The 57671-nt window shown below is 52.6% G+C and carries 54 protein-coding genes (2 of these 54 running past the window's edge); 33 read left to right on the plus strand and 21 right to left on the minus strand.

What is annotated here, in order from left to right:
* The 15 genes from recG to gspN all read left to right on the plus strand — a co-directional run.
* Positions 1-1016 carry the end of an ATP-dependent DNA helicase RecG gene (recG, locus tag E4L36_RS11065; protein ID WP_136680661.1) on the plus strand. Its footprint begins 1054 nt before the window's first position, so only the last 1016 of its 2070 coding nucleotides appear in the window; its start codon lies off the left edge, out of view; it ends in the stop codon at positions 1014-1016.
* Positions 1017-1034: 18 nt separating this feature from the next.
* Complete coding sequence (locus E4L36_RS11070) at positions 1035-1544, plus strand: DUF501 domain-containing protein (RefSeq protein WP_136680662.1); 510 nt, start codon at positions 1035-1037, stop codon at positions 1542-1544.
* Entirely contained in the window at positions 1541-2308 is a 768-nt protein-coding gene (locus E4L36_RS11075; protein WP_136680663.1) for a metallophosphoesterase family protein, read from the plus strand. Before E4L36_RS11070 ends, E4L36_RS11075 begins: the two co-directional genes overlap by 4 nt.
* Positions 2309-2484: 176 nt before the next feature.
* Entirely contained in the window at positions 2485-3357 is an 873-nt protein-coding gene (locus E4L36_RS11080) for a type II secretion system protein N (RefSeq protein WP_136680664.1), read from the plus strand.
* Entirely contained in the window at positions 3357-5342 is a 1986-nt protein-coding gene (gene gspD / locus E4L36_RS11085) for a type II secretion system secretin GspD (RefSeq protein WP_136680665.1), read from the plus strand. Before E4L36_RS11080 ends, gspD begins: the two co-directional genes overlap by 1 nt.
* A 4-nt stretch (positions 5343-5346) precedes the next feature.
* Positions 5347-6837, plus strand: a complete 1491-nt coding sequence (gene gspE, locus E4L36_RS11090; protein WP_136680666.1) for a type II secretion system ATPase GspE — start codon at positions 5347-5349, stop codon at positions 6835-6837.
* On the plus strand, positions 6824-8032 hold the full coding sequence (gene gspF, locus E4L36_RS11095) for a type II secretion system inner membrane protein GspF (protein WP_136680667.1): 1209 nt from the start codon (positions 6824-6826) through the stop codon (positions 8030-8032). Before gspE ends, gspF begins: the two co-directional genes overlap by 14 nt.
* Before the next feature lie 15 nt (positions 8033-8047).
* Positions 8048-8476, plus strand: coding sequence for a type II secretion system major pseudopilin GspG (gene gspG / locus E4L36_RS11100; RefSeq protein ID WP_127693531.1), 429 nt, complete (start codon positions 8048-8050; stop codon positions 8474-8476).
* Positions 8442-8918 (plus strand): type II secretion system minor pseudopilin GspH, encoded by a 477-nt coding sequence (gspH, locus tag E4L36_RS11105; protein WP_169051528.1) that lies wholly within the window; start codon positions 8442-8444, stop codon positions 8916-8918. Before gspG ends, gspH begins: the two co-directional genes overlap by 35 nt.
* Positions 8902-9264, plus strand: a complete 363-nt coding sequence (gspI, locus tag E4L36_RS11110) for a type II secretion system minor pseudopilin GspI (RefSeq protein WP_164847036.1) — start codon at positions 8902-8904, stop codon at positions 9262-9264. The genes gspH and gspI overlap by 17 nt, the downstream gene beginning before the upstream one ends.
* A complete protein-coding gene (gspJ, locus tag E4L36_RS11115) occupies positions 9257-9835 on the plus strand; it encodes a type II secretion system minor pseudopilin GspJ (RefSeq protein ID WP_136680670.1) in 579 nt (192 codons plus the stop codon). Before gspI ends, gspJ begins: the two co-directional genes overlap by 8 nt.
* Positions 9832-10830 carry a type II secretion system minor pseudopilin GspK gene (gspK, locus tag E4L36_RS11120; protein WP_136680671.1) on the plus strand — a complete coding sequence of 333 codons (999 nt, stop codon included), beginning with the start codon at positions 9832-9834 and terminating at the stop codon, positions 10828-10830. The genes gspJ and gspK overlap by 4 nt, the downstream gene beginning before the upstream one ends.
* Entirely contained in the window at positions 10827-12008 is a 1182-nt protein-coding gene (gspL, locus tag E4L36_RS11125; protein ID WP_136680672.1) for a type II secretion system protein GspL, read from the plus strand. Before gspK ends, gspL begins: the two co-directional genes overlap by 4 nt.
* A complete protein-coding gene (locus E4L36_RS11130; protein WP_136680673.1) occupies positions 11995-12468 on the plus strand; it encodes a type II secretion system protein M in 474 nt (157 codons plus the stop codon). Before gspL ends, E4L36_RS11130 begins: the two co-directional genes overlap by 14 nt.
* A complete protein-coding gene (gene gspN, locus E4L36_RS11135) occupies positions 12465-13175 on the plus strand; it encodes a type II secretion system protein N (RefSeq protein WP_136680674.1) in 711 nt (236 codons plus the stop codon). The genes E4L36_RS11130 and gspN overlap by 4 nt, the downstream gene beginning before the upstream one ends.
* A gap of 47 nt (positions 13176-13222) precedes the next feature.
* On the opposite strand, the gene E4L36_RS11140 is transcribed toward gspN, so the two are convergent.
* Positions 13223-13471: a YfhL family 4Fe-4S dicluster ferredoxin gene (locus E4L36_RS11140; protein WP_127693539.1), complete on the minus strand. Its 249-nt coding sequence runs from the start codon at positions 13469-13471 to the stop codon at positions 13223-13225.
* A gap of 55 nt (positions 13472-13526) precedes the next feature.
* Entirely contained in the window at positions 13527-14000 is a 474-nt protein-coding gene (coaD, locus tag E4L36_RS11145) for a pantetheine-phosphate adenylyltransferase (protein WP_136680675.1), read from the minus strand.
* Positions 14001-14168: 168 nt separating this feature from the next.
* Here coaD and E4L36_RS11150 point away from each other — a divergent pair, with 168 nt between their 5' ends.
* Both E4L36_RS11150 and E4L36_RS11155 read left to right on the plus strand, forming a co-directional pair.
* Positions 14169-15431, plus strand: a complete 1263-nt coding sequence (locus E4L36_RS11150) for a M48 family metallopeptidase (protein ID WP_136680676.1) — start codon at positions 14169-14171, stop codon at positions 15429-15431.
* A 61-nt stretch (positions 15432-15492) separates the two neighbouring features.
* On the plus strand, positions 15493-16107 hold the full coding sequence (locus E4L36_RS11155; RefSeq protein ID WP_136680677.1) for a TetR family transcriptional regulator: 615 nt from the start codon (positions 15493-15495) through the stop codon (positions 16105-16107).
* Here E4L36_RS11155 and rsmD read toward each other — a convergent pair.
* Positions 16104-16721: a 16S rRNA (guanine(966)-N(2))-methyltransferase RsmD gene (gene rsmD, locus E4L36_RS11160; RefSeq protein WP_136680678.1), complete on the minus strand. Its 618-nt coding sequence runs from the start codon at positions 16719-16721 to the stop codon at positions 16104-16106. The genes E4L36_RS11155 and rsmD overlap by 4 nt on opposite strands.
* Positions 16722-16731: 10 nt before the next feature.
* Entirely contained in the window at positions 16732-17889 is a 1158-nt protein-coding gene (locus tag E4L36_RS11165; protein WP_136680679.1) for a hypothetical protein, read from the minus strand.
* A 74-nt stretch (positions 17890-17963) separates the two neighbouring features.
* On the opposite strand from E4L36_RS11165, the gene ftsE reads away from it, so the two are divergent.
* From ftsE to trmB, 7 genes are all read left to right on the plus strand, one after another.
* The gene (gene ftsE / locus E4L36_RS11170) at positions 17964-18623 is read left to right on the plus strand and encodes a cell division ATP-binding protein FtsE (protein ID WP_136680680.1); all 660 of its coding nucleotides are present in this window, start codon (positions 17964-17966) and stop codon (positions 18621-18623) included.
* Positions 18616-19632 carry a permease-like cell division protein FtsX gene (gene ftsX, locus E4L36_RS11175; RefSeq protein ID WP_136680681.1) on the plus strand — a complete coding sequence of 339 codons (1017 nt, stop codon included), beginning with the start codon at positions 18616-18618 and terminating at the stop codon, positions 19630-19632. The genes ftsE and ftsX overlap by 8 nt, the downstream gene beginning before the upstream one ends.
* A 178-nt stretch (positions 19633-19810) precedes the next feature.
* Positions 19811-20683, plus strand: coding sequence for an RNA polymerase sigma factor RpoH (gene rpoH, locus E4L36_RS11180; RefSeq protein ID WP_127693547.1), 873 nt, complete (start codon positions 19811-19813; stop codon positions 20681-20683).
* Between the two features lie 107 nt (positions 20684-20790).
* Entirely contained in the window at positions 20791-21183 is a 393-nt protein-coding gene (locus E4L36_RS11185; protein WP_136680682.1) for a DUF423 domain-containing protein, read from the plus strand.
* A complete protein-coding gene (gene thiS / locus E4L36_RS11190) occupies positions 21173-21373 on the plus strand; it encodes a sulfur carrier protein ThiS (protein ID WP_127693549.1) in 201 nt (66 codons plus the stop codon). The genes E4L36_RS11185 and thiS overlap by 11 nt, the downstream gene beginning before the upstream one ends.
* Positions 21374-21421: 48 nt before the next feature.
* Positions 21422-22207: a thiazole synthase gene (locus E4L36_RS11195; protein ID WP_136680683.1), complete on the plus strand. Its 786-nt coding sequence runs from the start codon at positions 21422-21424 to the stop codon at positions 22205-22207.
* 21 nt (positions 22208-22228) lie between these two features.
* Positions 22229-22933 (plus strand): tRNA (guanosine(46)-N7)-methyltransferase TrmB, encoded by a 705-nt coding sequence (gene trmB / locus E4L36_RS11200; protein ID WP_136680684.1) that lies wholly within the window; start codon positions 22229-22231, stop codon positions 22931-22933.
* A gap of 394 nt (positions 22934-23327) precedes the next feature.
* Here the strand turns inward: trmB and E4L36_RS11205 are convergent, their stop codons facing one another.
* Together E4L36_RS11205 and E4L36_RS11210 are read right to left on the minus strand one after the other, a co-directional pair.
* Positions 23328-24848, minus strand: a complete 1521-nt coding sequence (locus E4L36_RS11205) for a hypothetical protein (protein WP_136680685.1) — start codon at positions 24846-24848, stop codon at positions 23328-23330.
* Between the two features lie 195 nt (positions 24849-25043).
* On the minus strand, positions 25044-25508 hold the full coding sequence (locus tag E4L36_RS11210; RefSeq protein WP_136680686.1) for a Spy/CpxP family protein refolding chaperone: 465 nt from the start codon (positions 25506-25508) through the stop codon (positions 25044-25046).
* 148 nt (positions 25509-25656) lie between these two features.
* On the opposite strand from E4L36_RS11210, the gene E4L36_RS11215 reads away from it, so the two are divergent.
* Together E4L36_RS11215 and E4L36_RS11220 are read left to right on the plus strand one after the other, a co-directional pair.
* Positions 25657-26355: a response regulator transcription factor gene (locus E4L36_RS11215; protein WP_136680687.1), complete on the plus strand. Its 699-nt coding sequence runs from the start codon at positions 25657-25659 to the stop codon at positions 26353-26355.
* A 2-nt stretch (positions 26356-26357) separates the two neighbouring features.
* Positions 26358-27722 carry an ATP-binding protein gene (locus tag E4L36_RS11220; protein ID WP_136680688.1) on the plus strand — a complete coding sequence of 455 codons (1365 nt, stop codon included), beginning with the start codon at positions 26358-26360 and terminating at the stop codon, positions 27720-27722.
* Here E4L36_RS11220 and E4L36_RS11225 read toward each other — a convergent pair.
* The 7 genes from E4L36_RS11225 to E4L36_RS11255 all read right to left on the minus strand — a co-directional run bounded on the left by E4L36_RS11225 (position 27697) and on the right by E4L36_RS11255 (position 35243).
* On the minus strand, positions 27697-29805 hold the full coding sequence (locus E4L36_RS11225) for an EAL domain-containing protein (protein WP_136680689.1): 2109 nt from the start codon (positions 29803-29805) through the stop codon (positions 27697-27699). The genes E4L36_RS11220 and E4L36_RS11225 overlap by 26 nt on opposite strands.
* Positions 29806-29960: 155 nt before the next feature.
* On the minus strand, positions 29961-30299 hold the full coding sequence (glnK, locus tag E4L36_RS11230) for a P-II family nitrogen regulator (protein WP_127693557.1): 339 nt from the start codon (positions 30297-30299) through the stop codon (positions 29961-29963).
* Positions 30300-30491: 192 nt separating this feature from the next.
* A complete protein-coding gene (locus E4L36_RS11235; RefSeq protein WP_136680690.1) occupies positions 30492-31763 on the minus strand; it encodes an ammonium transporter in 1272 nt (423 codons plus the stop codon).
* A 36-nt stretch (positions 31764-31799) separates the two neighbouring features.
* On the minus strand, positions 31800-32138 hold the full coding sequence (locus E4L36_RS11240; protein ID WP_127693559.1) for a P-II family nitrogen regulator: 339 nt from the start codon (positions 32136-32138) through the stop codon (positions 31800-31802).
* A gap of 615 nt (positions 32139-32753) precedes the next feature.
* Positions 32754-33470, minus strand: a complete 717-nt coding sequence (locus E4L36_RS11245) for a YebC/PmpR family DNA-binding transcriptional regulator (protein WP_136680691.1) — start codon at positions 33468-33470, stop codon at positions 32754-32756.
* A gap of 130 nt (positions 33471-33600) precedes the next feature.
* Positions 33601-34383: an enoyl-CoA hydratase-related protein gene (locus E4L36_RS11250; RefSeq protein WP_136680692.1), complete on the minus strand. Its 783-nt coding sequence runs from the start codon at positions 34381-34383 to the stop codon at positions 33601-33603.
* Between the two features lie 11 nt (positions 34384-34394).
* Positions 34395-35243, minus strand: coding sequence for a 3-hydroxybutyryl-CoA dehydrogenase (locus tag E4L36_RS11255; protein WP_136680693.1), 849 nt, complete (start codon positions 35241-35243; stop codon positions 34395-34397).
* A gap of 407 nt (positions 35244-35650) precedes the next feature.
* Here E4L36_RS11255 and E4L36_RS11260 point away from each other — a divergent pair, with 407 nt between their 5' ends.
* The 3 genes from E4L36_RS11260 to E4L36_RS11270 all read left to right on the plus strand — a co-directional run bounded on the left by E4L36_RS11260 (position 35651) and on the right by E4L36_RS11270 (position 39166).
* The gene (locus E4L36_RS11260; RefSeq protein ID WP_127693563.1) at positions 35651-35908 is read left to right on the plus strand and encodes an accessory factor UbiK family protein; all 258 of its coding nucleotides are present in this window, start codon (positions 35651-35653) and stop codon (positions 35906-35908) included.
* A gap of 60 nt (positions 35909-35968) precedes the next feature.
* Positions 35969-37528: an EAL domain-containing protein gene (locus E4L36_RS11265; protein ID WP_136680694.1), complete on the plus strand. Its 1560-nt coding sequence runs from the start codon at positions 35969-35971 to the stop codon at positions 37526-37528.
* Between the two features lie 108 nt (positions 37529-37636).
* A complete protein-coding gene (locus E4L36_RS11270) occupies positions 37637-39166 on the plus strand; it encodes a YifB family Mg chelatase-like AAA ATPase (RefSeq protein WP_136680695.1) in 1530 nt (509 codons plus the stop codon).
* Here E4L36_RS11270 and E4L36_RS11275 read toward each other — a convergent pair.
* Positions 39126-40823 (minus strand): bifunctional diguanylate cyclase/phosphodiesterase, encoded by a 1698-nt coding sequence (locus E4L36_RS11275; protein WP_136680696.1) that lies wholly within the window; start codon positions 40821-40823, stop codon positions 39126-39128. The genes E4L36_RS11270 and E4L36_RS11275 overlap by 41 nt on opposite strands.
* 198 nt (positions 40824-41021) lie before the next feature.
* Here E4L36_RS11275 and rep point away from each other — a divergent pair, with 198 nt between their 5' ends.
* The gene (rep, locus tag E4L36_RS11280; protein WP_136680697.1) at positions 41022-43034 is read left to right on the plus strand and encodes a DNA helicase Rep; all 2013 of its coding nucleotides are present in this window, start codon (positions 41022-41024) and stop codon (positions 43032-43034) included.
* Between the two features lie 96 nt (positions 43035-43130).
* Here rep and E4L36_RS11285 read toward each other — a convergent pair whose 3' ends face one another.
* The 7 genes from E4L36_RS11285 to E4L36_RS11315 all read right to left on the minus strand — a co-directional run bounded on the left by E4L36_RS11285 (position 43131) and on the right by E4L36_RS11315 (position 55215).
* Positions 43131-47894: an NAD-glutamate dehydrogenase gene (locus tag E4L36_RS11285; protein WP_136680698.1), complete on the minus strand. Its 4764-nt coding sequence runs from the start codon at positions 47892-47894 to the stop codon at positions 43131-43133.
* 314 nt (positions 47895-48208) lie between these two features.
* A complete protein-coding gene (locus tag E4L36_RS11290) occupies positions 48209-50557 on the minus strand; it encodes an ATP-binding protein (RefSeq protein ID WP_127693569.1) in 2349 nt (782 codons plus the stop codon).
* Between the two features lie 113 nt (positions 50558-50670).
* Complete coding sequence (gene aroE, locus E4L36_RS11295) at positions 50671-51483, minus strand: shikimate dehydrogenase (RefSeq protein ID WP_136680699.1); 813 nt, start codon at positions 51481-51483, stop codon at positions 50671-50673.
* Positions 51483-52400, minus strand: coding sequence for an oxygen-dependent coproporphyrinogen oxidase (hemF, locus tag E4L36_RS11300; protein WP_136680700.1), 918 nt, complete (start codon positions 52398-52400; stop codon positions 51483-51485). Before hemF ends, aroE begins: the two co-directional genes overlap by 1 nt.
* Positions 52401-52444: 44 nt before the next feature.
* Complete coding sequence (locus E4L36_RS11305) at positions 52445-53005, minus strand: Sua5/YciO/YrdC/YwlC family protein (protein WP_136680701.1); 561 nt, start codon at positions 53003-53005, stop codon at positions 52445-52447.
* A 57-nt stretch (positions 53006-53062) separates the two neighbouring features.
* Complete coding sequence (gene dprA / locus E4L36_RS11310; protein ID WP_136680702.1) at positions 53063-54169, minus strand: DNA-processing protein DprA; 1107 nt, start codon at positions 54167-54169, stop codon at positions 53063-53065.
* 8 nt (positions 54170-54177) lie between these two features.
* Positions 54178-55215: a LysM peptidoglycan-binding domain-containing protein gene (locus tag E4L36_RS11315; RefSeq protein WP_136680703.1), complete on the minus strand. Its 1038-nt coding sequence runs from the start codon at positions 55213-55215 to the stop codon at positions 54178-54180.
* A 162-nt stretch (positions 55216-55377) separates the two neighbouring features.
* On the opposite strand from E4L36_RS11315, the gene def reads away from it, so the two are divergent.
* From def to rsmB, 3 genes are all read left to right on the plus strand, one after another.
* Positions 55378-55890 (plus strand): peptide deformylase, encoded by a 513-nt coding sequence (gene def, locus E4L36_RS11320; protein WP_127693575.1) that lies wholly within the window; start codon positions 55378-55380, stop codon positions 55888-55890.
* A gap of 68 nt (positions 55891-55958) precedes the next feature.
* Entirely contained in the window at positions 55959-56915 is a 957-nt protein-coding gene (gene fmt, locus E4L36_RS11325; RefSeq protein WP_136680704.1) for a methionyl-tRNA formyltransferase, read from the plus strand.
* Positions 56912-57671, plus strand: partial view of a 16S rRNA (cytosine(967)-C(5))-methyltransferase RsmB gene (rsmB, locus tag E4L36_RS11330; protein ID WP_136680705.1) — the 5' portion only. It continues 545 nt past the right edge of the window; 760 of the gene's 1305 nt are visible here — the first part of the coding sequence; the start codon lies at positions 56912-56914; its stop codon lies off the right edge, out of view. Before fmt ends, rsmB begins: the two co-directional genes overlap by 4 nt.

A 57671-nucleotide genomic window follows, 5' to 3' on the forward strand; every position in this document is an offset into this window, starting at 1 on the left:
AGCTCAAGGGCAAACGCCGTGAGCAACAGCTCACGAGCATCGCAGATGGTAGCGCACAGGTGGTGGTTGGTACCCATGCACTCTTTCAGGATGAGGTGCGTTTTTACAACCTAGGGCTTGCCATTATCGATGAGCAACACCGCTTCGGCGTTCATCAGCGCTTGAGTCTGCGCGAAAAAGGCCGTGATGGCATTCAAACGCCGCACCAGCTGATCATGACCGCCACGCCGATCCCACGCACACTGACCATGAGCGCCTATGCGGATCTGGATTGCTCCATCATCGATGAGCTGCCACCGGGACGCACCCCGGTTAATACAGTGGTGATTGATGACTCGCGCCGCGACCAAGTGATCAGCCGCGTGCGCGCCGCTTGCCAAGAGGGTAAGCAGGTGTACTGGGTCTGCACCTTAATTGAAGAGTCCGAGGCGCTGCAATGCCAAGCAGCAGAAGTCACCGCCGAACAGCTGAAAGAGCAGCTTGCGGAGTTACGCATTGGTTTGGTTCATGGCCGTATGAAAGCTGCGGAAAAAGCCGAGGTGATGCAGCGCTTCAAACAAGCTGAGCTTGATCTCTTGGTTGCAACCACCGTTATCGAAGTGGGTGTGGATGTACCCAACGCCAGCGTGATGATCATCGAAAATCCAGAGCGGCTCGGTTTATCGCAGCTCCACCAGTTGCGCGGCCGCGTCGGGCGAGGGTCGGTCGCGAGCCACTGCGTTCTGATGTACCATGCGCCCCTTTCCAAACAGGGTAAAGAGCGTTTAGCAGTGATGCGCCAAACCACCGATGGTTTCCGGATCGCCGAGAAAGATCTAGAGCTGCGCGGCCCCGGTGAGGTGCTCGGCACACGCCAAACCGGCGATATGCAGTTTCGTATCGCCGACCTTCAGCGCGACTCTGATCTTTTAGATGCCGTGCGAGATGCCGCCACCCAACTAACCCAAGAGCCAACTCTCACCAGCGCGATTACTCGTCGCTGGTTAGCACAGGGTGAAGAGTACGGCCACGTTTAACCAGCCAAGGTAAGAAATATGAGTTTAACAGCAGAACAGATAGCGCTGGTCGGCCAGCAGATTGGCCGAGAGCCCAAAGGGTTAGTGGCGGTCACCGTCGCAACACCAAAAGGGGTCCCCTTGGTTGTTCAGATGCGCTCGTTAGTGGATGACATCCCGTTTCCAACGCTCTATTGGCTCACATCAAAAGCGCTCTGCAAAGCGATTGGTAGCATCGAGACACAGGGGTGGGTTAAGGAGATCGAGGCCCGCCTGCAAACGGATGAGGCCCTGCGTGAAGCCTATCTGCAAAATCAGCGCGACTACGTAGCCCGCCGCTGGGAGCTGATGCAACCCGAAGATAAAGCACGTATCGAAGCGCTCGGCTTTACCGAGATGTTCGAGCGCTATGGCATCGGCGGCATCTCCCAATGGGACAAGGTGCGCTGCCTACACATGCAATATGCGCATCACCTTGCAGAGGGTAACGTTATCGGCGCGTTACTTGATGAGGAGTTCGGCCTGCAGCAACAGGAGTACTCCCAGTGAGCCGCTACGCGGTGCTCTCGGATATTCACAGCAATATCTGGGCGCTCAACGCCGTCCTTGAGGATGCACTGAACAGCGGCATTACCCAATTTATCAATTTAGGCGATATCCTTTACGGGCCGTTAGCTCCACACGCCACGTATCAGCGCTTGGCCGATCTGGAAAAGCACTATGCTGTCACCACCATCAGCGGCAATCAGGATCGGGATATTGTTGCTGCAACGGAGGCAGCATTGGCAGCCAACCCTACGCTGCGCTTTATCCACACAGAGCTTGGCGCCGATGCCTTAGCATGGTTAAGCAGCCTCCCCTTCGACGCGCATTTACCAAACGGTTTACAGCTGTGCCACGGGACACCTCAGAGCGATTTAATCTACCTGCTTGAGACAATCCAAAATATGCGCACTACGCTGCGCTCAACATCTGAGATCGAGGGGTTAGTGGGTAAATTACCACCTGCTACTCGGCTGCTGTTGTGTGGGCATACGCACCTGCCGCGCCAAGTCGAGCTTAATACAACCCTCACTATCGTAAACCCCGGTAGTGTCGGCCTACCGGCTTATGCCGATGACGAACCCGCCCCTCATCGCATGGAGACCAGATCAAACTGCGCGCAATATGCGATCATCAGTTTTGCTAACCAGCAGTGGCACTGCGAGCAGCGCGCGATTGCCTATGATTTTGAACCTGCCGCGCAGGCAGCGCTAGCACGTAACCGAGCGGACTGGGCTCATGCACTGCGTACCGGATACGCGCCAGTTTGACGCGCACTTACGCCAATCGAGCGGCCGTGGTACATTGGTGAACAAGGCTCTTTTCAATTCGCGAAAACCCCTTGTATTATGGATGCTTTGCTTGTGTCATGTTTTTGTAACAGACACTGGCAAAAATAGCGTGCTTGCTCTGTTCAAGCGGACGTCACTTTAAATTGGATTTATCAATGGGTTTTCTTCAACTCAGCAAGCTCGTCACCGGCGTGCTTGTGGTACTTACAGCATGGTTATTGGCACCGCTGATTTGGCAGATCGCCGCACTCTTCAAAGACGCCCCAACGCCGCAATTCTCTCCTGCCAGTGTTACCTCAAGCGCAGCTATTAGCGCACCCAATACTGATACCGCATCGCTGGTTGCTGAGATTCAAGCACACCATCTGTTTGGCCAAGCAGCGCGCCCCGCGCAGAATAAACCCGCGGCAGTCATTACAGCGACACAAGAGGTGAAACAGACACGCCTCAATATCAAATTGCTCGGTCTGGTATCGGGCCAGAACGGCGTTGCCGTTATTAACTTTGAAGGTAAACAGGGCGCCTATCGGATCGATGAAGTTATCTCCGATAAGCGCAGCCGCCGCGTCACGCTGGCCGCTATCGCCCAAGATCACGTGATTATTTATAACAACGACGTGGCAGAAAAGTTGCTGCTACCGAAGAAAGCCGCACGCTCAGCAGCGATCGCAAGTGTCAGCTCAACACCCAGAGAGGTTAGTTTGAGTGACCCCGCGTTTACTGAACTACTGGGGCAAAACCCCAAGCGCACCCTCACCTCAAACCCATTAGCATTGACTCGGTTTATGTCACTTGCGCCCCAGCGCAATGGCAATCGCTTAGCGGGCTATCGTATTCAAGCAGGGCGTGATACCCGCTTGCTGGAACGTGCAGGCCTCAACAGCGGCGATCTCATTACCCACATCAACAATATTCCGGCTGCGAATCTCGATATCCCGCAGCTATACCAGATAATTAGCAACACAGCGGCCGTCTCGCTGACGCTACAGCGCAACGGCAAGCCTGTGACAATGGACATCCGGTTGTAATGATTAACCTTAAATCCCTCTCCCTTGCTGTACTTCTCTCGCTCTCTTCAGCGGCTATCGCTGAGGACTACACACTCGATATGCGCGGTGTGGATATTCGCGAATTCATCAACACCATCTCGAAGATGACGGGCAAAACAATCGTCGTCGACGATAAGGTGCGCGGCAAGGTTGATATTCAAAGCCCGAGCATGCTCACCGCCGATGAGCTATACGAGGTGTTCCTTGTACAACTGGGCATTCGAGGCTACGCCGTTGTCGATACCGGCAATAACATTCTGAAGGTTATTCCGGCACAGGGCGCTAAGCTAGAGGGCACGGATGTACAGATCGGCACACCGGCGCGTGCAAGTGAAGAGGTTGTCACTCGCGTTGTCGCAGTGCAGAACGTCAACGCCAATCAGCTAGCCGCAACGTTGCGCCCATTGATCGATAACCGCTTAGGCATTATTGCAGCTTATGAAACATCGAACGTCATTCTGGTTACCGATCGCGCCGCTAATGTGCGCCGCATCGCGAAGATCATCGCCGAAGTCGACCAAGCCGACTCCCAATCACTAGAGATGATGCCGCTTACTAACGCCTCAGCCAGCGAGCTTGAGCGTATTCTTAGTAGCGTGCTGAAGGACTCGCGCAAAGAGCAAACCGGGCCTTCGCCACTTATTACCTCCGATCAGCGCACCAATACGCTCATCGTGCGCGCAGACGCCACCACACGCAGCCGTATTCGCCGCATCGTTAAAGACCTCGATGGCGAGGTACAAACCACCTCAAATACCCGTGTGGTCTATCTCAAGTACGCCAAAGCAAAAGATTTGGTACCCGTTCTGAAGGGCGTTAGCGATACCATTATCAAAGAGGAAAAAGGCCAACAGGGCACGACAAAAGGCGCCGCAGCTCAGGGAAGCAACCTCAACATCGATGCACATGAGCAAACCAACACCGTGGTCATTTCGGGTAGCCCTCACATTATCAAAACGCTGGAGGGTATTATCGAGAAGCTCGATATTCGCCGCGCCCAAGTGATGGTTGAAGCAGTCATCGCAGAAGTCTCCGACAACAAAGCTAAAGAGCTCGGTGTTCAGTGGCTCCTCTTTGACGGCAGCGGCGATGGCACGGTGCCGGCAGGTGCGATCGACTTCGGTTCAGAAACACGCCCAGGTATCGTCGATATTGCCGCGGCGGCAGCATCCGACAACATCACTCCCGGCGTGATTGGTAACGGCATCTCGCTGGGCTTTGGGCGTTTCAACGAAGATGGCTTCAGTTTTGCGGCCTTTATCACCGCACTCGACGATGATCAGGACTCCAACGTGCTCTCAACGCCGAGTCTGGTCACCATGGATAATGAAGAAGCCTACATCCAAGTCGGCCAAGAAGTACCGATTATCACAGGGTCAACCGCGAGCGATAGCAACAGCAACCCGTTCCAAACAATTGAGCGTAAAGATATCGGCGTTAAGCTCAAAGTGACCCCACAGATCAACGAAGGCGATGCGGTTCGCCTAACCATTGAGCAAGAGGTCTCCTCGTTAACGGGCATTGAAGCCTCTGATATCGTGACCAACAAGCGCGTGATATCAACCACGGTCTTGATCGATGATGGCTCCACGCTGGCGCTTGGTGGTTTGATTCAAGAGGATGAGCAGGCCAGCACCTCGAAAGTGCCTTTGTTGGGCGATATCCCTTACGTTGGCCGCGCTTTCAGAACCGATAGCAACACAACGAAAAAGCGTAATTTGATGGTATTTATCCGCCCGACCATCATCCGCGATTCTACAGTTGCCACCTCTGTTAGCCGCCAAAAATATAACTATATTCACGCGCGCCAAGTACTACTTGGCAACAGCAAAACCGGTATGAAAAGTCAGCCTTCAACGCTGCCAGCCTGGCCAAAGACGCGCAATAACCCACTGCGTGTTGAAGAGGCCACATCGCAATCCGATGAAGACCTAATCTTCAAAATGCTGGACGGGGACGACTAAGGCGATGATTGCCCAGCCACTCTTCCCTTTTGCGTTTGCCCGTAAGCACAAGATCCTTGCAACTGGCCAAGAGGGTCAGCCTGCACAGGTGCGCTTTACCGCAGCCACCAGCTTGGATGGCATTCTGGAGGCTGATCGTCTTTGTTTAGGCCAAGCGCAGTTTATCGAGATTGAAGAGAACGCACTGGACGATGCCATCAGCCTCGCTTATCAAGCAGCAGACAACGCCCTTGAGAGCATCTCCGAGATCAACGATGTCATCGATCTCGATGCATTAGCGCAGAGCATTCCCGAATCCGAAGATCTATTGGACGCTCAAGACGACGCTCCGGTGATTCGCTTGATCAACGCCCTCTTTGCCGAAGCGTTGAAAAAGCAAGCATCGGATATCCACCTTGAAACCTTCGAGCAAACCATGTCGGTGCGCCTGCGCGTAGATGGCGTACTCCAAGAGATTCTGCGTCCTAGCCGCCCGCTAGCGCCGCTGTTGATCTCGCGTATTAAGGTCATGGCCAAGCTCGATATTGCCGAGCGCCGAGTACCTCAAGACGGGCGTGTCTCGCTGAAGATGGCTGGCAAAGCGCTGGATGTGCGGGTCTCGACTATGCCCTCTATTCATGGTGAGCGCGTAGTTATGCGTTTGCTCGATAAACAAGCCTCTCGTATGGACCTTGCAGATCTTGGTATGCCCGCGGCTACCTTGGCTCAGTTTAGCGAGCTACTGCATCAACCCAACGGCATTATTTTGGTAACCGGCCCCACAGGATCGGGTAAAACCACCACGCTCTACGCGGGCTTAACGCTGATCAATAGCCGCAGCCGCAACATTCTCACGGTGGAAGATCCGGTCGAGTATGCGCTTGAGGGCGTGGGTCAAACCCCGGTTAACGCCAAGAGCGGAATGACCTTCGCCAAAGGGTTGCGCGCCATTTTGCGACAAGACCCCGATGTGGTGATGGTGGGTGAAATACGTGACCCAGAAACCGCACAAATTGCCGTACAGGCCAGCTTAACAGGCCACTTGGTGCTATCCACCCTGCACACCAACGATGCGCTAGGTGCTGTGACACGATTAATGGATATCGGCGTTGAGCCCTATCTCATTGCCTCTTCGTTAAAAGGCGTGTTAGCACAACGCTTAGTACGTACCCTTTGTAGCCACTGCAAACAGGATTACCAGCTCAATAGTGAAGATGCTAAAGCACTGGGTGATATCAGTTTAGCGGGCACAACGGTCAAAGAGAGCCAAGGTTGCGAGGCCTGCCAAAACACCGGTTATAGTGGCCGTAAAGGGCTTTATGAACTCTTGGTTGTGGATAAAAGTTTAGCTCGACTTATCCACGATAAAACCAGCGAACACGCGATGGCTCAGCATGTGAATAAACATCTGATCACCATGCTCGATCAAGGCCGCACAATGGTACTGGAGGGTCAGACATCACCTTCCGAAGTTCTCAGAATGGTGAAGGAGTCTGCGGACAATGCCATCCTTTGAGTACCAAGCGGCAGCGCCCAACGGTAAAAAGCGTAAGGGCTATATCGATGCAGACTCCGAGCGCCATGCGCGCCAATTACTGCGCGATCAACAGCTGATACCGATCTCCCTCAGCGCGAATGCCCCCAAAACACAGAGCCAACGTAGCCACTTTGGCCGCGTACCCGCGCGCGATATCGCGTTGTTCACACAACAATTTGCAGCGCTGGTTCAGTCCGCTATCCCGCTCGAAGAAGCGTTACGGGTGGCGGCGGAGCAAACCCGCAACAAAGCACTACGCCGCACACTGCAAGCCGTACGCAGCAAAATTCTAGAGGGCCACTCGCTTGCCGATGGGCTCAAAGAGCATCCCAAAGTGTTCCCAGCGGTATACCGCGCGCTGGTTGCCGCGGGCGAGCACTCCGGTGATCTTGGCAAAGTTCTGATGCGCCTTGCCGACTACACAACACGTGCTCAGGCGCTCAAGGGCACCGTCACGCAGGCGGCAATCTACCCGGCGGTACTGACGCTGGTTTCGATCGGCGTCATCACCATGCTGATGGCTTATGTTGTGCCCAAAGTTGTGGAACAGTTTGCGGATATGGGCCAGCAGCTTCCCTTCTTAACGCGCATCATGATCACCGTGTCTGACTTTATCGTGAACTCCGGCTGGCTGGTGTTGCTGATGATCGTTGTTGCTACGGTGCTGTGGAAAAAGCTACTCACCTACCCTGCGTTTCGCTTTAAGGTGCATAAGTCACTGCTAAAAATGCCCGCGATCGGCTCACTGGTCATCAACTTAGAAACTGCGCGGCTGCTCAATACCCTCAGCATCATGACGCAGAGCGGCTCGCCGTTATTGGATTCGCTACGTATTAGCAAAGACACCCTGAACAACCTTGTTGTCCAACAAGCTATCGCTGAGGCAAGTGAGCGCGTACGTGAAGGCCAGTTGCTCAGCAAAGCGATGACTGATGCGAAGATCTTCCCACCGATCGCCGTCTACATGATTGCCAATGGCGAGCACAGCGGGGAATTAGGGGATGCGCTGGGCCAAGCTGCGCAGCAGCAAGAGAGCCTTCTGACCGGTGTGATCAATATCGCGACCCGCTTAATTGAGCCACTGCTTATCATCATTTTTGGTGCGCTTGTGCTCACCATCGTGTTAGCGATTTTGCTACCGATTTTACAACTTAATAATTTGACCCAGTTTTAATTGCAGGAGCGTCCTATGAAAGACCGCAATCATCGCCAGCGCGGCTTCACCCTACTTGAGATCATGGTTGTTGTGGTGATTCTTGGCCTGTTAGTGGCGGTTGTAGCCCCAAATGTTTTGGATAACCAAGACAAAGCGATGGTGGAAAAAGCGAAAGCAGACATCGCGGCTCTGGAGCAAGCGCTGGATATGTACAAGCTGGATAACCACCAGCACCCCACCACCGACCAAGGCTTAGAAGCCTTGGTTGAGCGCCCTTCCATTAGCCCAGAGCCCAAAAACTACCGCCCCGATGGCTACATTAAGCGCTTACCAAACGACCCGTGGGGCAATGAATATCAGTACTTACAGCCGGGGGAAAACGGCGCATTCGATCTTTACTCTTTAGGCTCTGATGGTGAGAACGGTGGTGAAGGCCAAGCCGCAGACATCGGTAACTGGTAATCAAGCCGGCTTCACGTTGCTGGAGCTGATGGTTGTGGTCGCCTTGGTCGGACTCATCTCTGCCACGGTTGTTGTCACCTTGCCCAGCAGCCGCCCCGAGAGCTCAGCACTGGCAGCCCTGCAACAGCTTAAGGTTCAGTTGCAGGCCGTGAGCCTACGCGCGACGCAGGAGCAGCGCTGGTTTGGGATACGCTTCGATGAGCAGCGTTACCGCGTTATGCAATTTAGTGCAGGCCAATGGCAGCCGAACGCTGCCGCCAGTGCAACGACGCTGGCCGATACCATTTTTATCCAGTTAACCTCCGCTACCAGCGAGCAGCAGGAGGCGAAAGCACCACAGATCCAATTATCCCCCGATGGCCTCTTCACGCCCTTTCGGCTTGAGCTATCACAAGATAATCAACGCTTCTCGCTTAGTGATCCTTATGGCGCCATCGAATAGCCAACGCGGGTTTACGCTGCTCGAAGTGATGGTCGCGATCTTTATACTCGCGGTAGCGGCGGCGGCTTTAAGCCGCGCTGCAGGCCAGTCCACTCAAACGGTGGCTGCGCTTGAGATACGCCAGCATGCAACATGGGTCGCGCAGAATCAGCTCGCGCTCGTGTTGCTCGAAACGGAGCAACAGCTTGACGGCGAAGTGACCTTTGCTGGCTTCGACTTCTACTGGAAAGCCTCGAAAGCCGCCACAGAACTGGCAGACTTTCAGCGCATCACCGTCGATGTCAGTACAGCGGAGCAGCGCGGCTATATCCTGACTAGCCTCACGGGGTACCGCCATCGTGACTAGACAACGGGGTATGACGCTGATTGAGTTGGTCATCGCGATTGCAATCACAGCATTGGTCGGTGTGATTGCAAGCCAAATGCTCAGCGGTATGATCACCAACAACCAACAGCTAGAAACGCACACAGCGGAGCTAGCCAAGTTGCAGCGTGCGCTGACCATCATCCAGTCAGATCTTGACCAGATCGCGCTATCGGGTCGCCAAGTGAGCGCAGATATCACCACCGCCGAGCGCACCAATATTCCGGGGCTAATCTTGGAATTTACCCGTTTTCGTGCCACTCCGGCCGCTGGTGCAACAACGGATCTACTCGAGCGCGTTAGATACGTCATCGAGACAGACACCCTCGTGCGCTACAGTTTACCCGTCGCCCAACCCGCCCAAGAGGATGGCTGGTATCGCCATCAATTGCTGGATAGCGTTAACCGTGTGACGCCCTACTTTCTGGCCCAGCGATGGTCAGAACAGCTAACGGCAACCGATAACACCCCACTGGCGGCACTGCGGCTCGCTTTCGATACCGAGCGCTGGCAAACCTTTGAGGTGGTCAGCATGACGGGAGCGCGGCTATGAACAGACGCAGCAAACAACAGCGTGGTGCTGCGTTAATCCTCGTGTTAGGTGTGATGGCAGTGATCAGTATCCTCGCTACCCAAATCATTGAGACCAGCCGCCAGAGCACACAGGCATTCAAAGCCCAGCGAGATCTGCAACAGGCCCGCTGGTACGCTCGGGCGGGCGAGTTTTACGCCACCAGCAAACTTGGCGACTATATCGACAAAAAACAACTGGGGCTTAAAGACCGCGAAGTCCAGTTTCCTATCGAAGAGGGCTTTATCCGCTACGAGCTGACCTCGCTGCATCGTTGTCTCAATCTCAACTCGTTACAGTTGCCTGAGCCCAAAGAGAACGAAGCCGAGCGAGAGCAACAAAAGGCACAGCAAAGCTATACCGAAGCGGTTTGGCGCTATCTCATCACCGAGCACGCCCAAGCCGACACGGTGAGTGCCGATCAGCTTATCCAGCGCGCCCATGACTGGACCGATCCAGACGAGCTGCCCACCGGCGTTTACGGAGCTGAATCGAGTTTTTATGCCAGCCAGACACCTGCGCAGCGACCCGCTAATCGCACCTTCTTGCTAACCAGCGAGATTCGCTACCTAGAGGCCTTAGCCGCCGAGCCACGGCAGCAAATACTGCCGCTCATTTGCGCGCGGCCTAACGATTTGGCTATCGCCATCAACCCAAATGATCTCCAACCGCAGGATGCACCGCTATTGCAAGCGCTGATGGGCGAAGCCATCGACGCACGCACCGCGTTGAGTATTATCGAAGATCGCCCCCGCGAGGGCTGGAGCAATGCCGCTGAGTTTTGGCAGCAACCGGTCTTAAAAGACCTATCGGTTAGCGAGGCCAGCAAAGCAGCGATTGTCATGAAGCGGCACTATTTTTCACTGATAACAGAAGTACAATTTGGCGTTGCACGCTTTCGTCTGATCTCGTTACTGCATGTGGACGAGAACAAGAAAACCCGCGTACTGGGAAGACGCTACGGAGTTAACTCTTGAGTAAACGAATTTTTCTCTATCCTGATCGGGATGCGATCCAATGGCAGTGGCTACGCAGCGACGCCACTGGCCAAACCGAGCAGGGACAGACCAGCGCACAGGCCCTGTCTGAACTGGATGTCACGGGATGCCATATCATTATGGTGCTGCCTGGCTGTGATGTACGGCATGCCCTGATCGATATACCCGGCAATAAACGCGCCTTACTGGCAGCAGCACCCTTCATGATCGAAGAGCAGCTCAGCCAGCCACTTGAGCAATACCATATTGCGTGCAGCGCACCCACTCAGCAGCATGCCCACTGCTACGCGGTGCTCAATACCTCAATGCAGCGCTGGCTGGAACCATTGGCACACGCAGCGATCGAGCCGCAATGGGTCATTGCCGATTACCAACTACTCGCGGCGATCCAACAAGAGCCCGCTATAATCTGGCAGCAGGGCGAGCATGTTCTTTATGCAGATGATCAAACCCAATGCGCCGTCTCGGAGGCAGCGCTTCCACTGGTACTAGCGCGTACTGGCGCCAAAGAGCTCGTTTACTATCACGCTCCCGATCGCGCACCAGTGGCTATACCCAACGTTGAAGCAACTGCACAAACAGCCTCGTTGCTGGAGTTAGCCGCTAAGCAGTGGCCACCTAAGTCCACACTAACAAACCTGCTACAAGGAAGGTATAAACAACAGGGTGCGCTAGATAACCTATGGAGCGGACTGCGCTGGCCTACGGTGGCTGCTATTGCGCTGGTTATGGTTGTACTCGGTGGACTGATCGTCGACAACATGATGCTCAAACGCCAATCCGAAGCCCTAGCCCAAGCACAAAAGGAGATCTACCGCGCAACATTCCCCAATGCACGACGAATTGTTAATCCGGTTAGCCAGATGCGGGCGCAGCTAAAGCAGGTGACGAGCAATGAGGGTGAAAACCAACTGTTACAGTGGCTCAATCAAGGCGCAAAAGCACTGGGGCAAGCGGATATAGAACTGCTTAACTTTCGCTATACCGCCAATGCCTTGCGCATACAGATTCAAGCCCCTGACTATCGCCGTGTCGAGCAACTTAGCGAAGAGCTAACGGCGGCTGGCCTCGAAATACAACTGGGTACGCTCGTGAAGAACGGCAGCGGCGTCTCCGGTCTGGTAACCATCTCAGGAGGTCAAAGTGCTCAAAGATAGGTTTAGTAATTTATCCCAACGCGAGCAGCACACTTTACTGATCGCCCTACCGGTTGTCGCTATCTTGGTACTCTGGCTGGCCGTCTTTCGGCCATTGCTCGACTCGCGTAGCCAACTACAAGATCGAATCACACGTCAGCAAACGGATATTGCTTGGATGAAAGAAGCGGCAACCAAGATTCGGCCAAGCGTCTCTGGCCAACAGCCTGTCAATAGCGGCTCGATACGCCAACGCGTCACGCGAGCCTTGGGCCAGTATGGCGTCACATTGAGCCGTATCGAGCAGGGTAACGACGATAGCGTTAATGTCTGGGCAGAGAGAGCCTCATTCAATCAGCTCCTGAGCGCCATGCAACAAGCGGTTAGGGAAGGACTGCGTATTGAAAAGGCGCAGATCAACCAGACGACTGAGCCGGGGATCGTGAGTGCACGACTAACCTTTGTTGGAGGCTCACAATGAAACGCTCGCTCGGGCTATTTATAGGCGTACTCATAATCTCCTTAGTGGCGCATTTACCAGTCAGCTACCTGTATCCATTTGTGGCCCCCATGCTGCCCAAAGGTACTCAAGTTACTCAGCTAAATGGCACGCTATGGCGCGGCAACGCGCAGCTGAGAGTGGAGCGCTTCGAAGTCGGGCCAGTCACGTGGCACTTTGCCGTACCGCGCCTGATCAGGTTAGAAACAGGCTGGCAGATAACCCTGCCGCAGTTAGGTGCGAACGCACTGATTGCAGCCAAACTTTGGCAGTTGCCTCGCCTATCCAGCGTTGAGCTCACGGCAGATAGCCAACCTATTCAGCGTCAATTTCCTGTTTTAGCAGGCGTTGCTACCCAACTGGATATGCAGCTGCAAAACCTGACAGCTGGCAACTGCGAGGCAACGCAAGGGGAGGTTATACTGGCGCGCACCCTAGTGTTTGAGCTGCCTTTCGGGACGGTCTCGGGCGATATCAACTGCCAAGGTAACCGCTACTATGTTGAGTTTCGTAACGCGAATGCGCCGATATCCCTTACCGGCAGCGCTACGCTGTCTGCACAAGGCGCTTACCAGCTAGACGCGCAGCTCAAAACTCAAGACGCAACGCTACAGCAACAACTCGTCACACTGTTTGGCGGACGTGCTGATCAACAAACGTTTGTTATCAAGCAGCAGGGAAGGATGTAAAGGAGAGGAAGGAGCAGCGTAGGCGAGCACCCACGCTGCAAGCCAGATTACTGGCCAGTTAGACGCTGATACTTAGCCATCAGCTGGTCTTGTGTCTCTTCGTGGTCAGGATCTTTAGGGATACAGTCGACCGGACACACCTCAACACACTGCGGTGTATCGTAGTGACCTACACACTCGGTGCACTTACCTGGATCGATCTCATAGATCTCTTCACCCGGAGCAATCGCCTCGTTCGGGCATTCTGGTTCGCATACATCACAGTTGATGCATTCGTCGGTAATAATTAATGCCATTTTGGCTACCTCACTTACTCACAAGGTTTAACGGTTCTTTTGTCGTATATCGTTATTATGTATAGTTTTTCATCGCAGCGGCGACGGATGGGTGAACGAACTTACTTACGTCACCACCCAGCACTGCGATCTCTCTTATCAGTGTTGAGGAGATAAAAGAGAGTTTTTCTGCTGGTGTCAGGAACAAGCTTTCCGCTTGCGGCGCCAGTTGGCGGTTCATATTGGCAAGCTGGAACTCATATTCAAAGTCCGACACTGCTCGTAAGCCACGCAAAATAATATTCGCATTCTGCTCTTGCACTAGATCAGCCAGCAAGCAATCGAAACCCACCACCTCGACATTATCTAAGTCAGCCAGAACTTCACGGGCAAGTCCTGTTCTGACATCTAAAGGAAGTAGAGGTTTCTTTTTGGGGCTAGCCGCAACAGCAACCACAACTTTATCGAAGAGACATGCTCCTCGATGCACCAAATCCGAATGCCCGTTAGTGATTGGGTCAAACGTTCCGGGGTAGATGGCAATGTTCATAAGAGATTCACTCTAGCCTTGTTTTGCTGTGCATATTAGCACTAATGCAAGTGCGGCATATTATCTAAATTGCTTAGTCCGCACAAATACATTAAAGGAATGTATTGATTTCGATCAGTTATAAAAAAATTATTCTATATTTCATTATAGAATATAAGGTTATAGGCTATGATACCGATCACTTTAAAGAAGATCACGCAATTTTTTACGATTTTAGCCGCTTTTTTCATTCTAAACGGCTGTCAAACATTAGCAAATGTCGATAAAGGACTGTATACCGTCGCCGACGCCATCAGCGAAAAAGACCGCGTAACAGGCCGCCGTTCTTTAAGTATGGCATCACGCCAACAACAGATCGCCCAAGGCAACGCCTATATCGACCAAATTCTGAAAAAAGAGCGCCAAGCAGGGCGGCCAATTAACGCAAAACTCGACCGTAAAGCTTACCAACGCTTGGTACGCGTTTTCGATCGCATTCACCAAATCAGCCACTTGCGCCATGAACGTTGGCAACCCGTTCTGATTAAACGTGATTCGTTCAACGCCTTTACCACCGGTGGCACCTATATCGTGGTTCACACCGGCCTTATGGATCAGCTGTCTGAAGATGCAGAGCTAGCAGCCGTTATCGGCCATGAGATCGCTCACACGGTCGCCAACCATGTATTTGAGCGCCAGACCCACCAAACCGCTGCGGTTTTAAGCGGCTCCTCAACCGCCCGTCAGAACAGCTATCAAGCCGCGTTTACCCATGAAAGCGAGATCGAAGCAGACAAAGTAGGCATTCTTTACGCCGCACTCGCCGGCTATGACCCTTACGCAGCAAGCCGTATCTGGGCACGCCAATATAGAAAAGAGGGCGCCGCACGTAGCCTCTTTTTCCACGACCATCCGGTTAACTCAGAAAGGGCAGCTCTCACACGCAGCGTTGCCGATAAGGTAAATCGCTATTATCAGCGCGGGCGTCAAAACCCACAATTTGCACAACTACTCAACAGCAACAGTTTGTGGCGGAAACAACAATCAGAAACGGCAGCAGGGCAAGGAGGCGGGTTTGCAGCCTTACTATCAACGGCATTGAACGCCTATGGGCAACACCATGCAGCAAAGCAAGAGGCCCAGCGTCAAAGCCAGCAGATGCAAATGCTGAGATTGCTAGAGAAGCAGCTTGTGGTACGCCAAGAGAAGGTGATCAATCAACGCTCGTGGCGCGTGACATGGCAGAATCGAAATAAACATACCTTAAAGAATGTCATTATGGGTGTACTACTCAAAGATACCAAAGGGAATGTTTCAAGACTGATCACGCACATTAAAGGTAACATCCGGCCAGGCCAGCCGTTTTCCGGCACTTTCACGCTTAAAAATCATAAAGTTGCTGATCTGCGTCACATGCAGCTTCGCTACTATTTAGATGATGCCAAGCTGTAAAGCGACAAAAACGTTATTAGGGTAGAATGTTCGCTGAGCCATTCATGACACGGAGGAGATCATGGCCAGGCGAACACCTGAAGAAGCGGAGCAAACTCGGAAAACACTGCTCGAAACAGCTTTAGCATTATACGCAGAACACGGAATTTATAGCGTGAGCCTGAAGCGTATTGCCGCAGAATCCGGCGTCACGCACGGCGCTGTCTACTGGCATTTCAAAAGCCGCGATGATCTTGTGCTCAGTTTAAAAGAGCACTACACCCTCCCGTTCGCCGAGCATTACTTCGAGCATCTTCAAGCAATTGACCAAAACGCCCTCAAAGCGCTTAAAAACTTGCTGATCGATATCGTTACCCAGATCGAAGCTAACACGCACTATCATCAGATCTACACACTTTTTCACAAGCGCTCATGCGAACTGAGCCAAGTACCACACTTAGAGCCGCTACTTCAGCAAGACTGGCATACTTGGACTGATTACATCAATAAATTCTTGAAACAAGCACGCAAGCAAAAGCAGCTGAGTAAAAGCACGAAAGAGCAACCCTATGCTGAGCTGCTATTGTGTTTAATATTCGGCTTGCTAGACAGCAGCCATTACCAGCCTAAGCCTGCTGATCGCAAAACATTGATACGGCAAAGCGTACAGCGAGCACTGGATGGGTTAAAGCACTAATGAGCGGACGCGCGGGTGAACAGACGATATGTCACTTGGCCTGCTGTTTTTGCTCGGTGTTCATGCCAGTGTGCCGGCAGCTCTAATACGCGCAGCTCAGACTCTGTCTCTATATAGATCAAGGCGTTGTCTGCCAACAATGCTTTCGACTCCAACAACGCAACCGCTTCGCTCACCAGCCCTTTATGAAAAGGCGGATCCAAAAACACCACATCATAACGCACGCCCAAATCCTCGGGCTGTTGGCGTAGCCAATCTAGCGCAGACGCCTGAACAACCTCATGCTGCGGAGCCTTCAATAGCTGCAAATTGGCTTTAAGCTGCTTAATAACAGCCGGTGACTGATCGATAAACGTAACCGCCGTTGCACCGCGCGAGAGGGCCTCTAACCCGAGTGCACCACTGCCGGTGAAGAGATCTAAACAACGCGCGCCGGGCACGGCCACCTGTAGCCAATTGAAAAGCGTTTCACGGACTCGATCTGGCGTAGGCCGCAGCCCCTCAACATCAGGAAAAGGCACACGGCGGCTGCGCCACTGTCCACCAATAATGCGAAGTTGCGCGGCGGACTGACTACGTGGAGAGCTGCGTTTCACACTGTTTTTACGAGGCATAGACACTACTTTACTGAGGTTCAACAAGGATGCGGATGTTCTGGTTAGGATCAAGTAACCGTTGCAAGGCTTGCTGCACTTGAGCCGTATCGATGGCCGCTAGCGTATCACGAAACGCAACCGGTAGGTTAAGCGGCTGCCCATAAAACTGCGTGGCAGCGAAGCGGGCGACACGCCCTTCCAGCTCGCTGAGCTGGCGATCATTGAGCTTCGCAAGCTGGGCTTTACCCACCTCTAACTGTGATGTACTTAAGGCCTCGAAATGCTCCCAGAGCTTACGCTGTTGCTCCCGGCTCAGAGAACTCTCTGCGCTTAACACCAGAGCGGCAAACCCCGGCGCGCCCGGTGTTAACACCAGACGATATGTTACCGCTCCCGAAAAGAGTGTGGGCAGTTCTTGCTGCAGATAGCGTAGCGCCAGCGGCCATACCAGTGGCGGGGCAGTGGCGCTGTGAATATCGGCGGCTAATAGCGTCAGCGCTTTGCGGTCGCGGTGTTGCAACACGACTTGGGTAGCAGCCGTTGCAGCGTGGCGTGATTCACCATAGATAGGTGAGCTATCAAAACGTTGCTGTAACCTTTTTAGAAGTGTCTGGTCTTGCTGCTGAGCCACAACGAGAACGGTAGGGCGATAGTTGAACAACTGAACGCTATCGGTGATCGCGGGGCCACTATTCGCGAGTTGTAGCTTCAGGTTATAAAGCGCAAATGCCTCACTGGCCTGTGTTTCTAGGTATTGAGACGCTTGCGCTCTGCTCAGTGCATCAGGCAGGGCCCGCGTGACACTCTCAGCGAGGCGTTGCAGCTGCGTATCCAATTGATCGATATCCTGCACAGCTATCGAGAGCTGCAGACGATCCGCAAATAACTGGCCTTGAAACTGGTCAGCGCGTTGCAATACCTGCGTCAATGCATCACGCAGGGCACGCTGACGCAGCTGTGCCGTGGGATTATAGGCAGGAGGCAGTGCATAGGTCAGATATATCCGCGCCTGGGTCGCTTGCTCATCCTCTAAACTCGCTAGCCATGGCTGCTCCTGAAACGGCTCAGGACTTGCGATGCGGTTCTGCTGATTGAGCGCCGAAAGCAGCACAATGGCGACCGCAACAAGCCACAACAAGATCTTTAGATAGGTTCGGTTAAACAACGGCTTATATTCTGACTCCATAAGGCACCAAGGATCGCAGATTGATAACGCTATGATAAGATATCGCGCACATTCGAAGATAGAGTCGACCGACCATGATTCAGTTTAATCATGTGAGCAAGCGTTATGCTCAAGGGCATGATGCCTTGAAAGATGTGAACTTCACACTCGCCACGGGGGAGATGGCCTTTTTAACGGGTCACTCGGGTGCGGGCAAAAGTACCTTGCTAAAGCTGATCATGCTGATGGAACGCCCTTCTGCAGGCCAAATTCAGGTGGGAGAGCAACAGCTCAACGCCTTGGGCCGCCGTGATATACCGTATCTGCGCCGCTCAATCGGCGTGGTCTTCCAAAATCACCAGCTACTCTTTGACCGGTCGGTCTTCGACAACATTTTGCTACCGCTTCAAATCAGTGGCTTTGCGCCCGACGATGCTGCACGGCGGGTGCGGGCAGCGCTTGATAAAGTTGGGCTGCTAAACAAAGAAAAGATGAGCCCGCTGGCGCTCTCGAGTGGTGAGCAGCAACGCATTGGTATCGCACGGGCGATTGTCCACAAGCCGAAGATTTTGCTCGCCGATGAGCCAACCGGTAACCTCGATCCCCAGTTATCCGCAGAGATCATGCAGCTATTTACCCAGTTTAATCGCGTCGGCACCACCGTACTGATCGCCAGCCATGATATTGCACTGATTCGTAGCATGGGCCGACGTGTTCTCACCCTTCAATCAGGCAGGCTTCTCAGCGATGGATAAAAAACGTGGCGCGGTACGCGTCCAACCTACCCCAAAACCGGTGGTGGAGCCAAAAGGTCCACGCGGTGCAGAACACCATCATATCGACCGAAAAGGACATAGCGATAACTGGCGACGCCACCATGTGGATGTATGCAAAGGCGCACTGCGAAAATTACTGACAACACCGGTGGCATCCGCAATGACCATCGCCGTACTCGCGATCGCATTGACGCTGCCGGGCTTTTTGTTCTCTGCACTCGATAATATGCGTACCATCGCCACCGGCTGGGAAGGGGAAACCCGCATTTCACTCTATCTACAACCAAGCCTTAGCGATGCCGACGCCGATCGCTTCGGGCGCCAACTCATGCTGCGCGATGATATCGCCGCCATTGATATGATCAGCCGTGAGCAAGGCTTACGTGAGTTTGCACGTATCTCGGGGTTTAGCGATGTGCTCGACACCCTCAGTGACAACCCACTGCCTGCCGTGGTGGTATTGATGCCCACCGCAACCAGCACCAAAGATCTCGGCCTTTTGCGGGCCTCCTTTGAAGCATTGCCCGAAGTGGACGAAGCGGTACTCGACATGGAATGGCTGCAACGCTTACAAGCGATTATGGGGCTGGCATCGCGTGCCGTTTACGTACTCGGAGTTCTGCTCGGTTTGACGGTATTACTGGTCATTGGCAACACCATTCGCGTCGCGATTGAGAGCCGCCGCGACGAGATTGTTGTTAGTAAACTGGTGGGGGCGACCGATGCGTGGGTACGCCGTCCATTTCTTTACACTGGCTTCTGGTATGGGCTTATCGCGGCTCTGGTGGCTTGGGTTAGCATACAAGCCGCTTGGCTTATGTTGGAGCAACCCGTTGAGCAGCTAGCACAGCTGTATCGCAGCCATTATCAGTTACAGGGCTTGGGGTTAATGGGTAGCTTATGGCTATTTGTCTGCAGCGTATTACTAGGTTGGGCGGGCGCAGGACTGGCCGTGCACCGTCATCTACGTGACATAGAGCCTCAGTAGACTGTGCCTTTGAGCGCAACACTCTGATGCGCGAGACATCTTGATATTTGATAACGGCAACGCTATCTTTTAGCGTCCGTTTTTTGGATTTACACGCCACAAGCCCCTAAAACAGGGAACTTTTGAGGCGTGTCGATGTCACAAGCATCACTGAATAACACCAAGAGGTTTAGATTTAATGGGCAAAAGCTTGCAACTCATCGAACACATCTCTCCAGGTCAAAATCTGGAAGCATATGTGCAGACGATCAGTACGATTCCGGTACTGAGCGCCGAAGAGGAGCGTTCTCTGGCTGAGCGTCTGTTTTATCAAAATGATCTGGAAGCTGCGCGTCAGCTAGTCTTGTCGCATCTGCGCTTTGTTGTGCACATCGCTCGCAGCTACTCAGGATACGGTTTGCCACTTGGCGATCTTGTCCAAGAAGGCAATGTGGGCCTGATGAAAGCGGTTAAACGCTTCGACCCAACGATGGGTGTCCGCTTGGTCTCGTTCGCGGTGCACTGGATCAAAGCTGAGATGCACGAGTTTATTCTGCGTAACTGGCGTATCGTTAAGGTCGCTACCACAAAAGCGCAACGTAAGCTGTTCTTTAACCTGCGCTCACAAAAGAAAGCGCTCGGCTGGATGAATAACGACGAAGTTGCGGCCATTGCCGAAGACTTAGGCGTTGAAGAGAAAGTCGTTCGCCAGATGGAAGGCCGTATGGCTTCCGTCGATACCGCCTTTGATGCAACGGCCAGCGATGATGACGAATCCAGCAGCTATCTAGCGCCATCACAATTTTTAGAAGATCATTCAGCGGACCCAGCAGCACAACTTGAAGAAGCTAACTGGGAAGCTGACTCCCAAGCGCGCTTGATGGGCGCCATGGAGTCGCTGGATGATCGTAGCCGCGATATCTTGGCACAGCGTTGGTTGATGGAAGAGAAAGCAACACTGCATGAGCTCGCTGCAAAATATAGCGTCTCAGCTGAACGCATTCGCCAACTTGAAAAAAACGCCATGAAGAAGCTCAAGCAAGCTATCGGTACCGAGCTCGTCCCGGTGTAAATGCACGATTTTGAAAAAACCGCCGACTTCGGCGGTTTTTTTTTGCCTGCCTCAAATCTGCCGGTATTCGATGATATACTGCGGCCCTGTGTATTGAGAGTCGCTATATGCCAGCCAATATCTATGCCGCCTGTGCTGCTATCTCCGCTGCAATCGCCGTATCGATGGGTGCCTTCGCCGCCCACGGACTGAAGTCAATCCTATCGGCTTACCAGCTCGATATTATCGATACCGGGGTCCAGTACCAGTTTTATCATGCACTCGCTTTGTTAGTGGTCGCTTGGATGCATCAACAACGTCCTGCGCGTCTCCTTAAACTCAGCGCTGCTGCCTTTCTTGTAGGTACTCTCTGCTTTTCGGGAAGCCTCTACCTGCTCGCCTTGACCGGTATACGCGGGCTTGGTGTTATCACACCGATTGGCGGCGTAGCTTTTATTATTGGCTGGTTCATGGTTGCGACTCATTGTTGGCAAAACAAAGGTAATACAGATGCAAGTTGAACTAAACGGGGCACCCACTGAGCTGCCTGATAACGCGTCCCTGACCGACTTAATCAACCAAATGGACCTTGCCGGTAAGCGTATCGCTATCGAGGTGAATGAGGAGATCATTCCTCGTAGCCAGCATACGAGCTACATGCTCACCGCTGGCGATAAAGTTGAAGTCGTTCATGCCATCGGCGGCGGCTAAGCCGCACGCTGTTTCGCGTTACAAATTTCTATCAAAAGGATACCCAGAATGAGTAAAGATGACGCATTAGTAATTGCTGGCCAAACATTCCAATCTCGCCTTCTGGTAGGGACAGGAAAATACAAGGATCTTGATGAGACCCGTGAAGCCATTGAAGCGAGCGGCGCCGAAATCGTGACAGTGGCGGTTCGCCGCACCAACATCGGCCAAAATGCCGATGAGCCTAACTTGCTGGATGTCATCTCGCCAGACAAGTACACCATCTTGCCAAACACAGCAGGCTGCTACACTGCGGCTGACGCAGTACGCACCTGCCGACTGGCACGTGAACTACTCGATGGCCACGACCTCGTGAAACTGGAAGTACTGGGCGATCAAAAAACACTATACCCAAACATCGTTGAAACCCTACAAGCGGCTGAAACTCTGGTTAAAGATGGCTTTAAGGTGATGGTTTACACCAACGATGACCCTATCGTTGCGAAGCAGCTCGAAGAGATGGGCTGTGTTGCCGTCATGCCGCTAGGCTCCTTGATTGGCTCAGGGCTTGGCATCCTCAACCCCCACAACATCCAGATCATCATGGAAGCGGCTAACGTACCTATCATTGTCGATGCCGGCGTGGGTACCGCGTCAGATGCTGCTGTTGCGATGGAGATGGGCTGCGAAGGCGTGTTGATGAATACTGCTATTGCTGCTGCACAGAATCCTGTTTTGATGGCATCAGCGATGCGTAAAGCGATCGAAGCAGGCCGCGAAGCTCATCTAGCCGGCCGTATGCCACGTAAGAAATACGCCAGCGCCTCTTCACCATTAGAAGGCGTTATTGGTTAACCAACCGAATAAGATATCTGCATGACCGAAGAAAACACCGAAGATCAAAAATATATGCGTAAGGTGCGCAGCTTTGTGCTGCGTGCTGGCCGTATGACCGAAGGCCAACAGAAGGCGATGGACGAGGTTTGGCCGCGTATGGGGCTCACTCTCGAACACGGCCTGCTCGACCTAAACGACGTGTTTGGTCGTGAGGCACCTGTCGTTCTGGAGATCGGCTTTGGCATGGGTGACTCGCTTATCGAAATGGCGAAAAACCAGCCCGAAAAAAACTACATCGGCATTGAAGTACACCGCCCCGGTGTAGGCCGGTTGCTGAGTAACGCCGATAAAGAGGGTTTGGATAACATCCGCGTGTTCTGTGAAGACGCTATCGAGGTACTCGCGCAATCGATTCCAGATGGCAGCCTCGATTGCATTCAGCTCTTTTTCCCCGATCCATGGCATAAGAAACGCCATCACAAGCGCCGTATTGTGCAGCCAGAACTGGCAGAGAGCTTACGCAAAAAGCTAAAGGTTGGTGGTGTTTTCCATATGGCAACCGATTGGGAAAACTATGCTGAGCACATGATGGAAGTGATGAGCGCAGCACCTGGCTATAAGAACGTAGCGGGAGAGGGGGCTTTTTCACCACAGCCGCAATGGCGCCCAGTGACGAAATTCCAGCGCCGTGGCGAAAAGCTCGGACACGGAGTTTGGGACTTAATGTTCGAACGCACCCAATAGTTAATTGAACAACGGCTGGCATTGACCAGCCGTTTTTTATTCCGCCACGACCAACCCTAAGCTCCGCCTCTCACATCCCTTTTCACTCAAATCTGTATGATTCTTCTGTGCATAACTTATTGGATAGAAATATTCAGTACGCGTGCGTTAAGGCCAATTATTTGTACACACCAACCATATAAGACAGTCGTGTTGATAAAGATATTCACATATTCTGTTGATATCTTTGTGATACCTACAAGGTTAACTCCCATCCACAGTTATAAACAAGACCAAAAAAGTTACACACAACTGTTTATAAAATATTAAAGCCATTTATAAACAATAATTTATATTTTAATATACTTGGTAAAACTCAGGATAACTTACAGCTAAGAACCCATCACTAAACTGCTTATAATCTGTCCAATGCCTGATCGGTCTCTGCCTCCAACTGCTCGCGCTGAGTTTTCAGTGTTTCAATGATTGCTCTCAAGAAACTATAACTGTCTTGATCTGCTTGTGGATTAAATTCGCTCTCTGTTTGTTCACGTAATCTTGTTAACACATCTAAACGCTCAGAATCGATAAAGAAAAAGCGCTCCTCCTCCGCCTCTTCATTACCGGACTCGCTACGTTGCACACTATTTGATGTTATCCGTTCAGTGACTTCAGTGCGCTGCTCACGTATTTCGCGCCGTGCCGGTGGCAAACGATCATCTGCAGGTAACATGAGTTCAATAAAGCTCGGTAGCCGATCAGCTTCTGCGGGGGCAGGCCCCTCAATACGCTGATCAAGTTCTCGGTTTAGCGCTGCATTTTTAGGGGCCGCTTGCGCTTCATGGATGGCTAAATCCAGCTCTTGGATGCTGCCAACCGCACCATCCTCCATGAGGAAAACGCCACTGCGTTTAACTTGGCCCAGCAGGTTGTTCTGATCATCCGTCAGATCAAAAGTGGATGCGGTTGAGCCAAGATAGATCGCGCCAACGCCCGCCTCTTTTAACCCCACCAACTGATCGTTACCCTCTGCGTCGCGCGTCCAAATCTTTAACTCTGCGAAAATAGGGTCGTTTTCATCGATCCAACGATTGTTGTCGCTATCAAACCGCGCAAGGTCTGAAAAGCCATCAGTTCCCTGTGTACCAAAAAGCTCGGATCCATCGTTGATTTGACCATCTTGATTGCTATCCAGGGCAAGGAAGCCACTGCCTGATCCGACAAAAGAGATCTCCTCCTCAACACCATCAGCATCCAGATCAAACGCAAAACTACTATGCGTTAATCCAGCCACGCCGCCTTGCAAATTAATCACCAGAGGGTCGATCAGCCGACGAGCATCCCGCGTTTCCACCAAGCGCTCTTCAAGGTCGAAGCTACGCTCCATCTCTAAATCGAGCGCGAAAGTAATTTCCCGTCCATCTGCGGTGGTGATTTGGCCCTGTGCAGCAACATTTAAGTACTCATGTTCATGATAGATGTGGATATCTTCTACCTGTACTCGTGCGGGCTGAGTTTGACCTCGCTCCCAGCGCTGTAGCTCGGTTAAGGTACCGGATTCATCCACATTCAGTTCAAGCGCTTGGAGGTTTTCATAGGTTTGCGCACCGACCAACGGCCGTGCGTTTTCCTGTAAAGGGAGGAAGCCGTTAGGTTGCTCTGTATTGATAGTCACGTCACGGCCAATCACCGTGGAGACAAGCGAAGCGGTGTTCACGGCTTGCTGATGCCGGTCTAGCTTACCCTGCGTGACGACATCGCTCGTTGCGTTAACGGCCGTTGTTTTCGCAGCGCTCATCCTCGCATCGTAGTCTAGTTGACGGCCGACACCGCTATTTGGGCCTGCGCCCACCTCTTTCGATATACCCAGCTGTGCTTGCGTCACGTACTTATCATGCTGGCTGGCAAAACCCAGCTGCGATGCAGCAATTTTCATAGCGCCTCCGTGCCCCTGCTTTGCAGCAGGTGGAAATGTGATCATTTAATAGTCAGATTATCGGCATCAGGCGACACTTTTTTAGCACAATCCTCGCGGTGCCGTTCGGTTGAAGCAGGCTATAAACAAAAAAAGGCCATAGCAGAACTATGGCCAAACTGATGTGATTTAAGGAACTTACTTTAAAGCAATCGCTTAGTGATGACGGCCCTTACGCTTTTCCATCATCTGATCAAACTCAGCTAATTGGGTGTCAGTAAGAATCTTGGCAATCTCAACACGCACCTGCGCCTTCTCTTCAACACGCGCCATCGCGAAATCTGCGGCATTACGTTTCGCTAGCTCAAGCTGCTTTTTATAGTCAGCAGCGTTTGGATCTAAGTCACGTACTGCTTGATGCATCTGCTGCATTTGATCGCGACGCTCTTGGCGATCATCACGTTTTTGGGCGAATAGCGCCTGCAGCGACTCCGCTTGCTGATCGCTCAAATCCAAGCGTTTGGCGATACGTTTAGCCATCTTCTCACCGCGATGCTTCTTATGCTCGCTGTACTCACCGCGCTTACCTTCACAACGCTCGTAATCACCGCGGTCAGCAACGGCCATATTGCCAACCATCAGTGCCGGAATCATTAGCGCAGCTAGTGTTAACTTTTTCATCGTCGTTCTCCTGTTCTCGATTTCGTTATGCTCATTGTGCGCGAGCAAACTGCGAAGTTGGGTAAACAGTGTGTAAAGAAAAGTAAACCTGCCAAGCCGATACCGAAAGCGCGTTAAACTAGGGCTATTAGATGAACGAGATATCCCCATGACCGCTTCCCATATATTGCTTGTTGATGATGATGTAGAACTCACCGAGCTACTCGCCGACTACCTCACCACCGAAGGGCTAGAGATCAGCGTCGCAAATAGCGCCGAGCAAGCACTCGCGCAGCTCGCACCGCCAGCACGCTTCGATCTCGCTGTGTTCGACATCATGATGCCCGGTATGTCAGGTTTAGAGCTGCTGCAACAGGTACGCCCCAGCAACCCGATACCCGTTATCATGCTGACTGGCAAAGGAGGGGATATTGATCGTATCTTAGGACTGGAGATGGGTGCCGATGATTACCTATCCAAACCCTGCAACCCGCGGGAGCTACTCGCGAGGATACGCGCGGTCCTGCGTCGTGTGCAGACACCTCCAAGTGCGCCCGATACGCGAGTTATCCAACACTGGGGGCTAGCGTTACAGCTGGCAAAACGGACCCTGCTATTTCGTGACACACCGCTGGAGCTAACCAGCGCGGAGTTCAACGTGATCACTCAGTTTATGCAAAACCCCGGCGTGGTGTTGAGTAAAGCCAAGCTCACCGAACGCGTATTACATCGTGAGCTGACCGCCTATGATCGCGCCATCGACGTCCATGTTAGCCGAGTGAGGCAGAAACTCAGCAAGGTATTGCCCGAGCAAGAGCTGATCAAAACCATCCGCGGGGAAGGTTACCTGTTTATCGGCGAGGAGTAGTCATGCACCGTTTCAACCGTTTGTTTTGGAAGATCTTTGCCGTTTCATGGCTAGCGAGCATCAGCGTCATTTTGGTAACAATTATCGTGATCGGCGAACTCACCGAGCGCAGCTCAGTACGCGAGATTCTCGAGATTCGTGCACACCGGCAAGCTGAGAAAACCATCGAGCTCTACGAGCGCGACCCGGAAAAAGCACGCCGTTTGGTTTACCGCCAACAAAAGAACCGCCATGACCGCTACGATGACGACCATTGGGAACATCGCGATTGGGATGATGACCATCGTAGCCATCGTGATCGCTATAAAAGAAAACCCGCTCTACTGCTGAATATCTACACTTCAGATGGAGCATTACTGTTTGGCCGCCCAGCCCGTTACAGTGGCGACGAGATCCGCTTCACCTATACATCAGAAGCGGGACAAAACTATCTGGTCAGCCTGCCAATCTCGCCGGTTAAAAGCCATATAGCGCGCCTCAAAGCGCTGCTGTTATCGATGCAGGCGGTGCTGGTTATCATCACCGCCACACTCGCCAGCTTACTGCTCAGTTGGATGATCGTGCGCCCCATCAATCGGTTACGCGACCACGTACAACAGCTGCACAGCGGCGACCTGAGTACCCGGCTAGAGCCACGCCTGCTGGGTCGTGGTGATGAGATCGGTGCACTCGCCCGTGAGTTCGACTACATGGCCTCCTATGTCGAAAACACACTGCAAGGGCAGCAGCGTTTGCTGCAAGATGTCTCGCATGAGCTGCGGGCACCACTTGCACGTCTGCAAGCGGTCTCTGGCCTCCTCGAGCAGCGCTTGGGTAGCGATGACAAGCTCGTGCAGCGGATGCACACCGAGTTTGAGCGCCTCGACCGGCTCATTGAAGAGATGTTATCGCTGGCGCGTATTGAGCATCTTGATAGCCAAAGTGAGTCGTTTGTTTTGAGTGCCATCCTTGAGCAAGTCCTGGAAGACTTCCGCTTCACTGCACCTAACCGAGAGACCCAACTCACTCTGGATGCTGGCGCTGATGACCGCTTCGCGGGTAATAGCGAGCTGATGAGCCGTGCATTGAGCAATATTTTGGGGAATATCCTCAAACATACGCCAAGTGACTCGGGTGTTGAGATCCATGTGAAACCGGTGGGTAAGAGCACAGCGATTACGATCTCAGATGCAGGCGGCGGCGTCGCACCCGATGCGTTAGCCCATCTATTCGAGCCGTTCTATCGCCAAGATCAACGTAACAATGGCTATGGATTAGGGTTGAGTATCGCGAAACGCGCGGTAACTCGCTTAGGCGGTGCTATCAGTGCAGAAAATACTGCAAAAGGTCTGGCGGTTACGATCAACCTGCCGCCGTTTGCGAAATAAATTGGCCGTTGTTGCGGCACAGTAAACGCACCAGCTCAGGCATCGGTAAAGGGTGACTGTAGAGATAACCCTGTCCCATGTAGCAGCGGTTATCTTGCAGAAAGCTCTGCTGCTCTGGCAATTCAATGCCCTCAGCCAAAGGTATTAAGCCAAGTTTCTCAGCCATAGCAATCACGGTACTGGTGATCACCATGTTCTCAGCATCGTTGGGCAGGTCTTGGATGAAGGAGCGGTCAATTTTAACGATATCCACAGGCATCTGGCGCAAGTAGCTTAACGATGAGAAGCCTGTCCCAAAGTCATCGATGGCTAAACGCACGCCGCGTTGTTTCACTTTTTTCATGGTAGCGAGCACAGCGTCTGCATTGCGCAGCATTAGGCCCTCTGTCACTTCTAGGGAGACTAGCTGCGCGTTGAGTTGCGTTTCGCTCAGTGCACTGTCGAGTGTTTCTAACAGCGCGTCCCCCTCAAAATGGCGCTTAGAGATATTGATAAATACCTGAACGTTAGGGAATCCCGCGGCATGCAATATGCGCAGCTGCGCGCAGGCCTCATGAATCACCCAGCGCTCTAGGCTATAGATCAGGCCGGTATCTTCAGCTTTAGGGATAAACTCTTCAGGGCTGATGGCGCCTTCAATAGGATGCTCCCAACGGCACAGCGCTTCGATACCCTTGATCTCACCACTTTTCAGGTCGACGAGCGGCTGGAATACGAGCTCAAGCTCTTGGTGGTCGATCGCATGGCGCAGATCCAACTCCAACGAGATAGCACGCTTCGCCTCGATATCCATCTGGGGGCGGAAAAACGAATAGGTGTTGCGGCCTAAGTGCTTGGCGTCATACATCGCAAGGTCCGCATTTTTTAACAAACCACTAGCATCATCACCGTCGGAGTGGATCAGCGTGATTCCCAGACTGACCGTAACCATCACCTCCTGAGGACCGATCGTAACGGGCTGAGCTAGCAGGCTAATTACATCTTGCGCGAGTTTCTCCAGCGCTTGTCGGTTTGGCGCACTCTCCACCAATACCGTGAACTCATCACCACCTAAGCGATAAACCGAGCACTGATCATTGGTGCAAAAGACGAGCCGATTCGCAATGGCGATCAGCAGCTCATCGCCCGCATCATGGCCGATGGTATCGTTCACTTTCTTGAAATGGTCAAGATCGAGCAGCAATAGCGCACTGAGGCCCTCCACAGCGGGCGTATGGATCAGTCGTTCCAAGCGATCCCGAAAGCTTCGGCGATTACCCAGCGAAGTGAGCGGGTCGAAATACGCCAGCGCTTCCATCTGCTGCTCTTTCTCTTTAATCCGCGAAATATCGTCGCTAACCGAAACGATATTGACGAGCGCCCCTTTCTCATCAGTGATCGGCGCAATCGACTGATACGCCCAGTACAAGCTGCCATCCTTCTTACGGTTGATCAGCGCACCGCGCCACGACTTGTTGCTCAGGACAGACTTCCACAGATCGCGGTATACCTCGTCCGCCGTCATCTCGGAACGCAAGACACTCGGGGTTTTACCCAGTAGTTCCGCTTGACTGTAGCCGGTCATCTCCGAAAAGCGCGGGTTTAAATACTCAATGCGCCCAGCGGGGTCCGTGATCAACACTGCGCTGCCGCTATTCTCGACAGCATAAGAGAGCTTTTTCAGTTCTAAACGTTGCTTCTCGTCCCGCTTTATATCAGTCAAGACAACAACTGCACCCAAAACACGCTGATCTTTTTCGATAGCCGATACGGCGAGGGACGCCAAGAGGGGGAGTTTTCCGACGCAGCGAATTTCGCGCTGTACTTGATAGGACTCTATCTGCCCATTGAAGAGCGCGTCACGGCGTGCCAATGCCGGTTTATAGTCGATATCATCTGGCGCCGGCAGCAGACTCTGTCCAGCGAGATCTTCGAGATCACAGGCAACATCGCGTGCGAACTGGTCATTCACCACGATAAATGATCCATCATGGCGCACACAGGCAACACCCAGCTTTGCATGGCGGAAAGGGGCAAAAAACTGCTGGATATGCTCAATGTCGAGAGCGTGTTGGCTATCCCATGACGTTTTCAAATGCAACAACTCAAATCCATTGAAATGCGGACACACGAATATACTCGCACCGACTGTGCAAGAATGATGATCTAAATCAATTATTCAAAAGGTCTGCAAACAGTGACAATACAAGCAGAGAAATACACCGTATTTCCCTGCTAAGTCAAGCATTGGAGTGTGGCTTATAGCGCGTCAGGGCCGCTCTCACCGGTACGGATTCGGATCACTTGCTCAAGCGGCATCACGAAAATTTTACCATCGCCGATCTTGCCTGTATTCGCGGTTTTGCTGATCGCTTCGATCACTTGATCCAACAGTTCATCATCAATAGCCACTTCAATTTTTACTTTCGGCAAGAAATCTACAACGTACTCAGCGCCGCGATAAAGCTCGGTGTGACCTTTCTGGCGTCCAAAGCCCTTAACTTCCGTTACCGTCACCCCTTGAATACCGATGTCAGACAGCGCCTCACGTACATCATCCAGTTTAAAGGGTTTGATCACCGCACTAACAAGCTTCATCGTTCACTCCTTTACGGCTGATATCACGGCTGTGTGTACCAGCTCTTCTCATAGATTGTGGGTCGGATTATACCGTGAATCGGCATAGCACGCATTGCTCCGACCCAAAAGTATAAAGGGGTGCCTAAGGCACCCCAACAACGTTGTTATTGTTATTTCTTATTTTTATTTGCAGTGTCGCGCTATCTGAGCTTAGTTACCTACCTTGAACTCTGGGTAAGCTTCCATACCACACTCGGCAAGGTCAGCACCTTCGTACTCTTCCTCTTCGCTGATACGGATACCCATCACCGCTTTGAGGATCACCCACACCACCATGCTGGCACAGAATACCCAGCCAAAGATTGAGACGATACCAAGCAGCTGAGCCCCGAAGGTAGCGTCTGTATTCGCCAAAGGCACCGCTAACAAACCCCAGATACCCACAACACCGTGCACTGAGATCGCACCTACAGGATCATCGATGCGCAGTTTATCGAGCGAAATGATTGCGAAGACAACCAGCGTACCGCCCACAGCACCGACGAGCGTAGAAGCCAAGGCTGTTGGTGAAAGAGGATCCGCTGTGATCGCCACTAAACCTGCCAACGCGCCGTTCAGAGCCATGGTAAGGTCGGCTTTCTTGAAAAGTAGTCGTGCCGTAATGAGCGCGGCAATCACACCACCTGCCGCAGCCGCATTGGTATTAACAAAGACCTGTGCAACAGCATTTGCTTCACCCACATCGGATAGCTTCAGCTCCGAACCACCGTTGAAACCAAACCAGCCCATCCACAGGATAAATGTACCCAGTGTGGCTAACGGTAGGTTAGCGCCAGGGATCGCGTTGATCGAACCATCTTTACCATACTTGCCTTTACGTGCACCCAGTACTAACACACCCGCGAGAGCTGCAGCCGCGCCTGCCATGTGTACGATGCCTGAGCCTGCGAAATCAGAGAAGCCCGCTTCGCTCAAGAAGCCGCCGCCCCATGTCCAGTAGCCAGATACCGGATAGATGAAGCCCGTCATCACAACAGCAAAGGTTAGGAAAGCCCAGAGTTTCATACGTTCAGCTACAGCACCCGATACAATTGACATGGCTGTTGCTACGAATACAACCTGGAAGAAGAAATCGGAACGCGCTGAGTAGTAAGGCGCATCATCGCCACCAGCCAGCACAGCATCAACAGCGTTTTCATCGCCGATCAATGCGCCAAAGTTTGGCATCACGCCGCCCGCATCCGAGCTGTACATAATAAAGTAACCGCACAGCAGGTACATGGTACAAGCGATGGCATACAGTGCGATGTTTTTGGTCAAAATTTCGGTGGTGTTCTTAGCGCGTACTAAACCGGCTTCGAGCATTGCAAAGCCTGCTGCCATCCACATGACGAGCGCACCACACATTAGAAAATAGAACGTATCTACGGCGTACTTGAGCTGTGTCAGATCGCCGGCAGTTGTCTTGAGTAACTCTTCCATTGCTAAGTCCTCTATCGAGAGTTTGTTAGTCGGGGCTTAGAGTGCGTCGTTGCCGGATTCACCGGTACGAATGCGGATTGCTTGCTCAATTGGCATCACGAAAATTTTACCGTCGCCAATCTTTCCGGTTTGGGCGACGCTTTGCACCGCGTCCACAACCTGCTCTGCAATAGCATCATCCACAGCGACGTCTACGCGAACTTTCGGTAAGAAATCCACCACATATTCCGCACCGCGGTAGAGTTCTGTATGTCCTTTTTGTCTACCAAAGCCTTTCACTTCGGTGACGGTGATACCTTGTACACCGATCTCTGAAAGTGCTTCACGTACGTCATCCAGTTTGAACGGTTTGATAATGGCCGAAATCAGCTTCATGGGTGTTCTCCCGCTATGTTTTGTGGCATCTGCATCCGCAAATGCACCATCAATCGTCAACAGGTATTTAGCGATCTTCGTGCCAACTAAGAAAAAACCATATTTATTAAATAGATAGGAAAATTATAAGGTGCTCTACAACATGAAAACCCAGCACGTATATCGCGCCTAAAGAGTGCTCGTGGTGCACAGTTTTCAGAAATGCACACTTTTTGCGCACACTTTTGCAGCAAAAATTCGGGCGCTGATATGGCTCATCGCAGGCTCTTCGCTTCACCAAATGTGATGTCATCAGACCCAGCGCTTATCAAAACTATGGTTGGCGATTTTTTACAGAAGAGAGGGGAATCGTTCGATCTTTAGAGGAGCACGCGAGGTGTACGGCAACCGTTGATATGCTCATGACGGCAGCAGGCCTAACACCCTTTAAACAAGCCGATAGGCATGACACAGGCGGGGGGAGTCGGTGGTTCTTGAACTACTAGCGGGCCTGCAAAGCTCCACAGCGCTGTTACGAGTCTAGAGCTTGAGTTTTTGCTATGTTGGCCAGTGTTAATCTGTATTTCGTGATTTAACAGCACTACCGCCAAGGCTTGGGTAGTGCTGCTCGTCGCATTAAGCTTCCGCGTTGTGATAAACGTTTTGCACGTCATCTAGGAAGTTAAGCATCTCCATCAGCTTATCGAACATCGGACGATCGTCCTCAGCTAGCGGCGAAGTGGTCTGCGGCAGGAATTGGATTTCATCAACATCAAAGTCGATCTCTCCAAATGCGTCCATCAGCGCACGTTTTGCATTGGCATATTCAGTGTGCGGTGCGAAAACAGTAACTTTACCCTCTTCACATTCGATGTCCGTCACATCAACATCTGCCATCATCAGCGCATCGAGTACCGCTTCTTCATCATCACCCGCGAACGCAAAGATAGCGCAGTGATCAAACATATGTGCCGCACAACCTGGCGTACCCAGCTTTGATTTACTCTTGGTAAAGCAGTTGCGTACATCACCAAAGGTACGGTTTGGATTGTCAGTTAGGCACTCCACAATCACCATGCAGCCACCAGGGCCAATACCTTCATAACGCGCGGTGGAAAAATCCTCACCAGAACCACCTTTGGCTTTATCCAGTGCTTTGTCGATCACGTGTCCCGGCACCTGATCTTTTTTCGCACGTTCAATCAAGCCACGTAGTGCTAGGTTTCCGTCAGGCTCGACACCACCTGACTTAGCAACAACATAGATCTCTCGGCTGTATTTACTGTAGAGCTTGGCATTTGCATCGGAGGTTTTCGCCATCGACTCTTTACGGTTTTGATAGGCTCGGCCCATTACTCAATCCTGCTTTCAATAAAAGCCGTATGTTAACCCGTTCTGACATCTTTTATAAGCCAGCAATACCATGCGAATCCGCCATAAAAAACGCCTCCCGAAGGAGGCGTTAACCAAATACAGAGGGCCGTTAGTTAAACTTAGCGGGGCGTTTTTCTAAGAACGCCTGCATCCCTTCTGTTTGCTCGTCCGTCGAGAAACACAGGCCAAAGCCTTGGCTCTCGAGTACACATGCGTTCTCAAGATCTAAGCTCATACCACGCATCACCAGTTGCTTGGTCAGACGCACAGCGTTTGGTCCACACGCCACAATCTTCTGCGCCAACTTGATACCCTCATCACGCAATTGATCTTGCGGGTAGATATGGTTCGCCAAGCCGATCTGCTTCGCCTCTTCCGCTTTGACGTTACGGCCAGTTAGCAACAACTCCATCGCCATACCAGGACCAATCTGACGTGGTAAGCGCTGGCTGCCACCGAAGCCTGCAGTCACCCCTAGACACACCTCTGGCTGACCAAAAACCGCGTTTTCTGCCGCCAAAATAAAGTCACAGCTCAACGCAAGCTCGCAGCCACCACCTAAAGCAAAACCGTTCACCAACGCGATCACCGGAATCGGCAAGTCCTCTAAACGGCGAAAAACTTGCTGCCCTTTACGCGCAAACGCTTCAGCTTCTACGGCGCTCATTTGGCTCATCGCGCGGATATCAGCACCGGCAACAAACGCTTTATCACCGGCTCCTGTCATCAGGATAGCACGGGTATCTTCTTGTGCCGAGATCTCGGTGATCGCTTGATCCAATGCTGTTAACAGCCCCATATCTAACGCATTCAGCGCTTTTGGGCGGCTCAAGGTGAGCAGTACAACACCCTCACCTAACGACTCAAGCAGTACGGGTTGTTCAGTTGTCATGATCTGCTCCTTTACTCGTAGCTGTAGAAGCCTTGGCCTGATTTACGGCCTAGGTAGCCAGCGTCAACCATGGAGCGCAACAGTGGACATGGGCGGTATTTCGAGTCGCGGAAACCTTCATATAGCACTTCCATAATGCTTAGGCACGTATCCAAGCCGATCATATCTGCCAGCTCAAGCGGCCCCATTGGATGCGCTGTGCCGAGCTTCATCGCATCATCGATCGCTTTTGCCTCGCCAACGCCCTCATAAAGTGCGAAGACTGCTTCGTTGATCATTGGCAGCAAAATACGGTTCACGATAAAACCAGGACGATCTTCCGAACCCACCGCGACTTTGCCCAGTTGCTCAACCAGCGCGACGATCTTTTCATTCACTTCATCAGAGGTTTGTAAGCCACGGATCACCTCCACCAGCTTCATGACCGGCACAGGGTTCATAAAATGCATCCCGATCACCTGATCAGGGCGGTTAGTCGCTGCGGCAATGCGCGTAATAGAGATAGAGGAGGTGTTGCTGGCAAGAATAGTCTCGGCAGGGCAGAGCTCATCCAGTTGCTTGAACAAACTTTTCTTCAGCGCTTCATTTTCACTAACAGCTTCAACAACCAACTGCGTCTGCGCCAGCGCGCTCAACTCAGTAGAGGTCTTGATACGGCCCATAACTTGCTCTGCCGGCTCGCTCAGTTTGCCTTTGCTTTCCATGCGCGTCAGGCTCTTTTGGATCGTTGCCAGTGCACGCTCAATGGATGCGCCGTCAATATCGTTCAGAATAACCTCAAGTCCTGCCATCGCCATGCTCTGTGCAATACCATTGCCCATTTGGCCTGCGCCGATGACACCTACTGTAGAAATACTCATTCAGATAACCTCTATTTTGCAGCGCAAAAAAGTGCGCTAATTCGCTTCAGCAACGTATACGCTCAGACGATGGATCTATCCGGTTGAACCGACATTCGCTGCCCGATACTCTCCCCAAGGCGCAGATATACCGAAAACCAATTACGCCTCGCTGTACACCTGTAAGGTAACCTGCCAGCACGCAGATCACCCACAGACATTAGTATAAAATGCTGCACCGCATTACGGGAAAACACCTATCATCTTAACAAATGGATTTTTGTGCAAGTGCTTTTCCGTCACCCTGACTTGAGTTGTGTACAGTGGCACTCTAAAGCAACAGTTTGAACGTATACCTGCAGAACAACGACAGTCTGCAACGGATGCAGTAAACTAAAGTAAATTCAGTGTGACCAAGGCAGCAAATCATGAATGACAAAATTATTGACGGGATCAGCCAGCAGTTTTCCCAAATGTTGAACACCCTCAACAATGGTGGCACCGAGCTACCAGGACAACAGCAGGTAAAAGCGGTTATCCAATCAGCATTAGGCAAGATGGACCTCGTCACCCGCGATGAGTTTGATGCTCAAGCCGCTGTACTGATGCGCACCCGTGAAAAAGTCGAGGCACTCGAAAAAGTCGTTGCTGAACTCGAAAAGAAAATGGACAACAGCGCATCATAAAGCGCTTTAGGTAGCGGGCCTGACCTGCACCGGCAGGCCCCCGTTAATGAGGTCTGCCGAATGCCTAGCACCCTAGCTTGGATCGACCATCAAGCACGTTATATCACCGCATCTCCCAGTTTTTTAGCGCTCCTGTCACGCAGTGCTGACGCGCTACACCACCAACATCTCAGTGATATTCACACGCCTGCGTGCGCTGCACAGTTGCAGCAGCAATTAGCGCGCGCACGTGACACTGGCGAAAGCGAAACGACACTGGCGCTCTTCCAACACGACACGCTGTATCGCTGCAAGATTCATTGGGTGGCTCCACTCGAGCACTTCGTGATCGCTGTAAGCCCGTCGCCCCAAACTGCTGGCGAGCGCCAACAGCAGCTTGGCCGCACTACACCGCTCTTTAAAGCCGCCCTTGATGAGCAGATCACACTTGCCAAACGCCGAGGCAAGCAGGTCGCGCTACTTAGTTTAGAGATCATGAAGCTGGGTTGGGTCGAAGCATCGTATGGTGCACAAGCCAGCGCCACGGTACTGAGCGAGGTATGTGAGCGCCTTTCTAGCTCGCTGCGTGAGGGGGATGGCCTGTATCGTGTCGATGAAGAAACCTTCGTCATACAACTCAACAATATCAGCGATGCGGCCGCCGCCGTTGCAGTTGCCAACCGGCTGCTCGAGAAACTTTTCTATGGCATCCGCCTAGAGCGCCAAGCACTGCATCTCAATGTGGCCGTAGGTGTCGCGCTGGCGCCATCCCAAGCGAGCGATGCAGGTGAGCTAACTGGCGCAGCCAAACAAGCACTGCAAGCGGTGAAGCGTAGCAACCAAAGCGGCGTACGTTTGTACGACCCGGCAAGACAACGCAAGGCGCTGCACCTCAGCGATCTTTCCGAGCTACTTCAGCCGAGCTTTGAGCACCTGAGTTTCCGGTTTAGGCCCCTATATGGGGTGCGCTCTCACCGGATGGAAGCAGCTCAACTGATACCGATGCTACGTGACACTCCTTGTACCGGTAAAGACGAGTCTCAGCTACAAAATTTACTCAGCTCTGACAGCCTCTGCCAGCAGTACCTCGCGCACATGCTCAATGCGTTGCAAGAGCCGCTAACCGACCTTACTCACCAGAAGGGCTTTAACGGCATTATCGTGCGTATTCCTGCCATGATTTTGGAAGCACCGGAGTTTATTAATCACCTGCGTGCCCACACGCAGTGGCCCGAAGCGGCTAAAAACTTGCTGTTTTTCGAGGTTGATGCCGTCGAGATTCAAGAGTTCGAAGGTCTGCTCTTTGACTTAGAAGCCTTGGGTTTTCGTATCGTGATTAACGGTTTTAGTGAGTTCCAGCCGAGTCTGCAGCAGATCAAAGAGCTGGAGCCTGAGATGCTAAAACTGGAAGAGAATCTCGTGCAGCAGATGGAGAGCCACCCGCAAACACGAGCCCTATTAGAAAACATAACCGATATGGCTCACGATCTTGATATTCCGCTAACAGCAGATGGCGTGCAGTCGGCCGGCCAGCGGCTGCAGCTAGCACAGCAGGGCGTCTCGTTGATGCAAGGCGACTACTTTGGTGGGCTGCTCACTAACGACCTGCTGATCGAGCAGCTGATCTTGGAGAAGCTCTAAACAACCAAATTCATATTAAATACAGATAGTTAACAATACATTAGCGGCTTCATACGTGCCTGCCATGTATGACGTTGCTCCTAGTCACAACATATCCAGGGAAGGATTATGTCTCTAGCGATCGTTCGCTCACGTGCCCAGATTGGCGTTGTGAGCCCACTCGTCACCGTTGAAGTGCATCTCTCCGCAGGCTTACCTGCATTAGCTTTGGTGGGGCTGCCAGAAGCCGCAGTACGCGAAAGCAAAGAGCGCGTGCGTAGCGCTATTATCAACTCGGGATTCGAGTTCCCCCAGCGCCGTATCACCATTAATTTAGCACCCGCCGATCTCCCCAAAGAGGGGGGCCGCTATGACTTGGCCATTGCGGTCGGCATTCTCGTTGCTTCGAAGCAGCTACCGGCGGAGCAGCTCGATCAACTGGAGCTCATCGGCGAGCTGGCACTTTCCGGGGAGTTACGTGGTGTCACCGGCGTGCTGCCAGCCGCAGTGGCCTGTAAGCGTGAATCCCGTGCCTTGTGGATCCCCGCCGACAACGAGACAGAAGCAGCACTGGTACAAGGCTTGGAGATCCGTAAGGGCTCGCATCTGCTCGACATTTGCGCCGCGTTAAAAGGGGAGCAGCCACTTCCGGAAGTGCACGCTCAGGTTTGCCAGCCCACCACACGCGGGAGTCATCACCATGATCTTGCGGATGTGAAGGGCCAGCTTAATGCTAAGCGAGCCCTCGAAATCGCAGCGGCCGGTGGCCATAATCTGCTAATGAGCGGCGTGCCCGGCAGCGGCAAGAGTATGCTGGCAGCACGCTTGCCAACGCTACTACCGACCCTAAGCGAAGATGAGCGGCTCGAAACTGCGGCGATCTATTCGGTGGCAGGTATGGCGGTAGAGGCCATCTGCGCCGGAATTCGTCCGTTTAGAGCACCGCACCATACAGCCTCTGCGGCAGCCTTGGTGGGCGGTGGTAGCCATCCCAAACCTGGCGAAATTTCACTCGCTCATCAGGGCGTGTTATTTCTAGATGAGCTGCCCGAGTTTTCTCGCAAAGTGCTCGAGGTGCTGCGTGAGCCCCTAGAAACCGGAGAGATTTTAATCTCACGCGCGGCACGCCAGACCGAGTATCCCGCGCGCTTTCAGCTGATCGCCGCCATGAATCCATGCCCCTGCGGCTACCATGGTGACCGGTCGGGCAAATGCCGCTGTACGCCAGATCAGATACGCCGCTATCAAGATAAACTATCGGGGCCGCTGCTGGATCGTATCGACCTTTTCGTTAACGTGGTTGCACTCCCACCCGATACGCTCTTGCAGCTCGATCAGAGCGAGAACGAGGCCAGTGCTACGGTGGCTGAGCGCGTTACGGCAGCGCTGCAACGCCAGCACCAACGTCAGGGATGCCGTAATGCGCACCTACAAGCCCAGCAGCTCGATACCATCTGTGCGCTCACCGATGAAACGCGCCAACTGCTAGCCACCGCGGCAAATAAGTTTGGGCTCTCGGCACGGGCGTGCCATCGTATTCTAAAAGTTGCTCGCACGCTGGCGGATTTAGCAGGGTCTGAAGCGGTTACCGATCAACACCTGCTGGAAGCCTTGGGCTTTAAAGATGGGCTGACGCGCTCGCCCGGAGCATCTTCATAAAGGCAGGTAGTGGCACCGGTTTACTGTATAAAAAACCCTGTGCTTGGTCGCATTGGTGCTCGCGTAAAAAGGCTAATTGCTGCTCGGTTTCCACCCCTTCAGCAATAACGCGCTTTTTCATATTGCGAGCAAGGCTGATAATCGCACGAACGATTTCGGCATCCCCGCTGTTATCGGGTAGCCCCGCCACAAAGGAGCGGTCAATCTTGAGGGTGCTAACGGGGAGCTTTTGCAATAACGAAAACGACGAGTAACCCGTGCCAAAGTCATCGAGTGAAAAGTCGATACCGGTACTGCAAAGTTGATCGACGCTATGTTTGACGTGTAGGTCGTCACTAAATAACGATGATTCGGTCAGTTCAAACTCAAGGATATTGGTGTCGATGTTTTCCAACGACACAATACGTTTGATGGTTTCAGCCAGCGTATCGTTCTGAAACTGTCGAAACGATAAGTTAATTCCGAGCTTCTCCAAACGTAAGCCGTTGCTGTGTAGGGTTTTTAGGTCACGTCCCGCTTGCATAATGGCCCAAAAACCCATGGGTACGATCTGGCCGGTATGCTCAGAAACAGGGATAAAATCGTCAGGCATTATCAGGCCACGTTCTGGATGATTCCAGCGCATCAACGCCTCAGCCCCCACAATCTGACCACTGGCGAGATCGATACGGGGCTGGTAATAGAGCTCAAACTGAGACAGCTTCAACGCAGTCCAGATATCCGCCGCTAACACTGAGGGAGCAGGGGGTTCGTTAGGGGGCAGCTTCTCTTCATAAAAGGTGTAGCTGCAGCCGGGCAGCTGTTTAGCCTTCTCACTGGCGAGGGCCGCCTGAGTAATCAGCTCATCCGGTTGGCAGGCAGTGCCAATGGCGACCCCGATACTGGTACTCACCACATCCACCTCACCTAAGATATCGAAGTCTTGATGCAGCATCCCCACCATCTCTTCGAGCATACGGTCAGCCTTGCGGCGAACTTTCTCAGCGTTTTCTGCTCTTAGAACAATCGCAAACTCATCGCTACCGATGCGATACAGTGGGTGGCGTGGCGTACACACGAGCAGGCGATTACATAGCTCACGGATAATGGCATCGCCTGCGCAGTAGCCCAACCGGCGGTTAAACTCACGCAAACGGTCAACATCTATGGTCAGTAGCGCAACTGCTTCCCCTGAGGAGCAGCCTTGCCCTAACGCTTGGTTAAACACCCCACGGTTCCACACTTTGGTCAGTTGGTCTGATTCACGCAGGTAAGCAACTTCAGACTCTTTGATTTGCGCTTGAGTCAGCAAACGGAAGCTACGCAGCAGGGACTCTTCGGTCAGGTCCTGCAAGGAGATAAAATCGGCAAAGCCCGCCTCTAAGAGCCGCTCACCCTGCTGGTTATCAATTTGGTGATCGATCACAATCAGCGGCGTATAAGGCAGTTCAAAAACCCCTTGATAACGCGCTAAATGATGTAAAACTTGATGGGGAGGTTGCTGCAGCAGAATGAGATGCGGTCGGATATCGGTGGCAGCTGAGGTCAACGCCGAGAGTTCAGGATAGAAATTGACCTGCAGATCTGGGTGATTAAGCAGCGGCTGTAGTGCAAGCTGTGATGGCAAGCTTTCGGCTAGCACGAGTATTTTGATCGGGCGCGTTTTTGAGTATCGCATTAATTAAACGACTTCGTTATCTAAGACAGACAATTGTGACCAACCCTCGCCACCATGCCGAGTTGATCTGTAATATAATGGGCCGCTCCATGTAATTTGTTCCACTGTAACATGAAACAGCGACAGTTTTACTAGCTCTTCGTGAACTTTTTTGTATCTGATTTTCCACCTATTTCAACAACTTGGTGATATACCTTAATGAGCAAACTTAACCCACGCCAACGCGAAGCGGTACACTACATCAGTGGCCCACTCCTCGTCCTTGCCGGAGCAGGTTCAGGTAAAACCAGTGTTATCACACGCAAGATCGCGTACTTGGTGGAAACCTGCGGCATAGAAGCGCGCCATATCGCCGCAGTTACCTTTACAAATAAAGCGGCCCGGGAGATGAAAGAGCGTGTTACACAGCTACTACCCGGTAAAACCAAGGGCTTAACTGTCTCCACATTTCATAACCTTGGCATGAACATTATTCGCCGCGAGCATAAGCAACTCGGGCTCAAGGCGGGGTTTTCGATCTTCGACGATCAGGACAGCCGCACCCTCATCAAAGACCTTTTGCTGCACAATGACGAAGATAGCGAGCATGTCGATTACGTGCGTAACATGATCTCTAACTGGAAAAACGAGATGATGTTGCCCGCTCAAGCGGAGGCCAGCGCCGTAGGCCCGCAAGAGATCCTCGCCGCACGTGCCTACGAGGCGTATAACACTCACCTCAAGGCTTACAACGCGGTCGACTTTGATGATCTCATCTGGACGCCGGTACGCCTTTTTGAGGATCATCCAGACGTGTTAGAGCGCTGGCAGCGCCGCATTCGCTATCTACTGGTGGACGAATATCAAGACACCAACCTCAGCCAATACAAGCTGGTGCGCCAACTCGTTGGGCACCGCGGCGCACTCACCGTAGTAGGGGATGATGACCAATCGATCTACGCGTGGCGTGGCGCCCGACCAGAGAACCTTGAGCAGCTACAGGTCGATTTTCCTAGCCTCAAGGTGGTCAAGCTAGAGCAGAATTACCGCTCCACCAGCCGGATCCTTAAAGCCGCCAACACCCTGATCGCAAACAACCCGCACGTGTTTGATAAAACGCTCTGGAGTGAGATGGGCCTTGGCGATGCGCTACGGGTTGTCCATACCCGAAATGAAGATGCTGAGTGTGAGCGGGTTGCCACCGAAATCCTCGATCTGCACCTGCGCAACCATATCCCATTTAAAGACTTTGCAGTGCTCTATCGCGGCAACCATCAGGCCCGCTTGTTAGAGGTCAAACTGCAGTCGTATCAAGTGCCCTATAAACTCTCCGGGGGCACATCGTTCTTCTCGCGCGCCGAGATCAAAGACCTCATGGGTTACCTCAAAGTGTTGGTCAACCGGGACGATGACAACGCATTCCTGCGCATCATCAACTTGCCAAGGCGGGAGATAGGCCCCACCACGCTGCAAAAGCTGGGTGAATATGCATCAGAGCGCGATGTGAGCTTATTCGACGCCTGTGAAGAGATGGGGCTTGAGCAACATCTCTCGAAGAGTGCCGTTGAAAAGCTACGTCGCTTCACCCACTGGCTGCACCAAAAATATCGCCAATGCTACGAAGATGATCCGATTCAGGCGATCAAAGAGCTGATCCAAGATATCGACTATGAAGGGTGGCTGTTCCAAAACGCTTCCAGCGAATCGGTGGCGGAGAAGCGTATGCAGAACGTCTACTTTTTGGTCGACTCATTACGTAACACCTTAGAACGTCTGCAAGAGGATGATCCAGAAGCGGGTATTGAGGAGGCGATTGCTCGCTTAATTTTGCTCGATCTCATGGATCGCCAAGAGGAGGAGGACGACTCCAACCGCGTGCAACTCATGACCCTGCACGCCTCGAAAGGACTGGAGTTTCCCCATGTCTATCTCATGGGCATGGAGGAGGAGCTACTGCCGCACCGCAACAGCATCGAGAACGGCGATATTGAGGAGGAGCGCCGTCTCGCGTACGTAGGTATTACGCGAGCCAAGAAAACCCTTACCATGACGCTTGCGCGCCAACGTAAGCAGTTTGGAGAACTGATCGACTGCACCCCGAGCCGCTTCTTAGACGAGCTTCCCCCAGAGGATCTAGAAACGGAAGGCCACGGCGAGAAAAACGAGCGGGTGAATCAAGCACGTGGCCGCGCAACACTGAATAGCTTACGCAATATGTTTGACGACCTGTAAGCTTGCACATGCGGCACGCAACTGCACGCTGCACCGGTGAAAAAGATACAAAAAAGGCGCTCTAATCAGAGCGCCTTTTGCATACTAAAGGGCAACTTACAGCGATTTCGAAAGCTCGTTCAGCTCACGCATAACCACGGTAAAGGTTGCGCTGTCGGAGGCGGTTGCAGAGCGCAGCTCGGTCAGCATACTCTCCCAACGCTCGAGACCCGCTTCCTTCTGGCCTAACCACTCCTCGGCGCGTGCCAGACCGCTCTGCTCGCTTTGTGAAGCCAACACCGAACGCGTTAGCGCCTGCTGCTGGTTATTAAGGTCTTCGTTAAACCCTTCACGAGCCAGTAGCTGCCAGTGGTTCTCTGGCTCAATCGCACGGATCTGCTCACTCACCCAATCCAACTGTAAGCGCTCACCCAACACGAAGAACACTTCAGCTGTCTGAATCAGTGACTCCTCTTGCTCCATCGCAACTTCACTGATCGCTAGCGCAGCGTAGAGACGCTCAGCACACGCGATACGCGAAGCAAGCTCAGCAGGGATGCCCTCATCGATAAGGCTCTGCTGTTGGCCCAGCCATGCCGTTTTGATCTCGCCTGTCAGCAGATCAGAGATAGATTCGCGAATCTGTGTTACCGCAGGCTTAAAGCGATCGATCACCTCTTGCACCGAGAAGCAGCCACGGCTGCACACGTTGCGCAGGAACCAGTAGCTCGCACGGCGCATCAAGCGCAGTAGATCCACCAGCATACGATTTTGCTGCTCAGCCGGTACGATGTTGTCTAGCGCTTCAATTTCAGCCCAGATTTCACGCAGCTGGAACACATCACGTGCCACCAGATACGCCACCGCAACCTGATCCGCTGACTGGCCCGCAGTCTCCATCATACGGTTTGTGAAGGTGATCCCCATGTGGTTGACCATCGCGTTAGCCACCTGCGTCGCGATAATCTCGCGCTTGAGCTGGTGATCTTCAACCGCGGCAGGGAAACGCTCCACAAGTTGCTCAGGGAAGGCCTCGGCAATCTCTTTGCGTACATACGGATCGTCAGTGATCCACGCGTGCGTCAACACCTCTTTCAGCTCCGCCTTGGTGTAGGAGATCAAGACAGATAACTCAGGACGTGTCAGGCTCTGGCCACGCTGTAAACGCTCTTGCAGAGCATCATCTTCAGGCAAAAACTCAAGCGCACGATCCAAACGGCCTTCATCTTCAAGGCGGTTCATCAGGCGCACATATTCGTCCTGAGACTTCTTCGCGTGCTCATGCGCCAAGCTCAGGGCGCGGGCTTGACGGTCGTTACTCTTGAGTACTTGCTCTGCAACGGTGTCCGTCATATCGCGCAGTAAGATGTTACGCTGCTTAACGGTTAGGTCACCTTCAGCCACGCGCTCGTTGAGCAGAATTTTGATGTTGACCTCGTGGTCGGAGCAGTCCACACCACCGGCATTATCGATAAAGTCGGTATTACATTTGCCGCCGTGCTGGCTGTACTCGATCCGTCCGAGCTGAGTCAGACCCAAGTTACCGCCCTCGCCAACGACTTTACAGCGCAGCTCGCTACCATTAATACGCAGCGCGTCGGTCGCTTTGTCGCCCACGTCCGCATGGCTTTCGTGGCTGGCTTTCACGTAAGTACCGATACCACCGTTCCAGAACAGATCCACTGGCGCTTTCAACAACGCAGTAATCAGCTCGTTTGGCGATAGTTTATCGGCTTTGATATCAAACGCTTTTTTCATCTCAGGTGTGATATCAATCGACTTCGCAGCTCGTGAGAAGACACCACCACCGGCAGAGATCAGCGACTTATCGTAGTCTTCCCATGTTGAGCGTGGCAGCTCGAACATGCGTTGACGTTCGACAAAGCTCTTCGCCTCATCTGGCGTTGGGTCGATAAAGATATGCATATGGTTGAAGGCTGCGACCAGACGAATCTTATCCGATAACAACATACCGTTACCGAATACGTCACCAGCCATGTCACCCACACCCACCACGGTAAATGGATCAGCTTGGGTGTTGATGCCCATTTCGCGGAAGTGCAGTTTCACCGACTCCCAAGCACCACGTGCGGTAATACCCATACCTTTGTGGTCGTAGCCTTGCGAACCCCCAGAGGCAAACGCATCACCCAGCCAGAAGCCATATTCATCGGCAATCTCGTTAGCGATATCAGAGAACGTTGCCGTGCCCTTATCCGCTGCCACCACCATGTATGGATCGTCTTCGTCATGGCGCACAACGTTTTCTGGCGGCACCACTTCACCACCTTGCAAGTTATCAGCCAGATCCAGTAGACCGCGGATAAAGGTTTTGTAGCTTGCAATGCCTTCTGCCATAAAGGCATCTCGACCACCTTCGGTTGGCAGGCATTTCGCAACGAAGCCACCTTTTGCGCCAACTGGCACGATAACGGCGTTCTTCACCTGCTGCGCTTTTACCAAGCCCAGCACTTCGGTGCGGTAATCTTCGAGTCGGTCAGACCAGCGCAGACCACCACGAGCCACTTTGCCACCACGTAGGTGCACACCTTCAATACGAGAGGAGTACACAAAAATTTCGAACATAGGGCGCGGGCGCGGAATCTCTGCAATCGCGTGTGGGTTCAGCTTGAAAGAAACATAAGACTTCGGCTCGCCTGCACTGTTCACTTGGAAGAAGTTCGTGCGCAGCGTAGCTTTCATCAGTTCCAGATAACGGCGAATAATTTTATCTTCGTTAAGATTATCCACTTTATCGAGCGCATCCAAAATCGAGCTCTCGATTCGACCCATAACCGCTTGCAGCTTGGTACGCCCTTGGCGACCAGGCTCAAAACGCGCCCGGAACAACGCCACCAGCAAACGCGTCACCTGTACATGGCGCGCAAGCGTCTCGGCAATGTAGGCCTGACTAAAACCAAAGCGCAACTGCTGGTTGTAACGCGCGTATGCACGCAGCATAACCACTTCACGCCAGCTAAGGCCTGCACTCAGCACGAGGCGGTTGAACTCATCGTTATCAGCTTCGTTAGACCAAATTTTGGCGAACGCTTGCTGGAAGATCTCTTTCACTTCATCCAGATCAAGCGGCTCATCACCAGCACCGGCATGGGAGAGCGAGAAGTCATGAATCCAGAACACCGAACCATCCGTGCGACGAATCGTATACGGGTGCTCACCAACCACACGCAAGCCAAGGTTCTCAAGCACAGGAATGACGTCCGACAGCACCAGTGGCACTTCCGCCGTAAAGAGTTTAAAGCGCAGGACCGTTTGGCTCTGTTCGAGCAAGCGGTAGAAGCTCATGGTTAACGGGGAGTCTGCTAGCGCTTCCATCTTGCCGATGTCATGCACAGCATGTAGCGCGGTGAAGTGCTCGCGGTACGCAGCAGGGAAGGCTTCACGGTAGTGGTTACCACGGATCGTACCGAGCTCTTCACCGTAGCCTTCGATCAAGGCAGCCGATAAATCATCATTCCAAGAGCGCGACAGCTCCTGTACATCCGCTTCAACCTGCTCAAGATCAGGTGCTTCTTGGCCCGGTTTTACACGCACAACAAAGTGCGTACGCGCCATCACCGACTCGCTAAACCAGTTGGTAAACTCGATATCTTCTGCGTTAAACACATCACCTAACAGGTGCTGTACGTTTAAACGTAGTGCGGTTGTAAACAGGTCACGCGGAACGTAGTAGAGGCAGGTATAGAACTGGCCGCTCTTATCCTCACGCACCACTAGACATGCACGGCGGCGTTCTTGCAGGTAGAACACCTTCATCGCCATACCGTACAGCTCATCGTCTGTAGCGAGCAGCAGCTCATCGCGAGGCAGATCGTTAAGAACCTGCGTTAGCGATTTACCCGCATGGCCATGGCGATCAAAGCCAGAGCGGGCCAGTACGCGCTCAACTTTGCTGCGAATCAGTGGGATACGCTGTGGGCGCTCGGTATAAACAGGCGACGTATACAAACCTAGGAAGCGCGTGGCACCAACACACTCACCCGCATCATTAAAGCGGCCAACCACAATCAGGTTTAGGTACGCCAAACGGTGCACTCGGGAGCGCTCGTTGTGGCGCGTGATGGTCAACGCATCACATACCGGTGTGAACTCAGTGAGATTGATCAAGCCACTGGCAGTCAGCTGGCCTAGTTCACTCTCGCCAACAACGGTAACTTCACCATCAGCGAAAGTGACCTCATCGCTAGCTAAGAAGGTGAAATGATCATCCATCAACCAAGTAACAAAAGAGCTGTACTCAGGGTGACCTATCTCGTTGAGATAGTCAGCACACGCACCTGCGCGCGTTTTCATTGCCGGGAAGTCACGTACTGAGACAGATACTGCATTCATTGCAGCCGTTAGTTCACCATGCAGGCGCTTCAGTAAGTCGGCTTCCGTATGACGATCCACTTCCAGATACACAATGGATTCAGGCGATCCCGCTTCGCTTTGCAGCGAGGTCAGGTTTTCACCATCACGCTCAGCTTTGATCACAACATTATGGACCACGTGGATACCGATACCTTGGCGGTTCAGCTCCATACGTACAGAGTCAACAATGAAAGGGGAGTCCACCGACAAGATCTGAATCACGGTGTGGTTACTATGCCAACCATGCTGCTCGAGATCGGGGTTAAATACCTGAATTTTGGACTGCTGACAGGCAAATTGTTGAATAAAGGTCCATGTAGAGAGGGTCGCGCCATATAACGCTTCGACTGGGCGCTGAGCTATCTCATCTTCTGGTGCTAGGGATAATAAAAGATCGGCAAACCCAGAAACACCCGCCGCTTGTTCGTCACCAAGGCGGCGTTTAAACGTATCCCTTAGCTTGCTCAGCACTTTATTCTTATTCTTACCGGCTATCTCGCTGTCCATCTGGCTGTACTCCGCTTTTCGCATTTGACATTAGAGTTTTGACTATCGGTTTAGCTGCGCTATCTGGCTTAAAAACAGCAATTTCCAACTCTGAGTATAGTGGGAGTTGGGAAAAAAGCGGTGAAACAACAGGGCCGACCTGATAGCGCTTAATACCTGACTAAAATACTAAGAATTGCACCATTCCAGTGCAGATGATACTTTAGTCGACTTAACGAAAGATTTCCGCAAATAATTACACCAGTGGCGCAATTTCTATAGTTTGTGGCGCAAAACGACAGGCGTTTTACCGGTGGATTCCGCCTTACTATGGTTTATTTTCTTGCGTGTACCGTTTCGTGTAGTTCTTGCAGTCTTTTCACGACAGAATAATTGATACTGCGCTGTGGGAAGGTGCCATCTTTCTTGCGCACACCAGCTTTCTTCTGCATCAACACCTCTAGGCACTCATCAACTGTTGCGACGGCATAGATATTAAAATCACCCGCAGCTACCGCCTCGACAACCTCTTTTTTAAGCATCAGATTACGCGCGTTTGCTTGCGGGATGATGACCCCCTGATGGCCCGTTAAGCCGCGTGTTTGGCACAGTTTAAAAAAGCCCTCGATCTTCTCGTTTACGCCGCCGATAGCCTGCACTTCGCCATACTGGTTGATGGAACCGGTGATCGCATAACTTTGCTGGATCGGGATATGGGTGAGTGCGGAGATCAACGTACAGATCTCTGCCAATGAAGCGCTATCGCCATCCACATAGCCGTAAGATTGCTCCAGCGCGATACTCGCCGCCAATGTGAGTGGGAAAGTTTGCGCGTATTGATGGCCTAAAAAGCCAGAGAGGATCAACACACCCTTGGAGTGAATCGATTGTCCCAGTTGCACCTCACGCTCGATATCAACGATACCGCTACTCCCGGGGTGCACCGTTGCGGTAATACGAGCGGGTGTACCAAACGCCACATCACCCACCTGTAGCACCGTTAAGCCGTTGCATTTACCCACCGCTTCGCCAGCGGTGTCGATCAACACCGTCTCGTTCAGAATGCCCTCTAGGATCTTCTGTGATAAACGCCCCGTGCGTTTCTCTTTCGCCTCCAGCGCCAGCTCAACATGCTTGGCGTTGATCAGCTCATCATTGGCGTGAATGCGCTTGTAGTCCGCTTCACAAAGCAGATCCACCAGCTCACCGATATGAGTCGATAGCTGGGTTTGATCACCCGCCAGACGCGAGCTTTGCTCCACGAGACGCGCCACCGCGCCCCGCGTTAGAGGCGCTAGACCCTCTTCGCTGGCAAGGGTTTTCATTAAGCGTGCATAGGAGCGAATGGTAGCAGGGGAGCGCTCGACCTCTTCATCGAAGTCGACCACCACGCGGAACATCTTCTCAAAGTCCTGATCAAGCTCTTGCAGCAGGTAATAGGTGTTGCGGCCACCAATCAGCACCACTTTGACGCTCAACGCAATCGGCGAAGGGCTTAAGGTAATGGTACTGATGCCCGAAAACTCGCTCATGGGGTTCTCGATGCGAACTTCATGCGCTTTCAACGCACGTTTGAGCGCCCCGTAAACAAACGGCTGCTCTAAAAGCTTTTCTGCTTCAAGAACGAGATAACCGCCATTAGCTTTGTGTAGCGCACCGGGGCGAATCATCCGATAGTTGGTGACCATCGCGCCCATATCACTGTTGTACTCCACCCGACCAAATAAGTTCTCGTAGCTTGGGTGTGCCTCGAACACCACCGGCGCGCCTTTGGTCTTGCTGTTGTCCACAAAGAGGTTCACACCAAACGCTTCAGCAAGGTTTAGCTTCTCATCCTCTAACAGCTCAGCGCTGTTTTTAACGATATGACTTTCAAGCTCGTTGAAGTACTCAGGCAAGCCCGCAACATTTTTGTACTTCTCTTTGACCGCTTGAATCAGCGGAGATGCGGTTTGCCGCGCGGTATCTCGATCCAGCACTTTCAGCCGTTCTGCCGCTTCTCGACGCCACTGGGGCATACCCGTCAGCGACTCATTGAGAAAGTCCTCAAGCTCGGAGATATTTTTTTGAAACGCATCGCGAATCTCCTCCGGCAACTGAGAAAACACCGCCTCATCCATCGCTTGCCCATCAGCAACCGGCGTAAAACCAACTGCCCCCGCATCACGGTAGAGGGCGATGCTATGCTCGCGCGCACGCTTTTCAACGCCGTCAATCGCTTGATCATAGTGGCGGTTGAAATCACGCTCGATGCGGCTCTTTTTACGCTGATAAGAGGGGTTTTCAAATGCTGCTGGAAGCTCGGTTTTTATCGTCTCCATTAGCCGCTTATGATCGCGCCGTAACTGTTCTGCCTTACCTGCTTGGAGCTTAATAGCGAGCGGATAACGGGAGTCCGTCAAATTATTGAGATAACACCAATCGCTGGGTTTCTTCTCTTTCTTAGCCACGCCTTTGAGGTTCTCCATGGCAAAAGAGAAACGGCCTGTGTGCGGGTTGCCCATTACAAACAGGTTGTAGCCGGGGCGGCGCATTCCAACGCCAAAGCCTATCGCTTCAAGCGCGCGCTCTTGGCCAAAAAAGCCGCTGTAGTTTTCCAACGTTTCCGTTGTATGGAAGGGGAGGGAGTCGGTCTCGCAGACCTTATAAAGCGCATCAACGGGAAGTGCCTTGTTGTTATCCATGACAGAGTCCTGAGCCGCGTGAGGTTATAAAATATATAACCCTCCCGTGCGCCGGATGCAAGGCGAGTTGTTGTTAATGCGCTTGATTATTCAATAACTTAAAGTACAAAAAGCTACAGATCGGCGCGCAATTGCTGCAATACCGGCCCAGTATCAGGACGTTTACCACGCCAGACAAAAAACGCCTCTGCCGCTTGCTCAACCAACATGCCTAAACCATCAATCTGGCGTGCCGCACCTTGGCTCTGCGCCCACTGGTTAAAGACGGTAGGTTTAGCGCTATACATCATGTCGTAGCACACCGTGTGAGCCACGACGAGACCTGCCGGTAGCGGAGGCATTTCACCCTGCAAGCTAGCCGCCGTCCCATTAATGATCACGTCAAACTCGCCGGTAATATCCGCAAACCCACAAGCGCTGATCGCGCCTTGCTGAGCAAAAAGCGTAGCTAGCGCTTCTGCTTTTTCCACCGTGCGGTTTGCCACCACGACCTGCAATGGCTGCTGCGCTAGCAGCGGCCCAAGAATACCGCGCACCGCACCACCGGCACCCAAGACAAGCACTCGCTTGCCTTGCAATTGCACATGGTGATTCGATACAAGGTCGGTTACGAGTCCGACGCCATCCGTGTTATCACCGCAGATTTCGCCATGCTCGTTGAGCAGTAAGGTATTCACCGCACCGGCCATCTCAGCCCGTTCACTGCGCTGCACCGTTAATTCCCACGCTTGCTCTTTAAATGGCACCGTGACATTGGCACCTAAGCCCGCCGAAAAAAACGTTGCAACGCTAGCGGCAAACCCATCTAGCGGCGCGCAGATCGCCTCATAGCTCAGTGTTTCACCGGTTTGCTGGGCAAACATCTGATGGATCAACGGCGATTTCGAATGCCCAATCGGGTTCCCAAAGACAGCGTAGCGATCCATTAAGCGTCCTCCAGCCAGTTCTGTGGCTTGAGGTAGATGTCGTATAGCTGCGCCTCTTCCGAGCCGGCTTCGGGCTGCCAGTCATAGCTCCAGCGCACCTCAGGTGGCAACGACATTAGGATCGATTCCGTACGCCCGCCCGATTGCAAACCAAAGAGCGTGCCTCGGTCGAAGACCAGATTGAACTCGACGTAGCGGCCACGACGATGCAGCTGGAAGTCACGCTGACGCTCGCCGAAGGCCATATCTTTGCGGCGCTCAACAATTGGGGCATAGGCTGGCACATACGCATCACCCACCGAGCGCATAAACGCAAAGCTCTGCTCAAAGCCCAATTCGTTAAGATCATCAAAGAAGAGGCCACCCACACCCCGAGGCTCATCACGGTGCTTGAGATAGAAATAGTCATCACACCACTGCTTATAGCGCGGATAAACCTCTTCACCGAAGGGATCGCACGCCTGCTTGGCGGTTTGATGCCAATGGCGGCAGTCATCTGGATTACCGTAGTAGGGCGTTAGGTCAAAGCCGCCGCCAAACCACCATACCGGCTCAGCGCCTTCCTTTTCAGCGTAAAAGAATCGTACATTCGCATGAGATGTGGGCACATATGGGTTTTTTGGATGCATCACCAGTGACACACCCATCGCGATAAAACTGCGGCCAGCTAACTCAGGGCGGTGCGCGGTTGCCGATGCAGGTAGCGAATCACCATGCACGTGCGAAAAGTTCACACCGCCTTTTTCAAACACGGCTCCATCGCTAATGACACGCGTTCTGCCTCCGCCACCTTGAGGGCGCTCCCACGCATCTTCAACAAAAGTTTGTTCGCCATCCAGCTGCTCTAACGCATGGCAAATCCGATCTTGAAGATCCAGCAAATACGCTTTTACAGCATCAACGTTTGGTGCGGACATAACAGAAACTCCGTGTTTAACTAAAAATTATCAGCAAAAGTCACTTAGGACTCACGAACCAAACCACCCGAGGTCAAATCACGAATCTCGGTTGGCTTTTGCTGCCCTCCAAGCTCACCAGGCACGATAAATAAGGACGTTGAGGCGAAGTAACGACTCACTTCACCCTGTGTTCTGGCAGGTTGCTCACCGGCAGGGTTTGCTGATGTAGAAACGATAGGGTGGCCATACGCTTGGCAGATCAATTTCACCGAAGAGTGAGCACTTACTCTTACTGCAACACCTGAATTATCGCCTTTTATCCATTGAGGAATTTGATTCTTAGGGTCTGGCAAAATCCATGTGTAAGGGCCTGGCCAAGTGGCAAGCACGGTTTCACGCTGCTGTACGCTTAACTCATCAAGTAAAAAGGCTACCTGCTCAACTGAGCCGGCTGCCAAAATCACGCCTTTTTCAACCGGACGGTTTTTAAGATCCAGTAACTTTTGCACGGCTTGTTCATTAAAAGGATCACACCCCACACCCCAAACGGCTTCCGTAGGGTAGGCGATCACCTCGCCATTGCGTAGCGCTTGCGCAGCATCTTGGTAAATTAATTCAGACATGGGCACCGCTCTTAAAATAAAGCCTGAACGCTACCGGTTTCTACCTGCTTATGCAACTTAGCGAATGCGGCGATAGCCGCCTTCTGCAGCCTCCACCCAGCCCGCTAATTCAAGCTGCATCAAATGTTGCTGCAACTGACCAACGTCCCACCCTAGCGCAATCTGAAGCTGCTCAAGGTAGGTGGTCGCATATTCGATCTGTTCGAGCAAGGCCGCTTGCTGATCATCCTCGGGTAACACGGTGGCCTCTGCCAAGGCGTCCGGTTCTTGATAGCTAGCAAGCATAGCAGGCAGTTCAGCCAGAATATCTGTCACCGACTCAGTGAGCGTGGCGCCTTCTCGGATAAGCTGATGGCAGCCACGGCTGCCCGGCGCATCAATAGGACCGGGAATCGCAAAAACCTCCCGCCCCTCTTCAAGCGCCAGTCGAGCGGTAATCAGGGAACCACTCTTTATCGCCGCCTCAACCACAAGCACTCCCGTAGCAAGGCCTGTAATAATGCGATTACGGCGTGGAAAGTGCGCGGCTAGTGGCCCTTTGTCGGGCAATAGTTCCGTGACTAACGCTCCGCCATTATCGAGGATATCTTGGGCCAAACGTTTGTGGCGCGCCGGATAGCAGCGGTTTGGCCCCGTCCCCATCACGGCAACCGTTGGTTTGCTAAGATCCACAGCCGCTTGATGCGCCGCACCATCAATGCCCAGTGCCAGCCCGCTACTCACAACAAAACCACCGGCACACAGCGCTTTGCCAAATTGATACGCATGGCGCAAACCCGCCGCTGACGCTTTGCGACTACCGACAATCGCCACTGAGGGCAGATGCAGCGCATCGACACTCCCTTTAACAAACAGAAAAGCTGGCGCCTGTGGGCTACTGTGCAACAGCGCTGGATAATCAGCATCACCGGCAAAGATTAGCTGGGTACCGCTACTTTCAAGGTATTGCTCAATGCGCTTCACTTCATCGTAAATCGCACCTTGGCGCGTGTTATAGCGGTTCAGCGCATCAGTTTGCGCCGTCGACAGATTAGGAGAGGAGGGGTCACTATCAGAAGCGAGTAACCGCTGGGGCGTCCAGCCGCCATCGTGCAGTTTTTTGAGAGTCGCAGGTCCGACCCCCGGCAGCAAGCTGATAGCGATCCAGTCCATTGGATCGCTCATAGAATTCGCTACTTATCAAAAGGTGATTTTATTATGTCTCCAACAGCCAATACATTTGTAGCTGTCATCACTAGGCCATAGCTAACTTTCTCATAGGCCTTAAACACCATCAGAGAGCCCGCTTCCTCCATCGGTAGTTGGACGACTTCGTTAGTCACTGGATCAGCCACGGTCTCCCCACGGGTGAAAATCTTGAAGACGTCACCGGCTTTCACTTGTTCACGTTTCCCTAGGTTGATTGTGACAGCATCAAAACGGCCAATGTTATTCACACCCTTAGGTACCGAGATAATTAAGCCATTTTTACCGGCAGGTGCTGCATCAGGATAAAAATGCGACTGCAAACGGCTAGACGGGGTGGGGAGAACGCGGTCAAGGATACGGACCTCATAACGAGACTTATCAACATCCAGTGTTGAAACATCGTCATTGCGTGCCGTAACCGTTGCATCCGCTACTTTTGTCAGCTCATAGCCGAGCAACTCATCCGTCACAGGGTCACGATACTCTTTGGCAGGTCTATAGATGTTCTGAGCATCACTATTACTGCGTAGTTGGCCACGCGCATATACACGGTCACCGGCTCCGGCAATGATACGTTTATCACGACCACCTAAGATGTAGGGCGTTGCCTCCATCATCTCGCTATCCAGCACAACGTTTTCGTTCATGAATGCGTAGATATCTTTAAGAGGAATAGCAGGGATCGCCCGCTCAATCTTGGAGACACGAGCGCGGGGCATCAGGCGGTCATCGCGGCTTTTACTCAAGCGAGGCTGTCCGTTTACCCACGTCAGGTAAAGAATATCACCGGGATAGATCAGGTGCGGATTATCAATCTGCGGGTTCACATCCCACAATTGCGGCCAGCGCCAAGGCTCCTGCAGAAAGTGGCCAGATATGTCCCAAAGCGTATCGCCTTTGACGACGACATACTCTTGCGGATATCCCTCTCGCAGCTGAAGCTGATCTGCTCTTACTTCAGCCATCGCCGGCGTTACAACAGTCAACCACGACGCCAGACACACTCCCAACAGTTTTTTCATCTCCAGTTCCCTTGCCACCGCTTATCTATAAGCCAATATCTAACACTGCATGTTAAACGACAAATGCATCGTTGCACCAGAGTCAGTATAATAGTAGGAATACTCTTTTGCGCCTAAACTAGGGCGATCTTTATAATTTTCTAAAGAAACTGTGACTTAACTATGGCGTTATTACCAATTCTTGAATTTCCCGACCCACGTCTTCGCACTGTGGCCGCCCCTGTTGAAGTGTTCGACGCTGAACTCAAGCAGACCATCGCCGACATGTTCGAGACCATGTACGACGCGCCGGGTATTGGACTGGCTGCAACGCAGGTGAACATCCATCGTCGTATTATCACGATCGATGTCTCTGAAGAGGGCGACGAGCCGCTTGTTCTGATCAATCCAACCTTTGAAGTGCTGGAAGAGGAACTTGAAAGCATGCAGGAAGGTTGCTTGTCCGTACCAGGGTATTACGAAGACGTAACACGCCCGAACCATATTCGCGTCACGGCCAAAGATGAAAATGGCGATGAACGTACATTCGAGGCGGAAGGTTTGCTAGCGGTGTGTGTGCAACACGAAATCGACCACCTAGAAGGCAAGCTGTTTGTTGATTATATCTCACCGCTAAAACGTAATCGTATTCGTAGCAAGCTTGAGAAAAAGCACAAACAGGAACGAGTAGGGTAACTGCACCTTTCCATCGACAACATCCACAGGTTTGCTCATGCAAGCCTGTTTTGTTTTTAGGGCCCATGATGAGCAACCAACCACTGAATATCATTTTTGCAGGCACGCCAGATTTTGCCGCAGCGACACTCGCCGCACTGGTCAATACTGAGCACAACATCATCGCTGCATATACCCAGCCAGACCGACCAGCAGGGCGCGGCAAGAAACTAAAGGCCAGCCCAGTGAAAGAGCTGGCCCAACAACATGATATTCCAGTGTATCAACCAAAGAGTTTGCGCAGCAGCGAAGCTCAGGCAGAGCTTGCTGCACTCGATGCAGATCTTATGATCGTGGTTGCTTACGGATTAATCCTCCCCCAAGAGGTCCTTGAAGCACCACGCTTTGGTTGCATGAATGTACACGCCTCGATCTTACCGCGCTGGCGTGGCGCTGCCCCCATACATCGTTCACTACTCGCTGGTGACACCGAAACAGGTGTGACTATCATGCAGATGGACGAGGGTCTGGATACCGGTGACATGTTACACACCGTAACCACGCCGATTGCAGCCACTGAAACCAGCGGCCAACTGCATGATCGACTCGCTGCGATAGGCGCACAAGCTATGCTCACAACATTGGCCCAGTTATGTGAAGGAAAGCTCGCACCCGAAAAGCAAGACGATAGCTTGGCAACTTACGCACACAAGCTCGAGAAGCAAGAGGGTAATATCGACTGGTCACAACCAGCCGAGCAAGTAGACCGCCAGATCCGCGGACTGTCACCGTGGCCGATCGCTTTTACACAACTAGGCGATGCCACACTGCGTATCCATGGTTCGACACCAAGCACACACAGCAGTGAAGCTGCCGCCGGCACGATCACCGAGCTTGAAAAAGACGCGATTGTTGTTGCGTGTGGCGATGGGCGCTGTATCGGTTTAACGCGCTTACAACTGCCAGGTGGCAAAGTTCTAACAGCACGAGACCTGCTTAACTCGCGCCGCGATGACTTCGCTGTCGGTACGGTGCTGGGCGCATGAGTACTCGTTTAGTCGCAACCGAAGTCATTGCCTCTCTGATCAACAATCAGGGCTCGCTACGCAGCTTAATGACTAATGCCCAAATGCAGGTGGAAGATAACGAGCGCGCACTCTTGCAACAGCTTTGCTACGGTACCGCACGTAACTTCCCAAAGCTCTATACACTGGCAGACGCGTTGCTTGATCGACCCATTCGCAAACTAGATCCAGACGTACTGGCATTGATTATGGTAGGCCTGTATCAGCTTTCAGAAACCCGTATCCCAGACCACGCAGCTATTAGTGAAACGGTGGATGCAGCACATGATTTAGGTCTGCGTCGTGCCTCGGGCCTAGTGAACGCCGTACTACGCCGGTTTACCCGCGAACAGGAGCATGTGCTGGATGCCTTAGAAGCGCAGCCAAGCTTCCTGTTCAACCACCCTGAGTGGTTTATCGGGAAGCTCAAGCACAACTGGCCCGACCATTGGGAATCGATACTGGCGCAAAACAACCTGCAGCCGCCAATGTGCATACGCGTGAACACCCAGCATGTTTCACGTGAAACATATATCGGGATGCTTGCGTCTGAAAACATCAACGCACTACCGGGAACGTTTTCAGATGTAGCCATCTATTTGGCCGAGGCAGTACCCATAACCCACCTTCCGGGTTTTGCAGAGGGTCTCTTTAGCGTTCAAGACGAAGCTGCGCAACTATCTTGCCAGCTTGTTGACCCTCAGCCCGAAGAGCGAATTCTCGATGCATGCGCTGCAC

It is taken from the genome of Neptunomonas sp. XY-337, assembly GCF_004959845.1.
Taxonomy (GTDB): domain Bacteria; phylum Pseudomonadota; class Gammaproteobacteria; order Pseudomonadales; family Balneatricaceae; genus Neptunomonas; species Neptunomonas marina.

Coding starts and splice junctions, on each gene's coding strand:
- gspD (WP_136680665.1), top strand. CDS start 3,357: ATGATTAACCTTAAATCCCTCTCCCTTGCTGTACTTCTCTCGCTCTCT.
- E4L36_RS11215 (WP_136680687.1), top strand. CDS start 25,657: ATGACCGCTTCCCATATATTGCTTGTTGATGATGATGTAGAACTCACC.
- dprA (WP_136680702.1), bottom strand. CDS start 54,169: ATGAGCGATCCAATGGACTGGATCGCTATCAGCTTGCTGCCGGGGGTC.
- aroE (WP_136680699.1), bottom strand. CDS start 51,483: ATGGATCGCTACGCTGTCTTTGGGAACCCGATTGGGCATTCGAAATCG.
- E4L36_RS11155 (WP_136680677.1), top strand. CDS start 15,493: ATGGCCAGGCGAACACCTGAAGAAGCGGAGCAAACTCGGAAAACACTG.
- glnK (WP_127693557.1), bottom strand. CDS start 30,299: ATGAAGCTTGTTAGTGCGGTGATCAAACCCTTTAAACTGGATGATGTA.
- rpoH (WP_127693547.1), top strand. CDS start 19,811: ATGGGCAAAAGCTTGCAACTCATCGAACACATCTCTCCAGGTCAAAAT.
- hemF (WP_136680700.1), bottom strand. CDS start 52,400: ATGTCCGCACCAAACGTTGATGCTGTAAAAGCGTATTTGCTGGATCTT.
- E4L36_RS11245 (WP_136680691.1), bottom strand. CDS start 33,470: ATGGGCCGAGCCTATCAAAACCGTAAAGAGTCGATGGCGAAAACCTCC.
- E4L36_RS11275 (WP_136680696.1), bottom strand. CDS start 40,823: ATGCGATACTCAAAAACGCGCCCGATCAAAATACTCGTGCTAGCCGAA.
- thiS (WP_127693549.1), top strand. CDS start 21,173: ATGCAAGTTGAACTAAACGGGGCACCCACTGAGCTGCCTGATAACGCG.
- E4L36_RS11140 (WP_127693539.1), bottom strand. CDS start 13,471: ATGGCATTAATTATTACCGACGAATGCATCAACTGTGATGTATGCGAA.
- E4L36_RS11080 (WP_136680664.1), top strand. CDS start 2,485: ATGGGTTTTCTTCAACTCAGCAAGCTCGTCACCGGCGTGCTTGTGGTA.
- E4L36_RS11220 (WP_136680688.1), top strand. CDS start 26,358: ATGCACCGTTTCAACCGTTTGTTTTGGAAGATCTTTGCCGTTTCATGG.
- rep (WP_136680697.1), top strand. CDS start 41,022: ATGAGCAAACTTAACCCACGCCAACGCGAAGCGGTACACTACATCAGT.
- E4L36_RS11165 (WP_136680679.1), bottom strand. CDS start 17,889: ATGGAGTCAGAATATAAGCCGTTGTTTAACCGAACCTATCTAAAGATC.
- E4L36_RS11210 (WP_136680686.1), bottom strand. CDS start 25,508: ATGAAAAAGTTAACACTAGCTGCGCTAATGATTCCGGCACTGATGGTT.
- def (WP_127693575.1), top strand. CDS start 55,378: ATGGCGTTATTACCAATTCTTGAATTTCCCGACCCACGTCTTCGCACT.
- E4L36_RS11240 (WP_127693559.1), bottom strand. CDS start 32,138: ATGAAGCTGATTTCGGCCATTATCAAACCGTTCAAACTGGATGACGTA.
- E4L36_RS11250 (WP_136680692.1), bottom strand. CDS start 34,383: ATGACAACTGAACAACCCGTACTGCTTGAGTCGTTAGGTGAGGGTGTT.
- ftsX (WP_136680681.1), top strand. CDS start 18,616: ATGGATAAAAAACGTGGCGCGGTACGCGTCCAACCTACCCCAAAACCG.
- E4L36_RS11290 (WP_127693569.1), bottom strand. CDS start 50,557: ATGGATAACAACAAGGCACTTCCCGTTGATGCGCTTTATAAGGTCTGC.
- E4L36_RS11285 (WP_136680698.1), bottom strand. CDS start 47,894: ATGGACAGCGAGATAGCCGGTAAGAATAAGAATAAAGTGCTGAGCAAG.
- E4L36_RS11070 (WP_136680662.1), top strand. CDS start 1,035: ATGAGTTTAACAGCAGAACAGATAGCGCTGGTCGGCCAGCAGATTGGC.
- E4L36_RS11265 (WP_136680694.1), top strand. CDS start 35,969: ATGCCTAGCACCCTAGCTTGGATCGACCATCAAGCACGTTATATCACC.
- gspF (WP_136680667.1), top strand. CDS start 6,824: ATGCCATCCTTTGAGTACCAAGCGGCAGCGCCCAACGGTAAAAAGCGT.
- E4L36_RS11315 (WP_136680703.1), bottom strand. CDS start 55,215: ATGAAAAAACTGTTGGGAGTGTGTCTGGCGTCGTGGTTGACTGTTGTA.
- ftsE (WP_136680680.1), top strand. CDS start 17,964: ATGATTCAGTTTAATCATGTGAGCAAGCGTTATGCTCAAGGGCATGAT.
- gspN (WP_136680674.1), top strand. CDS start 12,465: ATGAAACGCTCGCTCGGGCTATTTATAGGCGTACTCATAATCTCCTTA.
- E4L36_RS11195 (WP_136680683.1), top strand. CDS start 21,422: ATGAGTAAAGATGACGCATTAGTAATTGCTGGCCAAACATTCCAATCT.
- E4L36_RS11185 (WP_136680682.1), top strand. CDS start 20,791: ATGCCAGCCAATATCTATGCCGCCTGTGCTGCTATCTCCGCTGCAATC.
- E4L36_RS11205 (WP_136680685.1), bottom strand. CDS start 24,848: ATGAAAATTGCTGCATCGCAGCTGGGTTTTGCCAGCCAGCATGATAAG.
- E4L36_RS11305 (WP_136680701.1), bottom strand. CDS start 53,005: ATGTCTGAATTAATTTACCAAGATGCTGCGCAAGCGCTACGCAATGGC.
- gspK (WP_136680671.1), top strand. CDS start 9,832: ATGAACAGACGCAGCAAACAACAGCGTGGTGCTGCGTTAATCCTCGTG.
- gspG (WP_127693531.1), top strand. CDS start 8,048: ATGAAAGACCGCAATCATCGCCAGCGCGGCTTCACCCTACTTGAGATC.
- E4L36_RS11260 (WP_127693563.1), top strand. CDS start 35,651: ATGAATGACAAAATTATTGACGGGATCAGCCAGCAGTTTTCCCAAATG.
- gspE (WP_136680666.1), top strand. CDS start 5,347: ATGATTGCCCAGCCACTCTTCCCTTTTGCGTTTGCCCGTAAGCACAAG.
- trmB (WP_136680684.1), top strand. CDS start 22,229: ATGACCGAAGAAAACACCGAAGATCAAAAATATATGCGTAAGGTGCGC.
- E4L36_RS11150 (WP_136680676.1), top strand. CDS start 14,169: ATGATACCGATCACTTTAAAGAAGATCACGCAATTTTTTACGATTTTA.
- rsmD (WP_136680678.1), bottom strand. CDS start 16,721: ATGCCTCGTAAAAACAGTGTGAAACGCAGCTCTCCACGTAGTCAGTCC.
- E4L36_RS11270 (WP_136680695.1), top strand. CDS start 37,637: ATGTCTCTAGCGATCGTTCGCTCACGTGCCCAGATTGGCGTTGTGAGC.
- E4L36_RS11235 (WP_136680690.1), bottom strand. CDS start 31,763: ATGGAAGAGTTACTCAAGACAACTGCCGGCGATCTGACACAGCTCAAG.
- gspI (WP_164847036.1), top strand. CDS start 8,902: ATGGCGCCATCGAATAGCCAACGCGGGTTTACGCTGCTCGAAGTGATG.
- fmt (WP_136680704.1), top strand. CDS start 55,959: ATGAGCAACCAACCACTGAATATCATTTTTGCAGGCACGCCAGATTTT.
- coaD (WP_136680675.1), bottom strand. CDS start 14,000: ATGAACATTGCCATCTACCCCGGAACGTTTGACCCAATCACTAACGGG.
- E4L36_RS11255 (WP_136680693.1), bottom strand. CDS start 35,243: ATGAGTATTTCTACAGTAGGTGTCATCGGCGCAGGCCAAATGGGCAAT.